The following is a 57671-nucleotide window of genomic DNA, read 5'->3' on the forward strand; positions in this document are numbered from 1 at the left end:
CATTCCAGAGAACCCCCACCCGATTCCGGGTGGGGGTTCTCTGCGTTTACGGCCGTGTATTGCTGTGTATTTACGGCATCACGCGCGGGGCACGGCGGCAGCGGGGGTGGTGCTAAGTCCACCTCGGAACTGGGGTAGGACGGCCAGTGCCTCGGGCCGGCGGTGCAGGGAACACTGAGTCAGGACGATCGGTACCGGCATCAGGAGCACCCGTGACAACAGCGAGCCGAATGAGCGGCACGACGATGCGCGCCCAGACCGAGGCGGCCTTCCTGTCAGGTCGCCGGGCGCTGGCCCGGCTGGCACTGCTGGCGGTGGCGCCGGTGCCGGCCATCGCGGTGCCGCTGGCGACGGCGCTGCTGGTGGGCGGGGCGGTCGCGTCGATCCTGCAGTACTACCTTCCGGCGGCGGTCCTGGTCGGTGTGCTGGTGGGGACGACCGCGGGGCTTGCGGCCGGCGGCCTGTTCGTCCGGCGCACGGCGAACCGGACGCGTGCTCAGCTGGAGCGCTGGTACGGCATTCGGCTGCCCGTCGAGTACGGCCCCCGGCCGGCGCTGGAGCTGGACGAGCGCGGTTACTGGTGGACCGGGTACTCGTATCACCGGTCCCACGCCGTGGCGAAGGTCGGGCAGCTGTTGCACTGGGCGGCCCGGGACCGGGCGACGCGCGCCGAGATCGGCTGGCTGGTGGTCAACCCGCTCGCGGCGGCCGCCCTGGCGGGCCCGGTGGCCGCTCTGCTCCTGATCGGTGCCGGCTACACCGTCGCGCAGCCGGTCTTCATGAACGGATTCGGGCCGTTGCCCCCGACGCTCGTCGGTCTCCTGGTGAACTCCGTGCTGGGGATCGCGCTGATCGTGCTCGGTGTGCTGGTGGCGCCGTACGCGGTGCGGGCCTACGCGGAGCTGGCGCGCAGGGTCCTGGACCAGGACGGGTGGTCCTCGCACGCCCAGCTCGCCAAGCGGGTGGCGGAGCTGACCGAGACCCGGGCGGACGCGGTCGGCAGCCAGGCGGCCGAGCTGCGGCGGATCGAGCGGGACCTGCACGACGGTGCGCAGGCCCGGCTGGTCGCGATCGGAATGACCCTGGGCACGATCGAGCACCTGATGGACACCGACCCGGCCGCCGCCCGGGAGCTTCTCTCGGAGGCCCGGCAGTCCTCCGCGCGAGCGCTCCAGGAACTGCGCGACCTGGTCCGCGGCATCCACCCGCCGGTGCTCGCGGAGCGCGGACTGGGTGATGCCGTCCGGGCGCTGGCGCTGGACAGCGCGCTGCCGACCGAGGTCTGCGTGAGCCTGCCGGACCGCCCGCCGGCGCCGGTCGAGGCGGCTCTGTACTTCAGCATCAGCGAGCTGCTGGCCAACGCCGCCAAGCACTCGGCCGCGGAGCAGGTCTGGGTGGACATCCTGTACCGGGCCGGCACACTGCGGATCACGGTGACGGACGACGGCATCGGCGTGGCGGACCCCACCCGGGGTACCGGCCTTCGCGGGATCGAACGGCGATTGGGTACCTTCGACGGTGTCCTCGCCATCGACAGCACGTCGGGCGGTCCGACCACAATCACCCTGGAGCTGCCGTGCGAGTTGTCCTCGCCGAGGACCTCTACCTCCTTCGCGAAGGCCTGATCCGGCTGCTGGAAGCGCACGGCTTCACCATCGCGGCCGCCGTCGAGACCGGCCCTGAGCTGCTGGACGCGCTGCTGACGCACCGTCCCGACGTGGCGGTGGTCGATGTGCGGCTGCCGCCGACGCTCACCGACGAGGGACTGCAGGCCGCGCTCAGCGCGCGCCGGGAGATCCCGGGCCTGCCGGTGCTGGTGCTGTCGCAGCACGTCCAGCAGCTGTACGCACGGGAGTTGCTGGCGGACGGCACCGGTGGGATCGGGTACCTGCTGAAGGACCGGGTGTTCAATGCCGGCCAGTTCATCGACGCGGTCCGCCGGGTGGCGGACGGCGGTACGGCGATGGACCCGGACGTGATCGCGAAGCTGATGCAGAGCACCGCCCGCCGCCCCGGTCCGCTCCAGCGCCTGTCGCCGCGCGAGCGGGAGGTGCTGGAGCTGATGGCGGAGGGCTGTTCCAACTCGGCCATCGCGGGCCGACTGGTGGTCAGCGACGGCGCGGTGGCCAAGCACATCGCCAATATCTTCACCAAGCTCGAACTCGCCCCGGCCGACGACGCGAACCGCCGGGTGCTCGCCGTGCTGGCCTATCTCAACGGAACGGTGGAGCGGAGCGGCTGACACCCCACCGGGTCCGCGTCCCCCGCGTGCGGCGGGCAGTGACACCCCGGGCTGCGAGAACGCTGAAACAGGTGTGCGAGTAAACTCCGGGGGGCCGAGCCCGGAGGTTGCTCAGCCGTCCGGCGCCCCGACACGTGGGAATCGGCAGCCGAGGCAGCGTACGGCAGCAGCCGACATCCAGGGGTTGATAGACGTAATGGCACGCCCATCGCTCACCAAGGCCCATCGGGTCCTGCTCGGCCTGGTCGCGGCAGGGGCCTGCCTGATCTCGGGCATCGGTTTCGCGGGCTCGTACAACGCGGTGCGGGACCTGGCGGAGGAGAAAGGTTTCGGCACCTTCTCCTACGCGTTCCCCATCGGCGTGGACGCCGGTATCGTCGTCCTGCTCGCGCTGGACCTGGTCCTGACCTGGCTGCGGATCCCCTTCCCACTGCTGCGGCAGACCGCCTGGCTGCTGACGGTCGCCACCATCGCCTTCAACGCGGCCGCCTCCTGGGGCGATCCGCTGGGGATGGGCATGCACGCGGTCATCCCGGTGCTCTTCGTGGTCGTCGTCGAGGCCTCCCGGCACGCCGTCGGCCGGATCGCCGCGATCACCGCGGACCGCCACATGGAGTCCGTCCGGCTGATGCGCTGGGTGCTGTCGCCGGTGCCGACCTTCCGGCTCTGGCGACGGATGAAGCTCTGGGAGCTGCGCTCCTACGACGAGGTCGTCCGGCTGGAGCAGAACCGGCTGGTCTACCGGGCCCAGCTGCGCTTCCGCTACGGGCGCGGCTGGCGCCGTTCGGCGCCGATCCAGGCGCTGCTGCCGCTCAAGCTGGCCAAGTACGGGGTGCCGCTCGACCCGGCGGTACTCGACCGGCTGGACGACGAGACGCGCGAGGCCCGTGAGGCCAGGGAGCTGGCCGAGAGCCGTCCGGTGGCCGCGGCCATCCCACCGGGCGCCGCCGCCGACACCCAGCCGCAGCCCGGGCCCTCTTCCCCGGAGCAGCGGTCCCAGCCCCAGCCCCGACCTCAGACCCAGTCCCAGCACCCCGAGCCCGAACCGGCTCCGGCCGCCGTCGCGGCGGTGCCCGCCGAGGTGGCCGCGCCGGTGCTCGCCAAGCTCGCCGCGGTACGGCTGCGCGCCGCCCAGGAGCCGGCCGGGGACGCGGAGCAGGCACCGCCGCCGAGGGAAGAGCTGAACGTCTGGACCGAGCGTCCGGTGCGGACCACCGGTCACCAGGACGACGGCACGACGGGCGGCAGGGTGCCGGGCCAGGCCTCCCCGTGGTTCAAGCCGCCGCGCCCGTCGACCCCGCTGCCCGTCCAGCAGGGGGTGGCGCAGGCCGACACCGCCACCCACGGCCACCCGGACGACGCCGAGTACGCCGACTTCCCGCAGGAACCCGTGCTCCCGCAGGGTCCCGGCTCTCCCGAGGACACCGACCACCCGCGGCAGCCGGGCCACCCGGAGGACTCCGCGCCGCGCACCGTGCCGTCCCGGCTCGACCCCGAGCTGTGCTTCGAGGCACTGGTGACGTACATCGACACCTTCGAGCACCATCCCGACCCGCAGCGCCTCGCGGACTGGCTGACCAGGGAGTACGGCGTGACCGGCACCCGTCCGGACGGTTCGGTGAACCCGAAGGACGTCGCCGAGCTCTTCCCCGAGCTGCGCGACCGTTACGCCGCCGCCGGGAGGGAGTGACGCGTCGCGGCCGCCCGTCCACCGCGCCGCGGGCGATTGACGCCCGATTCCGGCGGGGCTACCTTCGCCGCAACAAATTGTTGAACTGATGGTTCGGCATGGAGGAGCGCGGATGTCGCAGGTCGCGGCGGACGGTCAGGGGCCGGTGGGCGGAGCCTCGTTCTCCCGCGCCGCCCGGGCCGCCGTGGAGGCGCTGCTCGCCCCGGTCGACGCCGACCTGACGCGTCGCTACCCGGGCGACCCCGGTACCCGGCAGCCGGTCCACACCGTCTACGTCCCGGCCGACGCCTTCACCGCCGGCACCGTCCGCGACTGGGGCCGCCAGGCCCTGGAGGCCTTCGACACCCACGCCGGCACCCCGGCCGAGCTGGCCCGGGCGCTCGGTGTACCGGACGACGCCCTGCTCGCGGACGTGCACGCCCGGGTCCGGGCCAAGCTGGTGCGGGAACCGGTCGAGGACCTGCGGATCGACTTCGAGGACGGCTACGGGCCGCGGCCCGACGCCGAGGAGGACGCGGCCGCCGTCCGCGCCGCCGGGCTGGTCACCGCCGCCGTGGCGGACGGCGGCGCGCCGCCGTACCTCGGCATCCGGATCAAGTGCCTTGAGGCGGCCGTCCGTGACCGCGGCATCCGCACCCTGGAGCTGTTCCTCGCCACCCTGCTGGCCGGCGGCGGTCTGCCCGACGGCCTGGTCCTCACCCTCCCCAAGGTGACGTACGCCGAGCAGGTCACCGCGCTGGTCCGGCTGCTGGAGGACTTCGAGCGCGGCGCCGGCCTGCCGGCCGGGCGGCTCGGCTTCGAGATCCAGATCGAGACCACCCAGGCCGTCCTGGGCCCCGACGGCCGGGCCACGGTCGCCCGGATGATCGAGGCCGCCGAGGGCCGGGCCACCGGTCTGCACTACGGGACCTTCGACTACAGCGCCTCCTGCGGGGTCGGCGCCGCCCACCAGAGCCTGGACCACCCGGTCGCCGACCACGCGAAGGCGGTGATGCAGGTGGCCGCGGCCGGTACCGGCGTCCGGCTCTCCGACGGTTCGACCAACGTCGTGCCGACCGGCTCCACCGCCCGCGTGCACGCCGCCTGGAAGCTCCACCACGACCTGGTCCGCCGCTCGCTGGCCCGCGCGTACTACCAGGGCTGGGACATGCACCCGGCGCACCTGCCGACCCGCTACGCGGCCGTGTACTCCTTCTACCGCGAGGGGCTGGCGGCCGCCGCCGCCCGGCTGGCCGCCTACGTCGCCCGGACGGGCGGCGAGGTGCTGGACGAGCCCGCGACCGCCCGGGCGCTCAGCGGCCATCTGCTGCGCGGTCTGGACTGCGGCGCGGTCGACCCGGCCGAGGTCACCTCGCTGACCGGCCTGGACCGCATCCGGCTGGAGACCCTGGCCGGCCGCTGACCGGCCGACCCGCCGTCGACACGGCTTAGGCTGGCGGTACCGCCCGGACGTACCCGGCCGGTACCGCCAGCCTTCGTCGTCTCCGGGAGAACCACCGCGCCATGTCCGCCACGCCGGAGCCGACCCCCAGGACGTACCTCACCATCCGGCGCGACGGCAGCCACGAGACCGAGATCAAGAAGTCCCGGTTCATCTGCCATCTCGCCCGGGTCGCCGACGAGGAGGAGGCACAGGCGTTCATCGCCGGCATCCGCAAGCGGTACTGGGACGCCCGGCACAACTGCACCGCCTTCGTGGTCGGCGACGAACAGCGGCGCGAGCGCTCCAGCGACGACGGCGAGCCGGGCGGCACGGCCGGCGTGCCCATGCTGGAGGTGCTGCGCCGGCGCGGGCTGACCGACACGGTGGCCGTGGTGACCAGGTACTTCGGCGGGATCAAGCTCGGTGCGGGCGGCCTGGTGCGGGCCTACGGCAACGCGGTGTCGGCGGCGGTGGACGAGGTGGGCCTGCTGGAGCGGCGGCCGGTGGCGCTGCTGGCGGTGACGGCCGGGCACACCCGGGCCGGCCGGGTGGAGAACGACCTGCGGGCGGCCGGGTACACGGTGCGCGACCTGGCGTACGAGGCGGCCGGGGTGCGGATCGAGGTCGGCGTGCCGGAGCCCGAGGTGGCGGACTTCCACACCTGGCTGGCCGAGGCGACCGGCGGTACGGCGGTTGCGGTGGCGGCGGGCCGGACGTATGTCGAGGTGCCGGTCTGAACGTCGGACCCGTCGAACCGTCGGGTCCGTCGAATCCGACGGATCCGACCGGCGCGATGGTTTCGGACAGACTTTCGGACAGATCGGGGCCGGCTGGTTTCGACTGGTCGTCGCGGTTGCCTAGCCTGGTCCGACCGCCGATCAGGAAGCCGACCGAGATGACCCTCGTTCAGACCATCACCCTGCCCCCGGGGGCCAGCACCGGCTGGCACTACCATCCGGGCCGGGTCGAGGTGGTGGTGCTGTCCGGGACGTTGACCCGGACGCTGTACGACGGGCGGGTCGAGGTCACCCGTGCCGGGGGCTCGCTGGTCGAGGAGGCCGGCTCGGTCCACATCCACGTGGGCCGCAACCACGGGAGCGTTCCCGTGGTGCTGATCGCCAGCTACGACACCCCGGCGGGCTGCCCGCTGGCCGTGCCGGTGGCGGAGCCGGCGTGGAGCCGCAGCGGTACCGGGCCCGTCGGCACCTGAGCCGACCGCTCCCTGGGTTGCCCCCTGAACCGGCCCGCTGAGCCGGACGGCGACCGAAGCAGATGACGGCCCGTTCCGGCGGGCCGCTTGAGCAGATTCACTCGAACGTATTGACGTGGCCCGGAGTTGGAACTTCCGCTCCGGGCTGTGGCGTTTCCTGGGCAAGGATCCGGCCGAACCGGACGAAATGACCTCATCGATGGAGGACGAGAGACCCCACCCCGCACCACGGAGGTATGCGCATGACCTCGGACCGCTTCCCGTCGCCCGCCCGAGCCGAGCTGTTCGCCCCCCGGGGGCCCGCGACGCCCTACCGGATGACCGTCACCACCGCGCTCCCGCACGCCGATGCCGTCGCCCTGGCCGACCAGGGCCTGGGCGCCTGGCTGAAACAGGAAGGCTGCGAGGAGCCCCCGCCGGCCGTCCGGGAGCCCGTCGGCCCCGACACCCCTGACGCCCCGGACACCCCCGCCGAGCGCCTGCGGCTGGGTGACCGTGTCCTGTTCGACCGCGACCACGGCCCGCTGCGCGGCGGCCCGGGCACCGGCCGGTACCACCGCCGCCGGCTGCGCACCCCGGCGCCGCACGGCACCCACCAGCTCACCCTCACCATAGCGACCGGGGCCGAGGGCCCCACCTGGGTCCGGCTGGAGGCCGAGACGCACACCACCGGAAGCGGTGTGCGGACACCCTGCCGAGTGCCCGTGCCCGAGCTCGCCCGTACCCTGCTGCCCCTGCTCGACGCCACCGACGGCCCGGCCGCCGTCCACCTCTCCCCGCAGGTGCTGACCGCGGGCCAGGTCGGCGGCCTGATCGACGAACTCTGCGACCCGGAGCGCCGGCTGCCCACCGTGGTCGCCAGCGTCCCGGTCAACCTCGGGCTCGACCAGTGGCTCGCCGATGTCGTCCGCCCGCTCTGTCACCAGCTGCCCGGCCTCGCGACCGCCTACGTCCTGGACCCGGGCGCCCGCACCGAGTTCAACGTCGCCCTGGAGTACCACACCGTGTACGGCGGGGCGGTGCGCACCTACCTGCCCGAGGTCGACCCGGCCTCCCGGCAGGACGGCGCCCGGCACCCGGTACTGGCCCGTCAGCGGATAGAGGAGGACATCCGCCGCGCGGCCGGGCTGCTGGCCCGCGAGCCGCGCCGGCTCGCCGCCGAACAGCCGCTGCCGCCACCGCTGGCCGCCGTCCCGGTGCTCCGCGTGGCCCCGCCCTCCGGGGCGCGGGCGGACGCCGACCGGGCCGCTGCCGACGCCCGGGCCGAGCTGGCGGCGCTCGTCCGTGAGGAACGGCAGGACCGCGCCGAGCAGCAGGCCAGAGCCGACGAGCTGGAGCTGGTACGGCACAGCCTGCGCCGTGAGCGCCGCCGCGACCGCCGGCGGCCGGCGCCGGGTGACGAACAGGCCGGGGCACGCCACGGCGGTGCCCCGGTGCGGGGGATGACCGGCCGGCTCTGCGCCGGCCCCGGCGGTGCGGTCCTGCCCACCATGCCCGGCGGGCACTCCGGTCCGGTCGGCCCGGCCGGTTCCCCCAGCCACTGGATCGACGCCCCCGGGACGTTCACCGAGCTGATGACCAGACTGGGCGAGTTCCCGCTGCTCTCCTTCACGGGGGACCAGAAGACCACGCTCGCCCTCGACGGACTGCAGTGCGCCGGGGCCTCCTGGGCCCGGCTCACCTGGGACGGCCTGACGGCCCTCCAGGAGTACGCCGAAGCGGCGGTGCGCGGCGAGGCGGGCGGCGACTTCAAGCAGTGGTGCGAACGCACCCCGGCCGGCTGCCACCGCTTCCCGCCCCGCAAGGCGGTGCGCGGGGAGTCCCGGACGGTGTTCAGCCACACCAAGTGGAAACGGGAGCGGATGCTGCCGGTACCGGAGTGCGTGGACGTCTCCCGGCGTGCCTTCATGGGCGCACACCTGAGGATCGGCGGCGGTCGCACCGCACCCCGGCTGCACTACCTCGACGACTGCTCGGGCAGTGGCCGGATCTATGTCGGCTACATCGGTCTGCACCTGACCAACACCCGGACCAACTGAGAGGCTTGGCTGCCCGGTGCGCCCGTTCGGTGGACAATGTCCCGCAGGGGCAGGGCCGCGGGGTCGCCGGCCGCCCCGGGCAGGCGCCGGACGAGCATGGGGGAACGACGACCGATGCAGTACTCAGCAGACGGCCAGTCCGACGGCACCGCCACCGTTCCCGTGCCCCAACCGGGCTTTCTGGCCTCGGTCTTCCGTGATCTCGGCGCCGACGGGCCGGGCGGTGGCGAGGGGGACGCCGACGCCGGCGGTCGCAGCGGTGGCCGGGCCGACAGCCATGACGGTGGCGGTGGTGGCGGTGGTGGCGGTGGTGACGGACCGTCCGGGGAGGGCGTGGACGAGTCCGTCGCCGCCCACGCCCGGGCCGCCGCCCTGACCCACCACCGCACGCTCGCCGTCCGGACCGAGCGTGAGCGGCTGGCCGACCTGCTGCGGCGGGCCGCGCTGCCGGTCTCGGCCATGGACTTCGAGAGCCAGCTGCGCCGCTACGAGCCACGTCCCTACCGGGCGGCCGGCCCGGAGGCGGAGGCCGACGGCGCCGAGCCGCGCTGGGCCGACTTCGCTCCCGCCGAGCCGCCCGCGACCGACCCCGACGCGGCGCCGACCCGCCGCCTGCTCGACTCCGGTTACCAGCGCGAACTGGCCCAGGCCCGGCTGGCCCACCAGCGCGCCCTGCGGGAGTGGCGCACCCGGCAGGCCGAGGCCGGCAGCCCGGCCGCGGACGAGTCCCGGCGGGTCCACGAGGAGGCCGAGCAGGCCAGAGCGCGCGCGGTGCGTGAGTACAACCAGACCCTGGAGGAGTGCCGGCGGGCGTACCGGCTGGCCGAGCCGGCCGCCGTGGAGTCTCTGCTGGAGCGAGCGCTGGCCGCCGCCGAGACGGCCACCCAGGACCTCCCCGCGCCCTGCCGGGCCGTCTTCCGCCCGCTCACCCGCACCGCCGTGCTCGACCTCGACCTGCCGCCGCTCGACCTGGTGCCGTCGCTGACCGGCTACCGGCTCGGCGCGGACGGCGACATCCTGCCGGTGCCGCGCCCGCCGGCCGACCGGGCCACCGACTACCTCCGGCTGGTGGCCCGGCTGGCACTACGCGCGCTGCAGGCCGCCGACGCCGTCGACACCGACGAGATACTGGCCGGGGTGGTGCTCAACGGCTGGCTGCGCGACCCCGGCGGGGCGGAGCCGCTCTGCCTGGTGAGCGTGGACGCCGACCGGGACGCGCTGGCCAGGACCAGACTGCTGCCGCCCGCCGCCCCCTACGAGGAGCACGACGGCGAGGGCGTGTACGCGGACGCCGAACAGGACGAGGCGCTGGTCCGGCTGCGCCAGCTCGGCGCCGCCGTCACCCCTGATCCCTACGCCCGGGCGGGCGTCGAACCGGCCGCCGTGGCGGGGGCCACGGTGCCGTCCGCGCCGGACCTCTCGGCGAACGAGTTCGCCCAGCTGGTCCGCGAACTGCTCACCCGCGGCGGGCTGGCGCAGTGGAGCGTACGGCTGCGCGGCCCGGCCGGGCTGGTGGCCACCGGCGAGGGGGCACCGGACAGCGCGCTGCCCGGGCGCTGGGTGGTCTGGGCCTCCCGGGGGCCCGGGCCGGTGGGGGAGGAGGAGATCAGGACGCTGGCGGAGGCGGTCCGCGAGGAGTCCGCCGAACGCGGCCTGCGCCTGACGACCGGCCGCTTCACCGACGAGGCCCTCGACCTCTCCGGGGAGGACGGACACCAGCACATCCACCTGGTCGACGGCGAGGGCGTACGCGAACTCGCCTGTACCCACCTCGGCCTGCCGCTCGCCGTCGGCCGGTAGACCGGCGGCGCCCGCCGGGCCGGACACCGTGGTGCCTCACCCCGTCGGCCCGTCCGACGGGCGCCGGGCCGGGAGCGGCGTGACGCTGGGGGCGCGGGTGCCGGGCTGACCGGGCCCGGCCGGGCGGCGGCGCCCCGGGCAGCGGCCCGCATGGCCCGGCCGAGGGGTTGCCCGGCACCGGTCGGTGGTCGGCCCGGACCCGGGCGGGACGCGGGGGAGGCGGGATGGGCGCGGTACCCGGTACAGCGGTACCCGGTACGGGGGAGCGGCGGTGACCGCCGTCCTGGTCGCCGCCGGGGCGTTCCTGATGACGCTGATCGGCGGTTACGTCGCCCAGCGCACCGGTGACCGGCGCCATCTGGTGCTCGGCTTCGCCGCCGGGCTGATGCTCGGCGTGGTGGCCTTCGACCTTCTGCCGGAGTCACTGCACGAGGCGCCGGCCGAGATCGACGGAGTGCCCCAGGCCCTGCTGATGTTCGCGGCCGGGTTCCTGACCATCCATGTCATCGAGCGCGCGGTCGCCATCCACCGCGGCCACGAGGGCGAGTACGCCGCCCACACCCACGGCCACCACCACGTCCAGGACCAGGTGACCACCGCCTCCGGCAACGGCTACCAGGGCGTCGGAGTGACCGCCGCGCTGGCCCTGGTCGGGCACAGCGTGATGGACGGCTTCGCGATCGGCGCGGCGTTCCAGGCCGGGACCACGGTCGGGACGGTGGTCGCCATCGCCGTGGTCGCGCACGACTTCGCCGACGGCTTCAACACGTACACGATCACCCGGCTGTACGGGAACGACCGGCGGCGGGCGCTGACGCTGCTCGCGGCGGACGCGCTCGCCCCGGTGACGGGCGCCGCGATCACCCTGCTCTTCACCATCCCCCACCACCTGCTCGGCCTCTACCTGGGCTTCTTCGCGGGCTTCCTGCTCTATCTGGCGACCTCCGACATCCTCCCCGAGGCGCACAGCCCGCACCCCTCCCGCAGCACCCTGCTCTGCACCCTCGTCGGGGTGGGCTTCATGTGGCTGGTGATCGGCCTCGCCGGATAGGGCCGGTCCGGCGGATCTCCGCCGGGCCCGCCCCGACCGGCCGGTCAGCAGGCCGGGGCGGACCACCGCTCCCGCATCGCGGTCAGCGCCTCGGTGATCGCCGGGCGCCGGGAGGCCTGGGTGCGCCAGAGGGCGAACACCCGGCGGGCGGGCTCCGGTACCACCGGCCGGGAGACCACCCCGGGCGGGAGGGCGCCCCGGCCGAGCCGCGGTACCAGGCCCATGCCCAGGCCCGCCGCGATCAGCGCGATCTGGGTCTCGAACTCGCCGACCTGGTACCGCACATCGGGCTCCTCGCCGGCCTCGCGCAGGGTGCGAACCAGCCAGTCGTGGCAGATGTTGCCCGGTGGCACGCTGATCCAGCGCTGCCCGCAGAGCCGCCGCACCGGCACCACGGCCGACCCGGCCAGCGGATCCCCGGCGGGCAGCAGCAGATCCACCGGGTCCGCGCCGAGGTCCATCCGGGAGAGCCCTTCCTGCACCGGCAGCGGCACGGTCGGCCAGTCCTGGACCAGCGCCAGGTCCACCTCGCCCCGCGCCACCAGCTCGGCCGCCGGGTACGGATCGCTCTCCAGCAGCCGGACGTCCAGCTCGGGGCAGCGCGCGCGCAGGTCGGCGAGCACGCCCGGCATCAGCCCCCGCGCGCCGGTGGCGAAGGCGGCGACCAGCAGCCGTCCGACCGCCTGGCCGCGCTGCTCCTCCAGCCGTACCTCGGCCCGCTCCACCAGCCCCAGCACCGCCTGCGCGGTGGCGGCCAGCTCGCGGGCGGCGTCGGTCAGCACCACGCCGCGGCCCTGACGCTCCAGCAGCACCGTCCTGGTCTCGCGCTCCAGCTTGGCGATCTGCTGGGAGACCGCCGACGGGGTGAAACCGAGCGAGGCCGCCGCCCCGCCGACCGAACCGTGCACGGCCACCGCGTGCAGCGCCCGCAGGCGCCCCAGATCCATCATGCAGCAATGCTAAACGGTTACCTTCAGAACTCATCGCTGGTGCTACACGATTTCGGCGGCCATGCTCGACCCATGACCACCGCACCCGCCGCCCCGGGCGGCAGCATGAGCCCGCGTCACATCGCCCTGGCCGTGCTGGTGGCCGCCGTCTGGGGCCTCAACTTCGTCCTCATCCACGTCGGCCTGGAGAACTTCCCGCCGCTGCTCTTCTGCGCCCTGCGGTTCGCCGTCGTGGCCGTCCCCGCGGTCTTCTTCGTCGGCCCGCCCAAGGTGGCCCGGCGGTGGGTCCTCGCGGTCGGCCTCACGCTCGGGGTGGTCAAGTTCGGCCTGCTCTTCCTGGGCATGCACGCCGGGATGCCCGCCGGGCTCTCCTCCCTGGTCCTCCAGGGCCAGGCCGTCTTCACCGCGCTGTTCGCCGCCGTCCTGCTGCGGGAACGGCCCGGCGGGCAGCGGCTGGCCGGACTGGCGGTCGCCTTCGCCGGCATCGGCCTCAGCGCGGTCGACCGCGGCCTCGGCGGCCCGCTCGGCGCCTTCGTCCTGGTCGTCCTCGCCGCGCTGGCCTGGGGGCTCTCCAATGTGCTGACCCGCCGGGCCGCGCCGCCGGACGCCCTGCGCTGGATGGTCTGGGTCAGCGCCGTTCCGCCGCTGCCGCTGCTGGGGCTCTCCCTGCTGGTCGAGGGCCCGGCCGCCGACCTGCGGGCGCTGCGCGACATCACCCCCGCCGGCCTGGGCGCGATCGGGTACGTCGGGCTGGTCTCCACTCTGTTCGGCTTCGTCGCCTGGAGCTTCCTGCTGCGCAGCTACGACGCCACCGCCGTCGCGCCCTACTCGCTCCTGGTCCCGGTGTTCGGGATGTCCTCGGCCTGGCTGCTGCTCGGCGAGCGGGTCGGCCCGCTCGCCGCCGGCGCCGCGCTGCTGGTGATCGCCGGGATCGGGATCACCGCGCTGCGCCCGGGGGCGCTGTCCGCCGTGGTGGCGTGGCGGCCGCGTAGCGGCTCTCGGCGGAGCGCAGCACTCGCAGCAGCACGTCCTGGTCGGCGGGGCTGACCTGGCCGAAGTACTCCTGCGCCACCTCGTGCCGGACCTGCCCGATCCGCTCCACCGCCGACCGGCCGACCTCGGTCAGCAGGATCCGGACGGCGCGTCGGTCGGCCGGGTCCGGGCTGCGTTCGACCAGGCCCGCCTCCTCCAGCGCGTCGACCACGGTGGTGGCCGAGCGGGGGGCGATGTGCAGCCGGTCCGCGAGGTCGCTCAGCCGCATCGCCCGGTCCGGCAGCTCGCAGCCGGGTGCGTGGGCGAGGGTGCGCAGGGCGCGGCCCTGACCGGGGGTGATGCCGTAGGGCTCCAGTCGCTCGCTGGTGCGGCGCCGGATCCGTTTGATCGCCCGGGTCATCGCGTCGGCGAGCTCGGCGGCGGTGTCCTGCGGGGCCGGCACCGGGGCGTCCGGCGGGTCCGGGGTGGGGGAGGAGCTCGCCGCGTCGTCGGTCGGCGTGGTGGTCATGGGCGGTCTCCTCGGCAGGTGTCCGCCCCAGGGTATCGGCCGGTTCCGGCCGTGGGGCGGGGGCGTGGACCGGCCCCGGGCGCGCGGATCCGGAAAGATGTTGAGCAAGGCTCAGTATCTGGGTTAGCGTAGCCCCGAGTGAGGGCACCCTAAGTTCCCTCCCAGGATCCTGGAGGACCAGTGCCCCGCTCCGAAGCCCGCGTCACCACCGACCGTTCCGCCCGCTACGCCAAGCAGCTCGCCAGCCACATGGGCCGCAAGATCGAGGCCCACTGGTCCGAGGAGACCGGCCGCGGCACCCTCACCTTCGGCGCCGGCACCGCCACCCTGGAGGCCACCCCCGACGCGCTGCTGCTCGCCGTCGAGGGCGAGACCGAGAAGCTGCCCGGCCTGGAGGACGTGGTCGGCCGCCACCTCGTGCGCTTCGGCAGCCGCGACGAACTGGTCGTCGAATGGCACCGTGACAACGGCGAGCCCGGTCTCGTCCACCGCAACGACGAGCCCGCCGAGGGCTGACGACTACGCCCGCCGCCCGGCTCCCCGGGGCAGCCGGCGGGCGAGAGCCCACAGCACCAGGCCGCCCAGGCACCAGCTGGCCACCACGTCCAGCAGCCAGTGGTAGTCGCTCCACAGCAGTCCGAGACCGACGCCGACCGAGAGCAGCACGGCGCCCGCGGTCAGCCGCCGCCCCGCGCGGGCGCCGACGGTACGGGCCACCAGCAGCGCGGCGACGCCGTACGCCAGGGTCGCGGTGGCCGTGTGCCCGGACGGGTACCAGCCCCACTGGTCCGCCGCCAGCGGCACCCCGAACGGGCCGGGCCGGGCGAACCAGGCCTTCGCCGGGACGACCAGCAGCGGGATCAGCCCGGTCGTCAGCACCGCCACCACCGCCGGCAGCCACCAGCGCGGCGCCCCGGCCCGGCGGGACCGCCCGGCGGCCAGCGCGCCACCGGTGAGCAGCACCGGGACCGCCGGGACGGAACTCCCGAGGTCCGACAGCGCCTTGCCGAGGTGGTTGAGCAGGGTGCTGTGCAGGTCGTGCCTGGCCGCCCGGACGGTGTGCCGGGCCCAGTGGTCCAGACCGAGCAGCGGGCCGTCGACGGCCACCTGCCAGGACACCAGCACCAGCACGACCGCGAGCACCAGCGGCAGCGCGACCGATCCGGCCAGGCGGCCCACGACGCGAGATGGCCGCCCCGGAGCAGGGGGGGTAGCTCCGGGGCGGCTCTGACGATCGCCGTTCCGTGCGCCCCGGGGGGTGTGGGCCGGACGGTCGGTCGATCGGTCTTCGGTGTGCGCCGCCTTCTCCGAGGCGGCCCGGTCGTCCTCGCGGACGACTCGCGGATCCGCCGGCGAGGGCGGTGCCGCGGACCGGTCCGCCAATGGCTGAGGCTCGCTGTCCATCTGTCATGACCCTACGTCAACGGATTTGCCCCGCCGAGGAGCTTCGGCGATTCCGCACAGCATCTTCACCGCCCGCCGGGCCAGGCCGCGGCGTCCCCCGTACAGCTGCCCGAACCGGCTCGAACCCGCTCGAACGGCCGAACGTAACGAACCGGCGGTGCAGACCGAACGGCCCGCGGGGACCAGAGGTCCCCACGGGCCGTTCAGCGCTGTCCGGACATCCCTCCGGCGGGTGTGTCACCTGTCGGGCTCCACCGGCTCAGAGGGCGGCGAAGGCGCCCTCCAGGATGTCCAGGCCCTCGTTGAGGAGGTGCTCCGGGATGACCAGCGGCGGCAGGAAGCGCAGCACGTTGCCGTAGGTGCCGGCGGTCAGCACGACCAGGCCCTCGGCGTGGCAGGCCTTGGCGATGGCCGCGGTGGCCGCCGCGTTCGGCTCCTTGCCACCCGGCTGCACCAGCTCGACGGCGATCATCGCGCCGCGGCCGCGGACCTCGCCGATGATGCCGAACTTCTCCTGCATCTCCCGCAGACGGCCCAGCATGATCTCGCCGATCCGCTGCGCCTTGCCGTTGAGGTCCTGCTCCTTCATGGTCTCGATGGCGCCCAGCGCGGCGGCGCAGGCCACCGGGTTGCCACCGTAGGTGCCGCCCAGGCCGCCGGCGTGCGCGGCGTCCATGATCTCGGCGCGACCGGTCACCGCGGACAGCGGCAGACCGCCGGCGATGCCCTTGGCGGTGGTGATCAGGTCCGGGACGATGCCCTCGTCGTCACAGGCGAACCACTGGCCGGTACGGCAGAAACCGGTCTGGATCTCGTCCGCGACGAAGACGATGCCGTTGGCCTTCGCGAACTCCACGATCGCCGGCAGGAAGCCCTTGGCCGGCTCGATGAAGCCGCCCTCGCCCTGGATCGGCTCGATGATGATCGCGGCGACGTTGTCGGCGCCGATCTGCTTGTTGATGGTCTCGATGACCTGCGCGGCGGCCTCGGCGGCGGCGTTCTCCGCACCGGTCAGCCAGCGGTACGGGTAGGCCACCGGCACCCGGTAGATCTCCGGGGCGAACGGGCCGAAGCCCTGCTTGTACGGCATGTTCTTCGCCGTCAGCCCCATGGTGAGGTTGGTCCGGCCGTGGTAGCCGTGGTCGAACACCACGATGGCGGTGCGCTTGGTGTAGGCGCGGGCGATCTTCACCGCGTTCTCGACCGCCTCGGAGCCCGAGTTGAACAGCGCGGTGCGCTTCTCGTGGTCGCCCGGGGTCAGCTCGTTGAGCTGCTCGGCCACGGCCACGTAGCCCTCGTACGGGGTCACCATGAAGCAGGTGTGGGTGAAGGCGGCCAACTGCTCGGTCGTCCTGGCCACCACGGCCTCGGCGCTGTTGCCGACGTTGGTCACGGCGATGCCGGAACCGAAGTCGATCAGCGAGTTGCCGTCCACGTCCTCCAGGACGCCCCCGTTGGCACGGGACACGTACACCGGCAGGGTGGTGCCGACGCCGGCCGCCACCGCACCCAGCTTGCGGGCCTGCAGCTCCTGCGACTTCGGACCGGGGATCGCGGTGACCAGGCGGCGCTCCTGCGGGAGCGGCGTTGCGGCGCTCATGGGTTTCTCCAGACTTCTCGGCTCGGTGCTTCGCAGGCTACGGCCGCCCTCCCCGGCCGGGCATGCGCCACTCGGTAGCACTCAGCCGTCCGACTTGTCCGAGGCGGCCAGCGCGGGTAGTGCGACGGCCCGGCGGCTTCGCTCCACTACATTGAGCGCGGGCGTGTCGCCGGTGCGGCGGCATGGGTATGGCGGCACCGACGACGTCGGGCCGGGCGGGCGAGGGAGCGGGGCCGTACATGGGACTGGACGGGGCGCGGAGCCACGGCGAGCGGGCGACAGCCCCACCCCCTGCACCCATGCCCCACCAACGCCCCCACCGCCCGACGGGTGCGGCCGGGCCCGCCTTCGACCTCTCCGCCTGGGTCGCGGCCCCGCGGCCGGAGGCCGCCCCCGGCATCTACCGGCAGGGTTACCGGCAGATCGACCCCGACCGGGCGGAGGCCGGCAGGGTTCCGACGTGGCCGTTGCTCCTTCGTGCGGTGCTGAACGCAGTGGTGGGGTGGCTGGCCTATGTGTACGGCGTCGAGCTGGCCAAGGAGGGGACGACGCTGATCGGAGTGCTCCCTTCCCGATCGGCGTTCGTCGCCCTATCGGTCGTGCTGACGTTGAACGCGGTCGTCCTCGCCGTCGTGATCAAGGTCTTCGGCCGGATGGGCCGCTGGCCGGAGGTGTGGCGGCGCTACGTGGCGCCGCTGCTGTCGCGCACCGTGACCCAGGAGGCGCCCGCGGCGGACGCCGAGGTGGTGGAGGCGGCGGCCCGGTCGGCCGACCCCTGGGCCGTGCTGCGGGCCGGCGGGGCAGGCGTGGCCGCCGGGCGGCTGGACGGGGAGGCGGTCGGCGACATCGACTACGTGCGGATTCGGCAGGCGTGGGAGTCGGCGCAGGCGGATCCGGTGTTCGTGCCGGCCTTCGTCGCCCAGGTGGCGGCCCGCGGCGCGGCGGCGTTCGCGCACCCCTCCGAGGTGCGGGAGCTGCCGGGGCGGGACGAGCAGCACGATCTGCTGCTGCGTCAGGTCCGGCTCGGCACCACCCAGGACGTGCCGAAGAACCCGCTGACGCACCGGGCCGCCGGCTTCGCGCTGGACCCGGCCGTGCTCGGCACCTCGCTGCTGGCGGTCGGCCCGGCCGGGACGGGGAAGACGGCGCGGCTGGCCCGGCCGGTGGCCGAGGCGCTCTGCCTGCAGGCACTGGCCGGCACGGCGTGCGCGGTGGTGATCGGATCGGCGGAGACGGACCTCGGGCCGGACGCCTGGTACGACGTGGTGATCGCCCCGGGCGACCCGGGCTCGGCGTACGGCCTGGACCTCTACGGCGCGGCGCGGGATCCGGACGAGGCGGCCGCCCGGCTGGCCGAGGCGCTGCTGCCGGACGAGTTGACGGCCCGCGCGGAGAGCGCCCGGACGGCGCTTCAGCAGGTGGTCGGCCCGTTCCACGCCGCGTACGGCCGCTACCCGGGTGTGCGCGAACTGCGGGCGCTGCTCGGGGGTGAGACGGAGGCGCTGGGCGCCCTGGCGAAGGCGCTCGGGACGGCCGGCCGGCTGGCCCTGTACGAGCGGGACCTGGCCCACCGTGAGCGCCAGCGGGGCCGGGCGGACGATCCGGGGGCGCTGTTGGCGGACCGGTTGGCGCTGCTGGACCGCCCGGCCTTCGAGGGGGCGTTCGCGACCGACGGGACCGGTCGGCCGCCGTTCGCGATGCGGGTGCTGGACCATCCGCTGCGGGTGCGGGTGAAGCTGCCCGAGCGCGGTCACCCGGAGGCGGCGCGGATGCTCTCGCGGCTGGTGGTGGGCCAGTTCGTCCAGGCCGCCGGCGTTCGCGAGGACCGGTCGCTCTTCGCCGGCCTGGTGGTGGACGACGTCTCGGCGGCGCTGGACGCCCACACCGTCCGGGGTCTGCAGCGGATGCGCGGGGCCAACGCGGGCGCCGTGCTGCTGCTGCGGACCCTGGTGGACCTGCCGGAGGCGCTGCGGGCGCCGCTGTTCGGCGCGGTCGGCTGCCGGATGGCGTTCCCGGGGATCGCGCCGTGGGACGGGCGGCTGTTCTCCGAGGCCTGGGGTACGCATCTGGTCCGCGAGACGGCGGTGACGCACACTCCGGACACCTCGGGCGGCCTGCTGCGCCGGGCCGGGCGGCTGGGGCGCAAGGCGTTGTCGGGGACCACGGCGCAGACCGAGTCCGTCACCACCCGGGAGGTGGAGCGGCTGCGCTGGTCGCCGTCGGACCTCGCGCACGCGCTGCCGGCGGGGCACGCGGTGGTGTCGCTGACAGCGGTGTCGGGGGAGCAGGTGCCGCCGTTGCTGGTGGACCTGCGGGACTGAACCGGCGGGCCGCGTTCCGCCGGGACGGCGCCCCCAGGTATCGCCTCGGAGGTGGATTCGGCAGTGCCGGTTGTCCGGAGCGTCCATAATGAAGGGGAGAGACCCTCGTCAGACCCTCCGCCCCTCTCCTCGCCCGGCCGCAACGGCGCGGTCGGGTCGTTCCCCCGAAGGTGCCATGCCTCCCACACTCGCCTCCGTCGTCCGCAACACCTCGCTCCATCTGACGGTCCTCGCCGGTGGGGACCATCTGGAACGGCCGGTTCGCTGGGTGCACACCAGCGAGCTGGACGATCCGACGCCGTTCCTCGAGGGTGGTGAGCTGCTGCTCACCACCGGGATCAAGCTGGGCCGCACCGCCGCCCGGCTCCAGGCGTATGTGCACCGGCTGGCCGACGCGGGCGTGGTGGGGCTGGGCCTCGGCGTGGGCCTGTCGCACACGGAGGTGCCGCAGCCGCTGGTGGACGCGGCCGCCCAGCGCGGGCTGCCGCTGCTGCGGGTGCCGGAGCCGACGCCGTTCATCGCGATCAGCAAGGTGGTCTCGGCGGCGCTCGCCGCCGAGCAGTACGAGGCGGTGACGACCAGCTTCGAGGCGCAGGAGGAGCTGACCCGGGCGGCGCTCGGCAAGGACGGCACCACGGCGGTGGTCCGCCGGCTGGCGGCCCGGCTGGGCGGCTGGGCGGCGCTGTACGACGGTTCGGGCGCGCTCTCGGTGGTGGCTCCGGACTGGGCGGCCCGTCGGGCCGGCCGGCTGGCGGCCGAGGTGGACCGGCTGCGCCGCCGTCCGGCGCCGTCGAGCGCCGCGTTGCAGGGCCGTTCGCCGGGGATAGACACGGCGGACGAGGACTACGTGGTGGTCCAGTCGCTGGGCGCGGACCGTCGGGCGAGGGGTTTTCTCGCGGTCGGTACCGAGGACCGGATCACCCCGACCGAGCGGTATGTGCTGAACGCGGCGGTGGCGCTGCTGACCCTGACCCTGGAGCGTTCCCGGGAGCTGCGGCAGGCCGAGGAGCGGATGGGCGCCGCGCTGCTGCGGATGGTGCTGGCGGGCGAGGTGGGGACGGCCCGGCAGGTGGCGGTCGGGCTGTTCGGCGGTCTGCCGGAGGGGACGATACGGGTGATGGTGGCCGGTGCCGCGCAGGGCGTGGACGCCGCGGAGGCGCTCGGGGAGCTGGGCGACCGGGCCGAGCAGGCCGGCGCCCGGGTGGGGGAGAAGCTGCTGGTGGCGCGGGAGGACGGCGCGCACGGGCCGCGGCTGATGGTGCTGGCGCTGGACAACGGCGCGGTGCACCGGGCCTGTCTCGGCGCGGTGGAGGAGCACGAGGGCCTGTCGTTGGGCGTCTCGGCGCCGGCCGGGCTGGAGGAGTCGGGTACCGCTCACGCGCAGGCCGAGCGGGCGCTGGCGGTGGCGCTGCGCGGTGGCCGCCGTTCGGTGGACCACGAGGAGGTCGGCGCGGGTTCGCTGCTGCCCCTGCTCGGCGAGGACGCCGTGACGGCCTTCGCGGAGGGGCTCCTGCGCCCGCTGCGCGAGCACGATCGCACCGCGCGCGGCGACCTGGTGGCCTCGCTGCGGGCCTGGCTGTCCAGACACGGGCAGTGGGACGCGGCCGCCGCCGATCTGGGCGTGCACCGGCACACCCTGCGCTACCGGATGCGGCGGGTCGAGGAACTGCTCGGCCGTTCGCTGGACGACACCGATGTGCGGATGGAGCTCTGGCTGGCGCTGCGTTCCGGCGAGGAGTGACGGGAGCGACCGGAACGGCGGAAGCGGCGGAAGTCGCGGGAGCGGCGGGCCCGCTGGACGTGGTGGAGTGGCGGCGCCCGCGAACGCTACTCGGTGGCCAATCCGGTCGGCGCGCCGCCGCCCCTACCCTCGGTTCAGGTCCCACGTTCGTGGGGCCCTGAGGACGACGAGGAGAGGGCCGGTACCACGGTGACCACCACGTACGATTTCTGGCTGGCCGGCCGCCGGGCGAGCGGCGACGCGGACTTCGAGGTGTACAACAGCTGGGACGGCCGCCTGGTCGGCAAGGTCGGCATCCCGAGCGAGGCCCAGGTCGAGGAGGCGCTGGACGCCGCCGTCGCCGCGCTGCCGGTGTTCGCCGCGACCCCCGCGCATGTCCGCGCCGCCGCGCTGGACCACGTGGCCAAGCGTCTGGCCGAGCGCACCGAGGAGATCGCCCAGCTGATCACCGCCGAGAACGGCAAGCCGATCAAGTGGGCCCGCGGCGAGCTGGGCCGGGCCGTCTCCGTCTTCCGCTGGGCCGCCGAGGAGGCCCGCCGTACCAACGGCGAGACCATGCGGCTGGACACCGACCCGGGCGGCACCGGCCGCTTCGCGGTGGTGCGCCGCTTCCCGCGTGGTGTGGTGCTGGGCATCGCCCCGTTCAACTTCCCGCTGAACCTGGTCGCCCACAAGGTGGCCCCGGCGATCGCGGTCGGCGCCCCGATCATCCTCAAGCCGGCTCCGGCCACCCCGCTCTCCGCGATGGTGCTGGGCGAGATCCTGGCCGAGACCGATCTGCCGGCCGGCTCCTGGAGCATCCTGCCGGTGCCGAACGACCGGATGCCCGCCCTGGTTCAGGACCCGCGCCTGCCGGTGATCTCCTTCACCGGTTCGGACAAGGTCGGCTACCAGATCATGGACTCGGTGCCGCGCAAGCACACCACCCTGGAGCTCGGCGGCAACGCCGCGGCCGTGGTGCTCGCCGACTGGTCCTCGGAGGAGGACCTGGACTGGGCCGCCGCCCGGATCGCGATGTTCGCCAACTACCAGGGCGGCCAGTCCTGCATCTCGGTGCAGCGGGTGATCGCCGACGCGTCCGTCTACGACGCGCTGGTGGAGAAGGTCGTGGCCAAGGTCAAGGCCCAGGTCACCGGTGACCCGAACGACGAGGCCACCGAGGTCGGCCCGCTGGTGGACGAGAACGCCGCCAAGCGGGTGGAGTCCTGGGTGGACGACGCGGTCGCCAAGGGCGCCAAGGTCCTCACCGGCGGCACCCGCGAGGGCGCGACCTACGCCCCGACCGTGCTGGCCGAGCTGCCGGCCGACGCGATCCTGGCGAAGTCCGAGGTGTTCGGCCCGGTCCTGTCGCTGCACCGGGTGGAGGGCACCGACGAGGCCTTCGCCGCCGTCAACGACTCCGCCTTCGGCCTGCAGGCCGGCGTGTTCACCCACGACCTGCAGACCGCCTTCCGCGCCCACCGGGAGCTGGAGGTCGGCGGCGTGATCATCGGTGACGCCCCCTCCTACCGCGCCGACCAGATGCCGTACGGCGGCGTCAAGGACTCCGGCGTCGGCCGCGAGGGCGTCAAGTACGCGATGGACGACTACACGGTGGAGAAGGTCCTGGTCCTCACCGGCCTCGACCTCTGATCCGGCCGTAGCAGGGGCCCGGCACCGCGCGCGGTGCCGGGCCCCCGGCGTGTCGTGGCGGCCTCAGCCGCGCCCGGTCACGGCCGCGACGGCCTCGGCCACGGTGGTGTCGCCCGAGACCAGTTCCAGCGTCCGCCCGGCCGTGCCCGGTTCGTGCAGCAGCGCCGCCAGCACGGCGGCCACGTCGGCCCGGTCCACCGCGCCGCGCCCGGCCGAGGGGGCGAGCCGGACCAGGCCGGTGCCCGGGCCGTCGGTGAGCCGGCCGGGGCGCAGCACCGTCCAGTCCAGCGTGGTGCGGGCCCGGACGGCGTCGTCGGCCGCGCCCTTGGCCCGCAGGTAGGTCTCGAAGACCGGGTCGGCGGGGTAGCGGGCCGCGGCGTCGGCGCCCGTCGAGGAGATGATCAGGTAGCGCCGGACGCCGGCGAGTTCGGCGGCGTCGGCGAGCAGGACGGCCGCGTCGCGGTCGACGGTGTTCTTCCGGGCGGCGCCGCTGCCCGGACCGGCTCCGGCGGCGAAGACCACCGCGTCGGCGCCGGTGAGCAGCCGGGCGAGCTCGGGGGCGGTGGCGGCCTCCAGGTCGAGCGTCAGCGGCTCGGCGCCGGCGTCCACCAGGTCCCCGGCCTGTTCGGGCCGGCGGATGATCCCGGCGGGCCGGTCGCCGCGCTCGGCAAGCAGCCGCTCCAGCTTGAGCGCGATCTATCCGTGGCCCCCCGCGATGACGGTACGCATGGCTCCGACGGTAGCCGGGGGGTGTCCCGGCGTCCTGTGGAGGCCGCCGGGCAGGACACAATGGGCGCATGACTTCGCTTGCCCACCCGCAGCTGCGTTTCACGCCGACCGTGCAGGACCCGTCCGCTCCCCGGGAGCTGGTGATCCTCGGTTCCACCGGGTCGATCGGCACCCAGGCCATCGACGTGGTGCTCCGCAACCCGGACCGTTTCTCCGTGGTCGCCCTGTCGGCGGCCGGCGGCCGGGTGGAGCTGCTCGCCGAGCAGGCCCTGCGGCTGGGCGTGCACACGGTGGCGGTCGCCGACCCGGCCGCCGAGCCGGCGCTGCGCGAGGCGCTGGCCGCCAGGGCCGGCGGCCGTGCGCTGCCCGCCGTGCTGGCCGGTCCGGACGCGGCGACCGAGCTGGCCGGGATGGAGTGCCACTCGGTGCTGAACGGCATCACCGGCTCGATCGGGCTGCGTCCCACGCTGGCCGCCCTGGCGGCGGGCCGGGTGCTGGTGCTGGCCAACAAGGAGTCGCTGATCGTCGGCGGCCCGCTGGTGAAGGCGGTGGCGAAGCCGGGGCAGATCGTGCCGGTGGACTCGGAGCACGCCGCGCTGTTCCAGGTGCTGGCCGGCGGTACCCGGGCCGAGGTCCGCAAGCTGGTGGTCACCGCGAGCGGCGGCCCGTTCCGCCGGCGGACCCGCGAGCAGCTGGCGGGCGTCACCCCGGCGGACGCGCTGGCGCACCCGACCTGGGCGATGGGCCCGGTGGTCACGGTCAACTCGGCCACCCTGGTGAACAAGGGGCTGGAGGTGATCGAGGCGCACCTGCTGTACGACGTGCCGTTCGACCGGATCGAGGTCGTGGTCCATCCGCAGTCGGTGGTGCACTCGATGGTGGAGTTCACCGACGGTTCCACCCTGGCGCAGGCCAGTCCGCCGGACATGCGGATGCCGATCGCGCTGGGGCTGGGCTGGCCGGACCGGGTGCCGGACGCGGCGCCGGGCTGCGACTGGACCAAGGCCGCCACCTGGGAGTTCTTCCCGCTGGACAACGAGGCCTTCCCGGCGGTGGAGCTGGCCCGCGAGGTGGGCTCGCTGGGCGGTACCGTGCCGGCCGTTTTCAACGCCGCCAACGAGGAGTGCGTGGACGCGTTCCTGAACGGCCGCCTCGCTTTCACGGGAATCGTGGACACTGTTGCCAAGGTCGTGGCCGAACACGGCACCCCGGCGTCGGGAACTTCTCCGACCGTCGAGGACGTCCTGCACGCGGAGGACTGGGCCCGCGCCCGGGCCCGCGAGCTGGCGGCCGGCTGACGACGGCGCACGACCCCTGACGACGACGAGCGGAGCGGCATGACGGAGGACCAGCGGTGGCAACGGTTTTGACGGTGGTCGGCATCCTGGTCTTCGCGGTCGGGCTGCTCTTCTCGATCGCCTGGCACGAGCTCGGCCACCTCTCGACGGCGAAGCTGTTCGGCATCAGGGTGCCGCAGTACATGGTCGGCTTCGGCCCGACCATCTGGTCCCGGCGCAGGGGTGACACCGAGTACGGCATCAAGGCGATCCCGCTGGGCGGGTACATCCGCATGATCGGGATGTTCCCGCCCGGCGAGGACGGGCGGATCACCCAGCGCAGCAGCTCGCCCTGGCGGACGATGATCGAGGACGCCCGGGAGGCCTCCTACGAGGAGCTCCAGGAGGGTGACGAGCAGCGGCTCTTCTACACCCGCAAGCCGTGGAAGCGCGTCATCGTGATGTTCGCGGGCCCGTTCATGAACCTGATCCTGGCTTTCGGGCTGTTCCTGACGGTGATGATGGGCTTCGGCGTCACGATGGCGGTGCCCACCATCCGCACCGTCTCGGAGTGCGTCGTCAAGGCCGGCCAGCCCACCGACGAGTGTCCCGCGGACGCCCTGCCGGCCCCGGCGTTCAAGGCCGGGCTGAAGCCGGGGGACAAGGTCCTCTCCTTCGACGGGGACCGGATCGGCAGCTACGACCAGCTCCAGGCGGACATCCGCAGGTCGGCCGGGAAGACCGTGCCGATCGTGGTGGAGCGCGGCGGGCAGCAGCTCACCCTCACCCCGACCATCGCCGTCAACGACGTCCAGAAGTACGACGCCAACAACATCCCGCTCAAGGGCCAGACCGTGCAGGCCGGCTTCCTCGGCTTCACGCCGAGCAGCGGGGTCGTCCGGCTGGGCTTCGGCCAGTCTCTCGACCGTATGTACGACATGGCCGAGGGCGGGGTGAAGTCGCTGGTCGCCCTGCCCGGCAAGATCCCGGGCCTCTGGCATTCGGTGGTGGACGGCACCCCGCGGGACGCCGACTCGCCGATCGGCATGGTCGGCGCGGCCCGGGTCAGCGGCGAGGTCTTCTCGCTCGAGATCCCCGGCAGCCAGCGGATCGCCACCTTCGTGAACCTGCTGGCCGGCATCAACCTGTCGCTCTTCCTGTTCAACATGCTGCCGCTGCTGCCGCTGGACGGCGGTCACATCGCCGGCGCGGTCTGGGAGTCGATCCGCCGGCGCACCGCGCGTCTGTTCAAGCGGCCGGACCCGGGCCCCTTCGACGTCGCCCGGCTGATGCCGCTGGCGTACGTGGTGGCCAGCGTCTTCATCGGCTTCACCCTGCTGGTGCTGGTCGCCGACCTGGTCAACCCGGTCAAGATCAGCTAGCCGGCGGGTGTGCCCGGCCCCGGCCGGGTGCCGTACCGTTGGAGGCCGGGTACGCGGACATCGGCGTGCCCGGCCCGGCTGTCCCTACCCGCCGGACCGACGACCTCAACCCCGGGGAACCCTGCGCACATGACCGCGATCTCGCTCGGTATTCCGTCCCTGCCGCTCAAGCCGCTCGCCCGGCGCCGTGTCTCCCGGCAGATCATGGTCGGCAACGTACCGGTCGGCGGCGACGCCCCCGTGTCGGTGCAGTCCATGACCACCACGGTGACCTCGGACATCAACGCCACGCTGCAGCAGATCGCGCAGCTGACCGCCTCCGGCTGTCAGATCGTGCGGGTCGCCGTCCCCTCCCAGGACGACGCGGACGCGCTGCCGATCATCGCGAAGAAGTCCCAGATCCCGGTCATCGCCGACATCCACTTCCAGCCGAAGTACGTCTTCGCCGCGATCGACGCCGGCTGCGCCGCGGTCCGCGTGAACCCGGGCAACATCAAGGCCTTCGACGACAAGGTCGGCGAGATCGCCAAGGCCGCCAGGGCCGCCGGGACGCCGATCCGGATCGGCGTCAACGCGGGCTCGCTCGACAAGCGCCTGCTGGAGAAGTACGGCCGGGCCACCCCCGAGGCGCTGGTGGAGTCCGCGCTCTGGGAGTGCTCGCTGTTCGAGGAGCACGACTTCCGCGACATCAAGATCTCGGTCAAGCACAACGACCCGGTCGTGATGATCAACGCCTACCGTCAGCTCGCCGCCGCCTGCGACTACCCGCTGCACCTCGGCGTGACCGAGGCCGGTCCGTCCTTCCAGGGCACCATCAAGTCCGCGGTCGCCTTCGGCGCGCTGCTCGCCGAGGGCATCGGCGACACCATCCGGGTCTCGCTCTCGGCCCCGCCGGCCGAGGAGATCAAGGTCGGCAACCAGATCCTGGAGTCCCTCGGCCTGCGTCAGCGCGGCCTGGAGATCGTCTCCTGCCCGTCCTGCGGCCGCGCCCAGGTCGACGTCTACAAGCTCGCCGAGGAGGTCACCGCCGGCCTGGAGGGCATGGAGGTGCCGCTGCGCGTCGCGGTCATGGGCTGCGTCGTCAACGGTCCCGGCGAGGCCCGTGAGGCCGACCTCGGGGTCGCCTCGGGCAACGGCAAGGGCCAGATCTTCGTCAAGGGCGAGGTCATCAAGACCGTCCCCGAGTCGAAGATCGTCGAGACGCTGATCGAGGAGGCTCTCAAGCTCGCCGAGCAGATGCAGGCCGACGGCGTCGAGGCGGGTGCTCCGACCGTCGTCGCGGGCGAGTGACCACGCGGGTGGTTTGATCGCGGTGTTTTCCGAAGGCGGGGCCGTCCGTGCGCGGACGGCCCCGCGGCCGTAGCCGGGTGGGGCCACGGGATAGGGTGCGGCCAGAGTCGTCTAGTGAGGTGCTGTCTCGATGCTCGATCGAGGTGCGATGCTCCCCAGCTCGTTCCAGGCCGCCCGGGCCCTGGCGACCACCCGCGTCCTGGAGGCACCCGACCTCGCGGACACCCTGGAGGTGCTCCGCCGGGACCCGGTCGCCAACGCCTTCGTCGCCACCCGGGTCGAGGCGGTCGGTCTCGATCCCTGGCGGCTCGGCGGCGAGATGTGGGGCTGGTACGACGAGCGCGGTGAGCTGGACGCGCTCTGCTACGCCGGGGCCAACCTGGTCCTGGTGAACGCCGGGCCGCAGGCCGTCCAGGCCTTCGCCGAACGCGCCCGCCGGCAGGGCCGCCGCTGCTCCTCGATCGTGGGCCCGGCCGGGCCCACCGCCGCCCTCTGGGCACTGCTGGAACGCAGTTGGGGCCCGCCCCGCGAGATCCGGGCCCACCAGCCACTGCTCGCCACCGCGGTGCCGTCGGCCGAGATCGACCCCGACCCGCTGGTGCGGCGGGTGCGGCGGAACGAGATCGAGACGCTGATGCCGGCCTGTGTGGCGATGTTCACCGAGGAGGTCGGGGTCTCCCCGCTGGCCGGCGACGGCGGGCTGCTCTACCAGGCCCGGATCGCCGAACTCGTCTCCGCCGGGCGCTCGTTCGCCCGGATCACCGAGGACGGCCGGGTGGTGTTCAAGGCCGAGGTCGGGGCCGTCACGGAGGGCGCCTGCCAGATCCAGGGCGTCTGGGTGGCCCCCGAGTACCGCGGTCAGGGCCTGTCCGAGACGGGCATGGCGGCCGTGCTGGACATCGCCCTGCGCGAGGTCGCCCCGGTGGTCTCGCTGTACGTCAACGACTACAACCTGCGGGCCCGGGCGGCCTATCGGCGGGTGGGCTTCCGCGAGGTCGGCGCCTTCATGAGCGTCCTGTTCTGACCTCCGCCCGCGGGCGGGCCGGACGGGTAGTAACGTCCGGGGCATGGATCAGCTGACCGGGGTGACGATCGAGGCCATCGACCTTGCGACGTGGGCGCCGCAGGCCCTCGATGTCCAGGCGGTGGCGTTCGGGCTGACGCCCGAGGAGGTCGCGGTACGGCTGCACATCGTCGGGCGGCACGCCCAGCAGCCCGGGGTGATCGCGCTCGGCGCGCTGAGCGGCGGCCGGCTGGTCGGCTTCGGGTACGGGATGCCCAACCACCGCGAGCACTGGTGGAGCAGCGTGATCGAGCCCTACCTGGAGGCGCGCGGGTACGGCGACTGGCTGGACGACGTCTTCGCGGTCACCGAACTGCACGTGCTGCCCGAGTTCCAGGGGCAGGGGATCGGCTCCGGTCTGATCCGGACGCTCTGCGAGCGGTCCGGGCGGCCGCGCAGCATCCTCTCCGCGATCGACGCCGAGACGCCCGCCCGCCGCCTCTACCGCTCGCTCGGCTACCGGGACCTCGCCCGCGCGGTGCACTTCCCGAACACCGACCGCCTGTACGCGGTGATGGGCGCCCCGCTGCCGTTGCGCGGGCCGGGTCAGAGCACTCCGGCGAACTCCAGGTAGAGCTCGGCGTCCTCCCGGCGGCCCGCCGCCAGGGCGCGCAGGCCGAGGTCGGCCGCGCGGAACAGCGTCCAGCCGCGCAGCCGGTCCTGTTCCACCTCCAGGGCGTCGGAGAGCTGACGCAGCCGGCGGCGGGCCGCGGCGGCCGCGCCCGGGGAGCCGATCAGGGTGTCCGCCCGGTCCAGGGCCAGCCGGGCCAGGTCGTAGGCGCGTTCGCCGACCAGTGGGCGGGGATCGATCGCCAGCCAGGGCGCGCGGTCGGCGGCGAGCACATTGCCGTGGTGGAAGTCGCCGTGCAGCAGGAACATCTCGTCGGTGGAGGCGAGCAGTCCCTCGGCGGTCTCCAGGGCCTCGGCCACCAGGGCGGCGGCCTCGGCCGCGCCGGGCAGTTCGCGGTGGCGGCGCAGGCCGTCGGAGCCGACGGCCACCCGGCCGGCCAGGCTCTGGTAGGGGTGGCTCTTGGGCGCCGGCGTCCAGAGCCGGCGCAGCAGGCTGGTGGCCTCCAGCATCGCCTTCGGCTCGGCCAGCGAGCGCAGCGGGATCTCGCCGTGCAGCCGCTCCAGCAGCAGCATCCCCTCGGCGGGGTCGGCGTCCAGCAGCAGGACGGCGCCGCGGCCGGCCCAGTGGGTGAGGGCGGCGTGCTCCTGGGCGGTCTCCGGGGTGAGCAGGCCGGCCTTGAGGACGGCGGGGGTGAGGTCGTCGCGTCGGACGTACCCGATCAGGCTCAGCGCGCCCCCGGGGTCGAGCACCCGCTCCAGGGTGAGGTTCCAGCGGGCCAGATGGGTGGCCACGTGCGCGGGCAGCCCGGCCAGCCAGCGCCGCCCCGCTTCACCCTCGCCCTCGCCGACGCTGTGCGTCAGCCAGGCGGGGACGGTGATCTGCCCTGGTGCTGCCGACATGCTGGCCTTCCGGTTGGCGCTTCCCCCGTGGTACTACCCGTCCATTGTCGGCCATATCTGCGAAACCGCAGGTCAGCGACGCGAAGGGGATGAGCGGGGGAAGCCCGGCGGGCGGCGGGACCGCAGGTCAGGCGGTCGGTGTCGGGGTCGTGCCGGGGCCGGTGGTGCCGGGGGTGGGGACGGCCGGGTCGGGGAGGCCGGGGAAGGGGGTGGCGGCGGCGCCCCAGCGCCGGGCACGCAGGGCGCTGTCGCGCAGGGAGTCGGCGGCGGTGGCGCGCTGGGGGCCGGTGGTGGCGGCGACCAGGTCGGCGTAGACGGCCGCGAGGCGGGTCTCGATATGGGCGGCGAGCCGGCCCGCGCCCGCCGCGTCGGTGACGGCGAACGGCAGCTGGTACCCGGCGGCCGCGGCGCTCGGGGTGACGCCGACCCCGCCGAGCACCCGCTGCCAGGCGTCCCGCCGGGCCTGGTGGGCGGCCAGGGCGGTCCGGGCGTCGGCGCGCTGCTGGTCGTCGGGGAGCCGGGCGCCGACCACGCCGTAGCCGTAGACGGCGGCGTGTTCGGAGCTCAGCGCGCGCTGGAGGGCGGTGACGGCCTCCGGGCTCAGCCCCGCCCCACTGGCGGCCGCCGGGGGCGAGGCCGGCCCCGACGGGGAGGGCGAGGAGGAGGACGGGGCGGTGGTGGGAGCGGCGGACGGTACGGGCGGTGGCGGGGCCGGGGTGGTCGGCGGGGCGTCGTCGCCGAGGGCGACGGCGTGCAGGACCCCGGCGGCGGAGACGGAGGCGAGCAGCCGGGCCAGCTGGGGCGAGGCGGCGCCGAGGTCGGCGAGCCGGGCCTGCGCGGTCTGCCGTTCGAGCGAGGCGAGCGCGGCCTCGGTACCGACGGCCGAGGTCGGTGCCGTGGACGGGGACAGCGACAGGGACGCGGACGCGGAGGAGGCGGCGGTACCGGGGGAGACCGAAGCCGTCGGCAGCCCGGCGGCCAGCGCGGCCCGGTGCTGGACCACCTCGGCCCGCAGCGGCTGGAGCTGCGCGGCCTGCCCGGCACCCGGACCGGCCAGCAGGGCGTCGTACCCGGCGAGCAGGGTGTCGGTGTCGGTGACGGCGCGCAGCCGGACCGGCTCGTCCGGGTCGGGGCGGCGGCGGTCGCCTGGCCCGCCGCCGTCGCCGTCGTGGGAGCCGGTGCAGGCGGTGAGCGCGCCGCCCGCGGTGAGGAGCAGCCCAAGGGCCAGGAAGGTCCGTCGGCTGGGCGGCTGCATCGTCGTCACTCCGGGGCGTGTACGGGAGGACGGCCTGCCCGCCTGCCCTCGTTGGCGTGAATGATTACAGAATCCTCACGTAGCCGGGCACGGATTCGATCACACCGCGTCCCGGCCCGCCGGTGTGACCTTGCTCGCAGTGGGTGTCGCGCGGGCGGCCGTGCGCTGCCCGGAATCGGTGGTTGGCGGCTTCACCGGATAGGCTTTGGGCCGAGCTGCCGCGACCCGGTCTGCGCCCGACCGGCGCCAGGGGACGCGGAGCGACCTTCTGACAACAGCAGACGCGGCCGAGGAGTCCACCCGGATGAGCACCACCCACACCGACCGGCTGCGCGCGTTGCTGGAGCCGCTGGCCGCTCAGTCGGGCCTGGACCTGGAGGACGTCAAGGTCACCCAGACGGGCAGCCGCCGCCAGGTGCAGATCGACGTGGACGCCGACGGCGGCGTGGACCTGGACGCCATCGCCGAGTTCAGCCGCGTGGTCGGCGAGGCCCTGGACGAGTCCGACGTGATGGGCTCCGGCGCGTATGTGCTGGAGGTCGGTTCGCCGGGCGCGGAGCGTCCGCTCACCGAGCCCCGCCACTGGCGCCGGGCCGAGGGCCGGCTGGCCAGGATCCACCTGTCCGACGGCGGCGAGATCGTCGCCCGGGTGCTGGAGGCGGACGAGGACGGCGCGCTGGTCGAGGTCCAGCCGGTGAAGGGCCGGGGCCGGGCCAAGGAGCGCCGTCTGGAGTACGCCGAGGTGGCGCGGGCCCGCGTCCAGGTGGAGTTCAACCGCAAGGACGAGCAGCTCCTCGACGAGGCCGAGGACTTCGCGGACGCCTCGGCGGACGACGACGCCCCCGAGGAGGGGGACGACGGTGCGGAGTGACGACCTGCGCACCGACCGCACCATGTACGTGACGAAAGACGAGGAGGCGTAGCCGTGGACATCGACATGAGCGCCCTGCGCACGCTGGTTAACGAGAAGAACATCCCCTTCGACCTGCTGGTCGAGTCCATCGAGTCCGCCCTCCTCACCGCGTACCACCGCACCGAGGGCTCGCGCCGCCGCGCCCGGGTCGAGCTGGACCGCAAGTCGGGCCATGTCACCGTGTGGGCGACCGAGGACCCGGCCGAGCTGGAGGAGGGCGTCGAGCCGAAGGAGTTCGACGACACCCCGAGCGGCTTCGGCCGGATCGCGTCCAGCATCGGCATCCAGGTGATGATGCAGCGTCTGCGCGACGCCGCCGACGACCAGACGTTCGGCGAGTACGCGGGCAAGGAGGGCGACATCGTCACCGGTGTCGTCCAGCAGGGCAACGACCCGAAGAACGTGCTGGTGGACATCGGCAAGCTGGAGGCCATCCTGCCGCCGCAGGAGCAGGTCCCGGGCGAGGACTACCGGCACGGCACCCGTCTGAAGTGCTACGTGGTGGCGGTGCGGCGCGGTGTCCGCGGCGCCTCGGTGACGCTCTCGCGCACCCACCCCAGCCTGGTGAAGAAGCTGTTCGCGCTGGAGGTCCCGGAGATCGCGGACGGCAGCGTGGAGATCGCGGCGATCGCCCGTGAGGCCGGTCACCGCACCAAGATCGCGGTCTGGTCGCGCCGGGCCGGGCTGAACGCCAAGGGCGCCTGCATCGGCCCGATGGGCAGCCGGGTGCGCGCGGTGATGGGCGAGCTGCACGGCGAGAAGATCGACATCGTGGACTGGTCGGAGGACCCGCGGGAGATGGTCGCCGCCGCGCTGTCCCCCGCACGGGTGACCAGTGTGGAGATCGTCGACTTCGCCCAGCGCTCCGCACGGGTGATCGTGCCGGACTACCAGCTGTCGCTGGCGATCGGCAAGGAGGGGCAGAACGCCCGCCTGGCCGCCCGCCTCACCGGCTGGCGGATCGACATCCGCCCGGACACCGAGGGGCAGCCGGAGAACGGCGGCCGGGAATCCTCGGACCAGTAGTCAGCGTCGTCACAGGCCCCCCGCCGGTCCTTCCCGGATCGGCGGGGCGGCGCCATGTCCCTTCGGAGGGGTAGACTTGCCTTCGTCTGGCCGGACGCATGTCCGAGCACGCCCGGAACGCACCTGCGTGGGCTGCCGCAAGCGAGCGGCCAAGCACCAGCTGTTGCGTGTCACGGCGGTTGAGGGCGTCTGCGTCCCCGACCCCCGTGGCGCACTGCCGGGCCGGGGCGCGTACCTGCACCCCGAACCGGCCTGCCTCGACCTCGCGGTCCGCCGTCGGGCGTTCCCCCGGGCCTTCCGGCTCCAGGGCACGCTCGACACGGAGCGGCTCCGCGAGTACATCGAGGAGCGGGCAGGCGACACCCCGGGGCCCTGAGTCCACTCAGGCCCGCCCGGTGGGCACCTTCCGCTACGGCCGCCGCTCTGCGGCGGAGAACCACCGCAACAAGCACAGCGCTCGGGCAGCCGCGCGCCGTGCCACCAGTCAGGTACCTCGCGATGTGGAAGTAGGTCGAGATTGCGATGAGCACTCGATGAGTACGCGATGAGTACGCGATGGGTACGCCCATGAAGTAGCGACGGTCCGGCGGACGAGACACCCCGGACTCATAGACAGGAGTGAAGTGGCTAAGGTCCGGGTTTACGAACTCGCCAAGGAGCTTGGCTTGGAGAGCAAGGCCGTCATGGCCAAGCTCACCGAGCTCGGCGAGTTTGTCCGTTCGGCGTCCTCGACGATCGAGGCGCCGGTCGTACGCAAGTTGACTGACGCGCTGGGAGTGGCCCCCACCGGTGGCGGTTCCGCTGCCAAGCCGGGCCCGCGCAAGCCCGCGGCGCCCCAGCCCGCCGGTGGCTCCGCCGCCGGCGCGGCCGCACCCAAGCCGGGTGCCCCGACCCCGGGTCCGCGCCCTGCCGCGACCCCGGGCCCCCGTCCCACCCCGGCCGCCGCGGCTCCCGCCGCCCCGGCCGCGCCCGCCGCGACCCCGCGTCCCGCCGCGGCGCCGACCCCGGGCCCGCGCCCGGCGGCTCGCCCCGCCGCTGCCGCGCCCGCGGCCCCGGCTGCTCCGGCGGCCGAGTTCTCCTCGCCGGCTCCGGCCGGCGACGCCCCCGCCGCGCGTCCGGCCGCCCAGGCCCCGCGTCCGGCGGCCGGTCCTGCCGCCGGTGGCGCCCGTCCGGGCCCGCGTCCGGCCGGTCCGCGTCCGGGCAACAACCCGTTCACCTCGGGCAGTGCCACCGGTATGGCCCGCCCCGGCGAGCGTCGTCAGGGTGCGCCCGGTGCCCGTCCGGGTGCCCCGGGTGCGCAGGGCGGCGACCGTCCGGCGCGTCCGGGTGGCGACCGTCCGCGTCCGGCCGGTGCCCCCGGCGCGCAGGGTGGCGACCGTCCGCGTCCGGGCGGTGACCGTCCGCGTCCGGCCGGTGCCCCCGGTGCCGGTGCCCCCCGTCCGGGTGGCGACCGTCCGCGTCCGGCCGGTGCCCCCGGTGCCGGTGCCCCCCGTCCCGGTGGTGCCCCGCGTCCCGACGGCATGCCCCGTCCGGCCGGTCCGCGCCCCGGTGGCCCGACCCCGTCCGGCATGCCGCGCCCGAACCCGGGCATGATGCCGCAGCGTCCGGCTCCGGGCCCGCGTCCCGGCCCCGGCGGCCGTGGTCCGGGTGGCCCCGGCGGCCGTCCGGGTGCTCCGGGCGGTGCCCGTCCCGGCTTCGCCGGCCGTCCGGCCGGTCCGGGCTCGCGTCCGGCCGGTGGCGGCTTCGGCGGCCCGCGTCCCGGTGGCGGTGCCCCGGGTGGCGGCGGTGGCTTCGGCCCGCGTCCGGGTGGCTTCAGTGGCCGTCCCGGCGGCCCGGGTGCCCGTGGTGGCACGCAGGGCGCCTTCGGTCGTGGCCCGGGCGGTCGCCCGGCTCGCGGTCGCAAGTCGAAGCGGGCGAAGCGCCAGGAGTACGAGGCCATGCAGGCCCCGTCCGTCGGCGGTGTGATGCTGCCCCGCGGCAACGGCCAGACCGTTCGCCTGTCGAGCGGCGCCTCGCTGATGGACTTCGCGGAGAAGATCAACGCCAACCCGGCCGCGCTCGTCTCGGTGATGTTCAACCTCGGTGAGATGGTCACCGCGACCCAGTCGGTCTCCGACGCGACCCTCGAGCTGCTGGCCGGCGAGATGGGCTTCATCCTGGAGATCGTCAGCCGGGACGACGAGGACCGCGAGCTGCTGGAGTCGTTCGACATCGACTTCGGTGCCGACGAGGGCGACGAGGACCAGCTGGCCCCGCGCCCGCCGGTCGTCACCGTCATGGGTCACGTCGACCACGGTAAGACCCGCCTGCTGGACGCCATCCGCAAGTCCAACGTGGTGGCCGGCGAGGCCGGTGGCATCACCCAGCACATCGGTGCCTACCAGGTCGCGACCGTCGTCAACGGCGAAGAGCGTCCGATCACCTTCCTCGACACCCCGGGTCACGAGGCGTTCTCCGCCATGCGTGCCCGTGGTGCCAAGTCCACCGACATCGCGATCCTGGTGGTCGCGGCCAACGACGGTGTCATGCCGCAGACGGTCGAGGCGCTGAACCACGCCAAGGCCGCGGGTGTGCCGATCGTGGTCGCCGTCAACAAGATCGACGTCGAGGGCGCGGACCCGACCAAGGTCCGCGGTCAGCTGACCGAGTTCGGTCTGGTGGCCGAGGAGTACGGCGGCGACACCATGTTCGTCGACATCTCCGCGCGCCAGGGTCTGAACATCGACCAGCTGCTGGAGGCGGTCGTGCTGACCGCCGACGCCTCGCTCGACCTGCGGGCCAACCCCGACCAGGACGCGCAGGGTATTGCGATCGAAGCCCACCTCGACAAGGGCCGCGGCGCCATGGCGACCGTGCTCGTGCAGCGCGGTACCCTCCGCGTCGGTGACTCGATCGTGGTCGGCGACGCCTACGGCCGCGTCCGCGCGATGCTCGACGAGAACGGCAACAACCTCGCCGAGGCGGGCCCGTCCCGTCCGGTGCTGCTGCTCGGTCTGACCTCGGTGCCCCGCGCCGGCGACAGCTTCATCGTCGTCGACGAGGACCGCACCGCCCGTCAGATCGCCGAGAAGCGCTCGGCCCGCGACCGCAACGCCGCCTTCGCGCAGCGTCGGGTCCGGGTGTCCCTGGAGGACCTGGACAAGGCCATCGCCGCCGGCTCCATCGAGCAGCTCAACCTCATCATCAAGGGTGACGTCTCCGGTTCGGTCGAGGCCCTCGAGGACGCCCTCGTCAAGCTGGACGTGGGCGAGGAGGTCGAACTCCGGGTCCTGCACCGCGGTGTGGGTGCCATCACCGAGTCCGACGTGGACCTGGCGATGGGCTCGGACGCCATCATCATCGGCTTCAACGTGCGCGCCGAAGGCCGTGCGCGTACCGCGGCCGACAAGGAAGGCGTGGACGTCCGGTACTACTCGGTCATCTACCAGGCGATCGAGGAGATCGAGTCGGCCCTCAAGGGCAAGCTCAAGCCCGAGTACGAGGAGGTGCGCCTCGGCTCCGCGGAGATCCGCGAGGTGTTCCGCTCCTCCAAGTTCGGCAACATCGCCGGTGTCCTGGTCCGCGAGGGCCTGCTGCGCCGCAACGCCAAGGCCCGCCTCATCCGCGACGGCAAGGTCGTGGCGGAGAGCCTCACCATCGAGGGTCTGCGCCGCTTCAAGGACGACGCGACCGAGGTCCGCGAGGGCTTCGAGGCCGGTGTGACCCTGGGGTCGTTCAACGACATCAAGGTCGACGACGTCATCGAGACGTACGAGATGCGCGAGAAGCCGCGCGCGTAGGCGAGTGGCTGCCGGGGCCGGTCGACGGGTGGTATTTCCGTCGACCGGCCCCGGTCTCGCTGTGTAGGGTCCGGGGTAGTCAGATGTAGCAGTATCAGCCCGGTTCAGGGCTGCCCCCGAGGCCTCCAGGTCGGCGAGACCTGTCATACATGTTCGTGGGAACACTCACCTTCGACCTGCTGCTGGGCGACGTCCACTCGCTCAAGGAGAAGCGTTCGATCGTGCGGCCCATCGTGGCCGAACTGCAGCGCAAGTACAGCGTGTGCGCTGCCGAGACCGGGAACCAGGATCTGCACCGCCGGGCCGAGATCGGTCTGGCGGTGGTGTCCGGCGACGCCGGATACGTCACCGAGATCCTGGACAGCTGTGAGCGGTTGGTCGCCGGCCGCCCCGAAGTCCAGTTGCTCTCCGCCAGGAGGCGCTACCACGGCGACGACGATGACTGAGATCTGTGCGCGGCGGCGGAAGTCGCCGTTCTCACACAGATCAGGACCGAGAGCGCCCACAAGGCTGGGCGCGGGCCGGTACTTTGGGGCGTGGGCCCCGACGGGTGCGCAGCTCACCCGGGTACCGGGCCCACTGCACGAGGAGGCAACGTGACCGACACCGCAAGGGCGCGCAAGCTCGCCGACCGCATCCAGGTGGTCGTCGCCCAGACCCTGGAACGGCGGATCAAGGACCCCCGGCTGGGGTTCGTGACCATCACTGACACCCGGGTGACCGGCGATCTGCGCGAGGCCACCGTCTTCTACACGGTCTACGGCGACGACACCGAGCGCGAGGCCACGGCCGCCGCGCTGGAGAGCGCCAAGGGCGTGCTCCGCTCCGAGGTCGGCAAGCAGACCGGGGTGCGTTTCACCCCGTCGCTGACCTTCGTCGCGGACGCCCTGCCGGAGAACGCCCGGAACATCGACGACCTGCTCGACCGGGCCCGGGCCATCGACGCCGCGGTGCGCACCACCGCGGCGGGCGCGACCTACGCCGGCGGCGCGGACCCGTACAAGGTCCCGGCGTCCGAGCGTGACGACGAGGACGAGTAGTCATGGCGGGTGAGCCGGCGCAGGCCGGTTCGGCGGCAGGAGCGGCAACCACGGGGGCGTCATCCACCAGCACGGTGGAGGGTGCCCTCGCGGTGCTTCCGGGGCCGCGCTCCGAGACGCCCGGGTTCGAGCTGGTCTGGCAGCAGGTGGTCGCCGAGATCCGGCGGGCCCGCTCGATCGACCTGATCTGCCACATCTGCCCGGACGGTGACGCGCTCGGCTCGGCCCTGGCGGCCGCCCTGGCGCTGCGCGGGCTCGGTCACGAGGTGCGGGTGTCGTTCGGCGACGACCCGCAGATCGTGCCGGAGTCGCTGGCCTTCCTGCCCGGCCAGGAGCTGATCGTGCCGGCCTCCGAGGTGCCCGACACCCCGGAGCTGGTGCTCTGCTTCGACGTCGCCGCGGAGAGCCGGCTCGGGCTGCTGCACGGCAAGGCCTTCGCCGCGCCCGTGCTGGTGGTGATCGACCACCACGCCTCGAACCCCGGCTTCGGTACCCATCAGCTGATCGACCCGTCCGCGCCGGCCACCGCCGTCCTGGTGGACGAACTGCTGGGCAGGCTCGGCGTCGAGCTCGACCACGACCTCGCCACCTGCCTCTACACCGGCGTCGCCACCGACACCGGCTCCTTCAAGTACCGGGCCACCACGCCCGCCACCCATGAATTCGCCGCCCGGCTGCTGGCCACCGGGATCCGGCACGACCTGATCTCCCGGCAGCTGTGGGACACCTCCTCCTTCGGCTACCTCAAGGTGCTCGCCGGCGCGCTCGACCGGGCCGTCTACGAGCCCGACGCGGCCGACGGCCTGGGCCTGGTGTGGACCTGGGTGCCGTACCAGGACCTGGTGCTCTTCAGCGTCACCGTCGAGGAGATCGAGGGCCTGATCGACATCCTGCGACGCCCGGCCGAGGCCGAGGTGGCGCTGGTGCTCAAGCAGGACCCGGACGGCACGCTGCGCGGCTCCTCGCGTTCCAAGGGCGCGGTGGACGTCGCCGCCGCCTGCGCGGCGCTCGGCGGCGGCGGGCACACCTACGCGGCCGGGTTCACCGCCCGGGAGGACGTGGCCGCCGTGGTCGAGCGGTTCCGGGGCGCGCTGCGGCCCGTCCGCTGACCACTTCCAGCAGAGCTTTCCTCCAGTAGAGCCTTCACAGAAAAGAACAGATGAAGCGCAAGGGAACCGGCCCCGACGGCCTGGTCATCGTGGACAAGCCGGAGGGCATCACCTCGCACGGGGTGGTCGCCAAACTGCGGTGGCTGGCCGGCACCCGCAAGGTCGGCCACGCCGGCACGCTGGACCCGATGGCCACCGGCGTGCTGGTCATCGGGGTCGAGCGGGCCACCCGGCTGCTCGGCCATCTGATGCTCACCGCCAAGACGTACGAGGCGACCATCAGGCTCGGCCAGACCACCGTCACCGACGACCGGGAGGGCGAGGTCACCGCGTCCGTCCCGGCCGACGGTGTGACCGGGGAGGCCGTCGACGCCGGGATCGCCGCGCTCACCGGCGAGATCATGCAGGTGCCGTCCAAGGTCAGCGCGATCAAGATCGACGGCAGGCGTTCGTACGCGCGGGTGCGCGAGGGCGAGGAGTTCGAGCTGGCGGCCCGGCCGACCACGATCCACTCCTTCACCGTGCACGAGCGGCGGGCGGCCGTCGCCGAGGACGGTACGCCGGTGGTCGACCTGGACGTCACCGTCGAGTGCTCCTCCGGCACCTACATCCGGGCGCTGGCCCGCGATCTCGGCGCCGGGCTCGGCGTCGGCGGCCACCTCACCGCGCTGCGGCGCACCAGGGTCGGCCCGTACGGGGTGGAGTCGGCGCGGACCCTGGAGCAGCTGGAGGAAGGGGTGACCGGCGGTACGGGGCTGGAGGTGCTGCCGATCGGCGCGGCCGCGGCGGCCGCCTTCCCGCGCTGGGACCTCGACGCCGAGCAGGCCGAGCTGCTCTCCCACGGTGCCCGGCTGAAGGCCCCCGGGCTGGGGGTGGACGGACCGGTCGCGGTGTTCGGGCCGGACGACCGCTTCCTGGCCCTGGTGGAGGAGAAGGGCGGGCAGGCGAAGCCGCTCGCCGTCTTCGTGGGCTGACCCGGCGGGGCCGCGCAGCAGGCGGATTCGCGTCCAAGTTCACTCGCACGGGGGAGCGCGCGAGGTGAACGCCGGTGGTGAACGGCGCAGGCGCGGTCGGGCCGCGCCTGCGGCGGGCAGGCTCCCCGGCGGCGAGCAGGTCGCCGTGACGCGTCCGCCCCCGGGCCGCCCGGCCCTGCGGGGAGGGCTGCGCGCATGCCGGGATTCCTGGATGGCGACGAGGTGGCGGACGATCCGGGGCGGTACCTGCTGCGGATCCGCGACCTCGGCGGACGGCTGCACGGGCTGGGGTTCGTCGTCGACCCGCAGGGCACCGTCCTGACCGCGCACGAGAGTGTCGCGGGCCTCGACCGGGTCGTCCTGCACACCCCCGGCGGCCAGACCCGCGTCCTCGGCCCGGAGAGCGTCCTGCCGCTGCCCGGGCACGGGCTCGCCCTGCTGCGCACCGACGCCGTCGGCGGGCTGCCGGTACCGCCACTGCCGGTCGCGGCGGCGGGCGGTGGGCCCGAACCGGTGGTGCCCGGGCTGACCGGGGACGACACGGCGGTGGCCCTGCGCTGCGACGCCCTGGGGGTCACCGCCGCCGGCTACGCCCGGCCGGGCGGCTTCCACCTGCTCGGCGGGGTACTGCTGCTCGATGTGCCGGCCGCCGACGGCGTGCTGGTGCCGGCCGGGGCGCCGGTGCTGGACGCCCGCAGCGGCGCGGTGGTCGGCCTCGCCGCGCCCGCCCTGCGCGGCCCCGGGCGGGCCGGCGCGCTGCCGGCCGTACCCGCGACCGGCGGGCCGGGGGAGCCCGCGCCGGAACTGCTGGCGGCGCTGGCCCGGAACGCGGTCGGCGTCCCGGCGTACGGCACCGCGCTCAACCTCGCCGGGGTGCTGCGGCTGACCGCCGCCCGGCTGGCGGCCGCCGGCGCCGGCCCGGGCCGGGTGGCCGCCCTCGCCGCCGACCGGGTGGACCGTCCGGACGGCCTGGCCGGGGAGGAGCCGTCGGCGACGGTCACCGCCCTGGTCGGCCCGGCCGGCAGCGGCCGCACCACCGAACTCGCCGCGCTCGCCGTCCGCCGCGCCGACGGCGCCCACCCGCTGCCCACGCTCTGGCTGCGCGGCGCCGACCTGCGGGCCGAGGACGCCTCACTCGCCGACGCGGTGGAGCGCGCACTGGCTCTGGCGGCGGCGGAGCTGGGCACCCCGCCGCCGGGACCGGCCGCCGTGGCGGAGCTCTGCACGGCGGCGGGGCGGCCGCTGCTGGTGGTTCTGGACGGTCCCGAGGAGGCCCCGGCCCCGCTCGGCGCCCCCTGGCTGCGGGCAGCGGGGGAGTGGCTGACGGCCTGCGGCGCGCGGTTGCTGACGGCCTGCGGGGAGGAGGCCTGGGAACGGCTTGCGGCGGTCCCGGCAGGCGTCCAAGTGCCGGATGCCTCGGGCGGGTTGGCGGCCGCCTCGGTCGTCCACCCGCTGGGCCCGCTGCCCGCCGAGGCGGCCGACCGGGTGCGGCGGCGGTACGGGGTGCCGCCCGGCCTGCTCTCCCCGGGGGACGCCCGGCACCCGCTGGCCGTCCGGCTGGCCGGGGAGCTGTGGGCGGAGGGCCTGCGCGGCCAGCCGGTGCGCCGGGGCGAGCTGTTCGCGGCCCACCTCGACCTGCGCTGCCTGCGGGTGGCCCAGCGGCTCGCCGAGGACGGTGGCCTCCGCCGCCCGGGCGCCCACCGGCGGGGCAGCGCCCGGCCGCCCGGCCCCGGGCACGGCCGGGTGCGGCGGCTGGCGGCGGCGGTGGCCGGCCGGGTGCACGAGGCGTCCCGGCGGATGCTCGGCGCGGAGCAGGGCGGCCTCGGCCGGGCGGCGTTCGAGGAACTGTTCCCGGCCGCCGGCGGCTGGGCGACGGCGGTGCTGGCGGAGGGCCTGTTCGTGCCCGCCGGTCCCGGCTACCGGCTCGCGCACGGCGAACTGTCCGACTGGCTGCAGGGCCTGCACCTGGACCTGGACGCGGCGCTGCGGCTGCTGCTGGGCGAGGCCGGGGACACCCGGCCGCCGGGCGGCGGCCCGGGCGTCCCCCGGCACCGGATCGGCCCGGTGGTGGCCGCGCTCCGGCGACCGGCCGAGACCTGGGGCGCGCCCGCCCTCGACCCCTGGCTGCACCGGCTCTGGCGGGCCCTGGACCTCCGGCCGCCCGGCAGCGAACCCGGCTGGTGGGCGGGCCGGTTGCTGGCCGCCGGGCTGGCGGCCAGCCCGGACATCACCGAACACCGCGCCCTGCTCGCCCAGTTGGCCGGACGGATCGCCGAACACGCCGCCGCCGCAGGCGGGTTCGAACGGCTGCCGGAGGACGGCCTGGGCCGGTTCGGCCCGGCGTTCTGGACCGGCCTCGGGCTGCCCGCCGGCCTCGAACTGGAGCTGCTGCGCCGGCTGGTCACCGCGGACGGACCCGGGCAGCCGTTCCTGGCCGTGGTGACCGCCCGGCTGCGCACCGACCCGGCCGCCGTGATCCCGCACCTGTGCGGCTGGTTCGACGACCCGCACGGCCTGCCCGCCCGCCCCGGTACCACCCTCGCCGACCTCGCCCACGACCTGCTGTACGCCCACCGCAGCCTCGCGCTGGACGATCTGACGGAGGCCCTCGCCGACGCCGCGCACCCGAGGGCGGACGCGCTGCTCACCGTCCTCGCCGCCGAGGAGCCCTCCGCGCTCTGCCGGGCGGTGGACCGCTGGAGCCACGACCGGCGCCCGGCCCGCCACGTCGCCGCCGCCGTGCACGCCCTGCGCGCCGCCCCGCACGCGCACGGCGCCGCGGAGCGGCTGCTGCGGTTCACCGCGCTGACGCTGCTCGCCCGCGAGGAGGAGCCCGGCCTGCACGGCGCCGCGCTCGCCCTGCTGGTCCGGGACGGCGGAACCAGGGCCGCCCACCTCCCGGCGGCCCTGGCCCGCTACCGGAGCGGCGGTGACCCCTTTCTCACCGCACGGGCGCTGGCACCGGCGCTGGAGAGCGACCCGGACGCCGTCCTCGCCGCCCTCGCGGACCGGCTGCCCGAGCCCGGCGCGGCGGTCGCCGAAACCCTGCGGGTGCTGGCCGACGCCCGCTCGCCGCTGGCCGTCCGGCGGGGCGCCGAGCTGGCCGCCCGGCTGCTGAGGGAGCGTCCGGCCCTGGCCGGGCCGATCGCGGTGGACTACCTGGGCCGCCGGCTGGAGCGCGGCGCCGCCGGGCCGGTCGCCCGGCTGGAGCTGCGGGTGCTGCTCGGCAGCGCGCTGGCGGCTCCGGCGGCGGCCGTCCGCCGGCCGTTCGCGGAGGTGCTGTCGGCCCCCGTCGCCGAGGCCGGCGCGGACGCCCTGCGGTGCGAACTGCTGGACACCCTGCTGGTCACCGAGGGCGACCCGGTGGTGCTGACCGCCGTCGTGGAGCGGCTGGCCGAGCACTGCGCGGCCGAGCGCCCGGAGCGGGCCCGGGCGGTGCTGGTCCGGGCGGCGGCCGCACTGCCGGCGGCGGACGACCTGCTGGTGCGCTGCGCCGGCCGCTCGGCGGCCTTCGCACTGCTGCTGGCGCGGTGGCCGGACGGCGCCCCGGCCGCGCCCGGCGGGCCCCGGACGGCCAGGATGCGGGGCCTGGTGGCGGCCGGCCGTGACCCGCGGTACGCCGCCGCCGAGGCCGAACGCACAACCGCCCAGCGGTCCGGACAGCCGCCGGTACGCCCAACCCGCATTCCGGTGCCGAACCAGGGGCAGGCGCATGGCACGCTATAGGGGTTCGGGTTTTGAGCGTTTGAGCGTACAGAAGGTACGCGCCGTACGGATCAAGGAGCGGTCAGGGTGCAGCGCTGGCGTGGCCTGGAGGAGATCCCCGCCGACTGGGGGCGCAGCGTCGTCACCATCGGCTCGTTCGACGGTGTGCACCGCGGGCACCAGCTGATCATCAACCGGGCGGTCGGGCGCGCCCGTGAGCTCGGGGTCCGCTCGGTCGTGGTCACCTTCGACCCGCACCCGAGCGAGGTCGTCCGCCCGGGCAGCCACCCGGCGCTGCTCGCCCCGCAGCCGCGCCGGGCCGAGCTGATCGAGGAGCTCGGGGTGGACGCCGTCCTGGTGCTGCCGTTCACCGCCGAGTTCTCGCAGGAGGCCCCGGAGACCTTCGTCCAGCAGGTGCTGGTGGACGCGCTGCACGCGCGCGGTGTCATCGAGGGACCGAACTTCCGTTTCGGGCACCGGGCGGCCGGCGACGTGGCGCTTCTCGCCGAGCTGGGCCGGGCGGCCGGCTTCGACGTCGAGGTCGTCGACCTCCAGGTGCGCGGCACGGCCGGGGACGGCGAGCCGTTCTCGTCCACGCTGACCCGGCGGCTGGTCGCGGCCGGCGACATGGCCGGCGCGGGTGAGGTGCTGGGCCGCCCGCACCGGGTCGAGGGCGTGGTGGTGCGCGGCGCGCAGCGCGGCCGCGAGCTGGGCTACCCGACGGCCAATGTGGAGACGGTGCCGCACAGCGCCGTCCCGGCCGACGGCGTCTACGCGGGCTGGCTGACGGCCGACGGGGAGCGGATGCCCGCCGCGATCTCGGTGGGTACCAACCCGACCTTCGACGGCACCGCCCGCACCGTCGAGGCCTACGCCATCGACCGGGTCGGCCTGGACCTGTACGGGCTGCACGTGGCCGTCGACTTCCTCGCCTATCTGCGCGGGATGGAGAAGTTCGACTCCATCGAGGCGCTGCTGGACCGGATGGCCGACGACGTCAAGCAGGCCCGCGAGCTGACCGACGGGCTCTGACCGACGCGCTTCGGGCGCGGCCCGTCGTACGGGCGCGCAAGAGGGCCCGCCGACCGTTCCGTACGGTCGGCGGGCCCTCGTGCGTCACTGCTGCGGCTGCTGGGGCGGCGGCGGGTAGCCGTATCCGGCGGGCGGTGCGGGCGGCGGGGGCTGCCGGTCGTCGGGCCTGGGCCCCTCCGGTCCGGCGGCGGGCCAGGAGGGCGGGTAGCCGTAGCCGACGGGCGGCGGCGGGGGCTGCTGCTGCCAGCCCGGCTGGGGTGGCTGTGCGCCCGGTGCGCCCGGCTGCGGGTAGCCGTAACCGGGCGGGGGCGGCGGGGCCTGGCCCGGCAGCGGGGCCCACGGCGCGCCGGGCGCGGGCGCGCCGCCCTGGTGGCCGCCGGGAGCCTGCTGGTACGGCGGCGGGGCCTGCTGAGGGTAGGGCTGCTGCTGCGGGTCCGGGTAGGGCTGGGCCTGGCCCGGGTAGGGCGCGGTGCCCTGCTGGGCCTGCTGCTGCCAGCCGGCCTGCTGCTGGGCGGCGGCCTGGTGGGCGCGGATGATGTCCTCGCCGACGAGGGTGGCCAGGTCGAAGTAGGCCTCGCGGACCTTGGGCCGCATCATGTCGAGGTTGACCTCGGCGCCGGCCGCCAGACTCTCGTCGAACGGGACCACGACCACGCCCCGGCACCGGGTCTGGAAGTGCGCGACGATGTCCTCGACCTTGATCATCTTGCTGGTCTCGCGCACCCCGGACACCACCGTGATGCTGCGCTGCACCAGGTCGGCGTAGCCGTGGGCGGAGAGCCAGTCCAGGGTGGTCGAGGCGCTGGAGGCGCCGTCCACGCTCGGCGTCGAGACGATGATCAGCTGGTCGGCCAGGTCCAGCACCCCGCGCATCGCGCTGTAGAGCAGGCCGGTGCCGGAGTCGGTCAGGATGATCGGGTACTGGCGGCCCAGGACGTCGATGACCTGCCGGTAGTCCGAGTCGTTGAAGGTCGTCGAGACGGCCGGGTCGACGTCGTTCGCCAGGATCTCCAGGCCCGAGTTCAGGTCCTGCGAGGTGAACTGACGGATGTCCATGTAACTGCGCAGGTGCGGGATGGCCGTCACCAGGTCGCGGATGGTCGCGCCGGTCTGGCGCTTGACCCGGCGGCCGAGGGTGCCGGCGTCCGGGTTGGCGTCGATCGCGATCACCTTGTCCTGGCGCTCGCTGGCCAGGGTCGCGCCCAGCGCGGTGGTGGTCGTGGTCTTGCCGACGCCGCCCTTGAGGCTGATCACGGCGATCCGGTAGCAGCTCAGCACCGGGGTGCGGATGATCTCCAGCTTGCGGTTGCGCTCGGCCGCGGCGGCCTTGCCGCCGAACTGGAAGCGCGGCTGCTGGCGTTGCTGCTTCGGCTGGCTGCGCAGCAGGCGGTCCGAGGACAGCTCGACGGCGGCGGTGTAGCCGAGCGGCGCGCCGTGCGCGACCTGCTGCGGGGCGGCGGACTGCTGGAACGCGGCGGGCGCCTGCGGGACGCCGGACTGCTGCTGCCACGGCTGGCCCGGGCCCGGCGGCTGGGCCTGCTGGTGCGGGAGCGGCTGCTGGTACGCGGCCGGCTGCGGCCAGCCGCCCTGGCGCGGGTCGACCGGGGCGGCCTGCGGGCCGGGAGCCTGGGGCGCCCGCGGGGCCGCGGCCTGCGGGGTGGCCCAGGCCGGGGCCTGCTGGTCCTGGGGGTGCGGCTGCGGCGGCTGGGCCTGCTGCGGGTAGGCCTGCTGCGGGTACGGCTGCGGGGCGTACGGGTCGGCGTACGGCTGCGCCTGCTGCGGGGCCGGGGGCTGCGCGACGGGCGGTTGGGCGACGGGCGGCTGGGCCGGGCCCGGCTGCTGGTACGCCGCGGGGTCCGTCGGCGGCCAGGGCTGGGCCGGGGCCTGCGGGTGCTCCGGAGCGGGCGCCGGGGCCGGCGCGGGAGCCGTCGGCGTGGCGAACGGGACCTGCTGCGCCTCGACCTGAGGCGCGGGCGCGGGGGCAGGGGCCGGGACCGCCTCCGGCACGGGCACCGGTGCGGGAGCCGGAGCCGGAACAGCGGCGGCCGGCGGCGCGGCGGGACCGTCCGCCGGGAGGGCGAACTGCGCGGCCGGCCCGGCCGGTACCGGGGCGGCGGCAGGCGCCGGAGCCGGTGCGGGCACGGGATCCGGGACGGGCGCCGGCGCGGGCACCGCCACCGGCGCGGACGCGGCCTGACCGCCCCCCGCCGCCGGAGCGCCGGCCCCGCCCGGCGGCCCGGGCGCCGGCCCCGGCGCCGTCGGGGCACCGCTCGCGGGCTCGGCCGCCGGAGCCGCCGCGGACTCCGTCTGCACGTACCAGGACGGGGGAGTGTAGTCAGGCGTGTCGGACCAGTCGTCGTCGTCCTCCGCCGCGTTGTCGCCGACGTAGACGCCGTCCCGATCGCTGCTCACCTAGGGCTCCCTCGTGTTCGCCGCCGCTCTTTCGCGGTGCCGTTGCCGCATCAAAGACTAGGCCGTGAGCCACCTTCCGATGAAGGCGGAGTCTCATCCGGTCCGGGCCCGCGACCCCGGCGCGCGGCCTCAGTCCATCCGCCGCGGAGCGCCCAGGACCTGCTGCTCGGCCGGCCCGGGGACGGTCCGCACATACTGACGGCGCATCCGGGTCGCCCAGAGCGTCAGGTCCTCGCCGAGGCCGGGCAGCGCGGTGACGTCCTGCGGGTCGAGCGAGAGCACCCGGCCGATCAGCTCGGCCTCCTGCGGGGAGACCCGCTGCACCCCGACCAGGTCGGCGGAGTTGAGCACCCGGCCCGCGTTGGGCCCCAGGTACGGCAGCAGGGTCAGGGTGGTCTGCCAGGGCGCGGCGGAGAGCCGGCTGCGCGGCGGCCGGGCGCCGAGGTCGCGCACCACCAGCACCGGGGAGGCCACCGAGGCGCCCTGCGGGCCGAGGCGGCCGACCTGGTGGACCGTCACACACGGCTGCCCGCCGCCGGCGGCCTGCGCCATCGGGCCCCACAGCTGCGCGCGGCCGGTCTCGACGGCGACCCGGGCGCCGGTGGCGGCCGCCCGCAACGCGATGACCTGCGCCGTCCAGACCCCGCCGACCAGGACCAGGTCGTACGCGGTGGGCCGGAACAGGCCGAGGACGGCGGGCTGCCCCTGCGGGTCCTCGCCGATCACCACCCCGTCGTCACCGACCGGGAAGGAGAGCGCACCGAGGTCCCCGGCGGTCAGGACGTGCTTCTCCCGGCGCGGGCCGCGCAGCCCGAAGCCGGGCAGGACGCGGGGCCGGACCGGGTGCTGTTCGGCGCCGGGCTGCGGACCGGGGACGGGATAGGTCTGGTACGCCATCAGGAGGTCCCTCCCAGGGGCAGGGTGGCGAGCAGGCCGGGGGCCTGCTCCAGGTCGAGCCGGGACAGGCCGAGGCCGACGCCCTGCGCGCGCGCCTCCACCAGCCGCCCGACCTGGACCACCTCGCTCTCGCTGCGCCCGGTCAGCCGGACGTGCCCGCTGATCGTCACCGAGCCGCCGGTGCCGTGCCCGGCGGTCAGGCTGAAGGTGCTGGCCAGCGCGGGGGTGCCGGTGACCAGGTTGACCAGGTCGGGGGCGGCGATCCGCCCGGGGGCGCCGCCCGGCCGGCTGAGCTGCGGCCACCGGGAGATCCAGTAGGTGCTGTGCCAGCGGTCGTCGATCCGCCAGAACCGGTTGCCCTCCTGGGTCCGGCGGCCGCTGCCGCCGCCGCTCGCCGTGCCCTGTCGTCCGGCCACGGCGAGCGGGTTGGCGCAGGTGGAGATGGAGAGTGCGGCGATCAGCTCGCGTTCGTCCAGCACGGTCGCGTGGAAACCGGCGCTGTTGAGCCGGCCGGCCAGCTGGTCGGTGACCCGCTGGAGGGCCTTGCGGGCGCCCTCCTCGCCACCGCCCCGGGCCCGGACGGCGGTGGCGGCCCGCTCGGGGTCGAGCTTGAGCGCCACCCAGGTCAGCCGCAGTCCGGGGGTGGTGGTGCCGGCTGGGAGCTCCTGGTAGGCGCGGGTGGCCAGCGACTGTTCGGGCAGGTGCGGCGCGGGCGCCGGCTGGGTGTGCTGGACCAGTTGGACCGACTCCAGCGTGATGTCGTCCACCCGCAGGGCCGAGCAGATCACGTCCAGCGGCAGCGGCAGCGCGGTCCGCACCGGGCGCAGCGGCTGGTCCTTGGCCTGGACGAGCAGCACTGAGCTGAGGAAGGTGCCGTCGCCGACCATGCCGGTCTCGCGGCGCACCGGGCGGCCGCCGAGGTCGGTCTCGGTGGCGTGGGTGCAGGTGCGCAGCGCGGGTTCCAGCTCCAGCGCCGGGGCGAGGGCCGGGTCGGTGCCGGCCGGGAGCGTGCTGGTGCGGGCCTGCTTCCGACGGGCCTTCAGGGCAGCGCGCACCCGCAGCGCCTCGGGGATGGTGCGGCCGCGCAGCGGGACGACGGCGAGCACGACCAGCGCCAGCGCGACCGCGCCGAAGGCGCCGGCGACCGGCCTGCTGATCGTCCATCCGACCGCCACGAGCGCCACCGCGACCTCGACCAGCACGAGTTGCTGGAGCCTCAGCCGCCCGCCGAGCAGCCCGGGCCTGGGGTGGACCCGTACCGGGACGGGGGCGCCGGGGCCGTCGGCGGGCGCGGGCGCGGCGGCCGGGCCCGGCTCGCGCTGCGCCCGGCGGCCGGGGCGGCGCGCCCCCCTGCCCGGTGCCGTGCTGCGGCCTCCTGGAGCGGTCTGGCTTGGCATCCCCCGAGTGGCCCTCTCTGATCAGTTGTCGCGGCCCGGCTGGCCGGTTCGCGAACCGTACCCGTACCGTACTCACCGTCTGCTGCCGCATCGTAGAGGGTTCGAGGGTGCTCTCGCCCGGCGGGTGCGGACCACGGGGTATGTCGGTCAGACAGGGGAGACGACGAGCATGGCATCGCGCCGCGACGAGCTGAACGCCTACACCTTCGCGCGCAAGCGCACGGTCGGGGCCTTCCTGCTGCCCGGGGGCGGCGGAAGTGACGAGGATGCGCCGCGTCCGGTCAAGGCGATCCTGCCGAGCGTCGTCGTGGCGGCCCTGGTGGTCGGCGGGTTCGGGGTCTGGGGGGTCTTCAAGCCGAGTGCGCCGGTGAACTGGGACGACGGCAAGAACGTCGTCCAGGGCAAGAGTTCGACCACCCGGTACGTGGTGCTGACCGATCCGGACGGCCGGACCAAGCGGCTCCACCAGGTGCTCAACATGTCCTCGGCGCGGCTGGTGCTGCCGGTGGACGCGAAGGTGGTGGTGGTCGCCGACGAGGTCCTCGACAAGTACCCCAACCACGGTCCGACGATCGGCATCCCGTACGCGCCGGACAAGTTGCCCACCAAGGACAACGCGAGCAGGCCGATGAAGTGGTCGGTCTGCGACCGCCCCGGCTCGGACGACAAGCAGGAGACCGTCAACCAGGCGGTGTTCGTGGCGGCCGGTGCCGAGGCCGCGGCGCTGGAGGCCAAGGACCGGATCCTGGACACCGACCAGGCGCTGCTGGTGCAGCAGAAGGACGAGCAGCAGGTGGCCGCGCAGCCGGGCCCGGGTGAGCCGCCGCTCAAGCAGAGCACCCTGAACATCTACCTGGTGGACGCGCAGGGCCGTAAGCACGCCATCGGTGGCACCCAGACGGAGGACAAGGAGAAGAGGTCGCTGATAACGGCGATCTTCGGACCCAACGCGGAGCCGCAGCGGGTGAAGCGGGAGTGGCTGGACACCCTGGCGACCGGCAGCGCGATCCAGTTCCCGCAGGTAGAGGGGGTGGCCGCGGAGCCGCAGGCGCCCAACTCCTCGGTGGCGCTGGAGAACCAGGCGGACCGCAAGGTCGGTCGGCTGGTGCGTTACGGCGACCGCAACTACGTCGTCGGAAAGACCCAGTTGTTCCTGGTCACGCCGTTCGAGGCGCAGTTGATCCGTCAGAACCCGGCGTACCAGGGCCTCTACAAGTTCGACCAGGACAAGCAGCCGCGGATCGACGAGCTCACCCCGGCCGACCACGCGACGTACGGCAACGGCACCAGGCTGAAGAACCCGGGCGAGGACTGGCCGCTCAGGACGGGCGCGCCGGCCAACAACTGGCAGGCGCCCGCCGGGGCGCGCAAGGTCGTCTGCAGCACCTTCGACGGGGTCGCCGAGGACGGCAAGACGCCCCGGCGCAGCGTCTGGGCGGGGCAGGATTACCCGGCGCAGTACAGCAACGGCGCCGGGTCGGCCCATGTGACGCCCGGTCACGGCCTGTTCTACCGCGCGCTGGACAACGGGACCGGCGGCTCCGGCAGCGACTTCCTGATCACCGAGACCGGCCTGCGCTACTCGGTCCCCGCCAACGGCGACGGCGGCAAGGCCGGGACGGCCGCGCAGCCCGGCCAGAGCGGCACGCCCAAGGCGCCGTCGACGGCGCCCAGTACGCCGGCCGCGGCACCGCAGCAGCCGCAGCCGCAGGAGGAGGCCGGCGGCAACCAGGCCCGGCTCGGCTACCAGGGCGTGCAGCCCGTGCCGGTCCCCCGGGAGTGGTCGAACCTGGTGCCGGCCGGACCGGCGCTCAACGCCAGGAGCGCGGCGCAGCAGCAGAACGCCTGACCCGCCCTGCCCGGCAGGGGAATTGGCGGACCCGGTCCGGTGTCATGGTCCGGTAACCGCCGTCCGGCCGGGGTTGGGTGAGCTGCGTGTGCCGACTACAGTGCTGCTGGGCATCACACGGGTGATGCGACGGGCGGGCCGGGAAGGCCCCCCGGACACAATGTCTGTCTCATGGGGGACGGTAGAGCATGGGTCAGTTCAAGACGACCGCTCAGGAGATGCTGGCGTTCGCCAAGCACATGGATCAGGTCATCGGCCAGATCGAGGGCGAGATCCGCGCGTTGGACCAGCTGGTGACCAACATCACCGGTGGGTGGCAGGGCCAGGCGGCCACCGCCTACAAGGGCCTCCAGGCGCAGTTCAACGAGGACGCGGTCGAGCTCAACAAGTCACTGCGGGCGATCAAGAGCGCGATCGAGCTGACGACCAAGCAGTACTCGGCCACCGACGCGGACCAGCAGGCCCAGTTCAGTGCCGGCAAGGTCTGATTCCTCGCTCTGACCGGCCATCCGTCGGAGCGCCCCGGTCGATGACGGGGTGCTCCGGATCCTCGACAAGGAGACATCGTGTCCGACTCGCACATTCTCGTTAACTTCGAAACCGTCAAGCAGGCCGGCGCCGACGTGCGCGCCACCGCGAAGCGGATCGAGAGCCAGCTGGAGGAGCTGAAGAGCGGCGTCAACAAGATCGCCTCCAGCTGGGAGGGCGCGGCCCAGCAGGGCTACCAGGCCCACCAGGCGAAGTGGGACCAGCGCGCCACGCACCTGCAGCAGGTCCTGACCCAGATCGCCGGCTCGCTGGACAAGGCCGCGGACAGCTACAACGCCACCGAGCGGAGCAACGCCGGCCTCTGGGGCTGACGAGGGTCCTGCCCCGGCCGGGGCGGTGAGCGACTCCGCCGCGAGGGGCGGGTGCCCGGCATCCGGGCACCCGCCCCTGGCACGCGATCACGGGTGGACGACATGAGGGGTGGCAGGGTGTCCGGAGTCAGATACCGGAAGGCGGCCGCGACGCTGGCCGCGCTCACGGTGCTGGGCGGTCCGCTGGCCGCCCCGGCGTCCGCCGACGCACCCCAGCCCGGTCTGGCCGCCGCCGGCGACTGCCCCAACCCCGCGCCCAATGTGCAGGTCGTGCCGTGGGCGCTGCAGCGCGTGGTGCTCGACGAGGTCTGGCAGGGCGGGCAGACCACGGGCGCGGGCGTCACCGTCGCGGTGATCGACACCGGGGTGGACGACCAGAACCCGCAGCTGGCCGGCAAGGTCGTCGACGGGGGTTCGCTGCTGAAGGACAAGGAGAAGGGCACCGTCCTCGGCACCGGCAGGGAGGACCCGGTCGGCCACGGCACCAAGGTGGCCGGCATCGTCGCCGCCGCCCGCAGCGACCGGACCGGCTTCGTCGGGCTGGCCCCCGGCGCGACCATCCTGTCGATCCGTCAGAACGACAGCGAGGGCAGCGGCGACGTCTCCACCCTCGTCGAGGCGATCTACAAGGCGCTGCAGGCCGGTGCCAGGGTCATCAACATCTCGCAGGACGTGCGCGGCGCCGGCGGCACGGCCTTCGCCGGCTATCCGGAGCTGAAGGCCGCCATCGACGCCGCCGAGGCGAAGGAGGCCGTGGTCGTCGCCTCGACCGGCAACGACGGCAAGGAGGGCGACACCTATCCCGGGGCCTTCCCGACCGTGCTCGCCGTCGGCGCCTCCGACCGCAACAACGAGCGCGCGGGCTTCTCGCAGTACGGCGAGTTCGTGAAGGTCGCCGCGCCCGGTGTCGACATGCTCTCGACCGTCCCCAAGGGCGGCCAGTGCGTCGACAACGGCACCAGCTTCGCCGCCCCGTACGTGTCCGGGCTCGCCGCGCTGCTGATCGGCGCCCACCCGAAGTGGAAGGCCCGGCAGGTCCGCGCCTGGATCGAGCAGACCGCGCAGCGCACCGAGCACAGCCCGAACCGCTTCATCGGCTGGGGCGTGGTGGACCCGCTGAAGGCCGTCACCAAGGCGCCCGAGGTGGCACCGGAGAAGGCTTCCGAGGACACCCCCGTCGAGCTGGCCGCCGCCCCGATCGTGCCGCGGCCGGTCGGCCTCGGCGAGACCCAGGCCGACCGCGACGGCCGCACCGCGACCTATGTACTGGCCGTCGGAGGCCTGCTCGTCGCGCTGCTCATCGGCGGTGGCGTGGTGCTCAGGGACCGCCGTCGGAGCCCCGGGGACTGACCCGGGAGCCGTTCGAAAACCCATCCGGATCCGTCTGTAACATCCGGCCCCGCTCACCGCATCCAAAAGATGTCAGTGACAGTCGGCGGGGGGACAGGACGGATGCGGCGGATCGGCGCCACACGGCAGGCCAAGGACGCGGAGTTCCTGGAACTCGTGTCGGGCCGGACCGGTCATCTGTACCGCTCGGCCTGCCTGCTGACCAGCGGAGACACCCACCACGCGGAGGACCTCGTCCAGGAGGCCCTCGGCCGGATGTACGTCCTCTGGCGCCGCAGCGCGTGGACCGGCGGACGGGACCGGATCGTCAATCCCGGGGCGTACGCCCACACCGTGATGGTGCGCACCTTTCTCGCCCAGCAGCGCCGCCGCTCCAGCACCGAGCGCCCCACCGGTGACCTCCCCGAACCGGAGGTGCGCGAGGCGGACAGCACGCTGCGGCTGACGCTGCTCGGCGCGCTCGCCCGGCTGCCGGCCAAGGACCGGGCGGTGCTGGTGCTGCGCTACTGGGAGGACCGCAGCGTCGAGGAGACCGCCGAGGTGCTGCGGTGCTCCTCCGGCGCGGTGCGCACCCGTACCTCCCGCGCACTGTCCCGGCTGCGCGGCCTGCTCGGCGACTCGTTCGCGGAGCTGGCCGCCCGCTGAGCCGACCGGGCCCGTTGAGTCCGCAGATCCCGCTGAGCCCGCTGAGTGCCCGAGCTCCGCCACCGACCGACCCCGTGACCGAAAGAAGCGGTGATCACCCATGTCCGAGCAGGACAGATTCGAAGACGACGTCGTCTACGCCCTCACCCGTACCGGTGAAGGCTTCCGCACCGAGCAGGCCCCGCTGGTCTCCGGCGGCCTGGACCGTGGCCGCCGCCGCTGGCGCCGCCGCTCGGCCGCCGCGGTGGTGAGCGGTACGGCCGCCCTGGCCGTGGTGGCCACCGGCGCGGTGTACCTCTCCGGCTCCGCCGGGAACTCCCCGGCCGGCACGGTGCTCACCGCGGCCGCCGAGCCGGCGGCCGGCAGCGGCACCGGGACCGGAGGCGGTACGGGCTCCGCCTCCCCGACGCCGTCCGGCTCCGCGACCGCCGAACCGCCGGTGATCACCGGGGACGAGGTGCTGGCCACCTTCAAGGCGCTGCTGCCGAAGGGGACGGTGTCCAACGGTTCCGGGCGGGGTACCGACGACAGCAGCGGACCGGGCAACGGCACCTTCGCGGCCGCGGACCTGGTTTTCGACGACGGTCAGGGCAAGTCCTTGATCTCGGTCGCGATTCAGAAGCACCGCAAGGGCCAGTCGCAGCCGCGCACCTGCCCGGCCGACCTCAAGACCGCCCGGCTCGACTCCTGCGCCGTCACCGTCCTGCCGGACGGTTCCCGGCTGCTGCTCAGCCAGGGCTACGAGTACCCCGATCACCGGGCCGACACCAAGCAGTGGCTGGCGCAGCTGGCCGGGCCGGACGGCCGGGAGATCCTGGTGAGCGAGTGGAACTCGCCGCAGGAGAAGGGGGCGCCGGACAGCCGCCGCAATCCGCCGCTCGGCCTCGACCAGCTGAAGTCCGTGGCCACTGACAAGTCCTGGGACCGGATCGTCGCGGCGGTCCAGTACGACGGGGTCGACACCGAGCCGCTGGACACGGGCCTCTCGCTGGAGGACCGCGAGGCCGTCTTCGCCGGGCTGCTGCCCGCCGGGGCGCGCGTGACCGCCCGCGACGGCAGCCAGATCTACGCCACCTTCCAGGTGAGCAGCGGGACCACGACCGGCCCGGTGATCCTGAAGGTCGAGAACTGGTCGAAGCAGGCCGGCGACACGCAACTGGGGGAGCTGTTCAAGGACGCGACCACGCTGCCCGACGGGACGAAGGTGGTCGAGTACGGCCCTGGTTCCGCCAAGGCGGGCTCGGCCCAGCCGATGGTGGACACCCTCCACCCGGGCGGCCTGCGGGTCATGGTCACCCTCGGTTCCGGCCCCGCCAAGGGCGATCGGACCGCGGGCGTACTGACCCTCGACCAGCTCAGGGCGATCGCCACCAGTGCGCAGTGGAAGCTCAGGAAGTGACCACGCCGTAGGAGACGGCAGTGCCCCGGGCCAGGGGGAGCCCGGGGCACTGCCGTGTGGGGGAGGGGTGGGGTCTCAGGCCTGCTGCTCGTCCTCGGGGAGGCTGATCACCCAGTGGCTGTCCTGCCGGGGACGCAGGTAGAACAGCCAGTAGAGGGTGGCGGCGGCGGTGATGCCGCCGGTCCACAGCAGGGGTTCGGTGTCCAGCTGGGTGATGATGTAGACCAGCAGCGCGATCAGCACCACCGGGACGGCCGGCCACAGCGGCATCCGCCAGGCGGCGGCGTGCTTGTGGTGGGCGCGGCGGGAGAGCAGCGCGGCGATCGCGACCAGCAGGTACATCCCGGTGACGGCGACGCCGGTGATGTTGCTGAGCAGCTCGCCCGGGACGAAGCAGAGGGCGGCGCCGGGGAGGCCGACGGCGAGGGTGGCGACCCACGGGGAGCCGAACCGGCCCAGGGTGCCGAAGGCCTTGTTGACCGGCTCGGGCCAGGCCTTGTCACGGGCGGAGGCGAACAGCACCCGGGAGTTCTGGATCACCATGACGATGCCGGCGTTGATGATGGCCAGCGCCACGCAGAGGCTGATGAAGGTGCCGACGGCGGAGTTGCTCCAGGCCGTGACCATGCCGGAGATGTCACCGGAGCTGAGGGTGGCCAGGTCGGGGGCGCCCATGGTGATGGCGGCGACCGGGATCAGGAGGACGGCGGCGGAGATGCCGAGCGTCCACAGCACCGTGCGGGAGACGTTGCGGCGCGGGTTCTCCAGCTCCTCGGAGAGGTAGACCGCGGTGGAGAAGCCCTGGGTGATGAAGAGCGCGATGCCGAGTGCGCCGATGATGGCGCCGATGCTCACCGTGGTGGTGGCGCCGCCCTCGCCGGCGACCACGCCGTGCAGCAGGCTGGGCGCGTCGCCGTTGGCGTGGGCGAAGCCGAGCACCGAGACGACACCGGCGGCGATGACCTCCAGGACCAGGAAGATGCCGGTGATCCAGGCGTTGGCCCGCAGGTCCAGCAGACCGGCCAGGGTGGCGGCCAGCATCACCGCGGCGCCCGCGATCGCCTTGTCGACGTGCAGCACCGGGGCGAGGTAGTCGGCCGTGCCCAGGGCGATCACCGAGGGGACGATCATCACCACGATCAGCGAGAGCACGAAGACCAGCCAGCCGGCCAGCCGCCCGGCCAGGGTGCCGACCATCGCGTACTCGCCGCCGGCGCTGGGGATCAGGGTGCCGAGCTCGGAGTAGCAGAAGGCGACGGCGATACAGAGCACCGAGCCGATCGCGATGGCCAGGGCGGTGGCGCTGCCGATGCTGGAGAACAGCTCCGGGACGATCACGAAGAGCGTGGAGGCCGGGGTGACACAGGACAGCGTGAGCAGGGTGCCGCCCACGACGCCGATCGAGCGCTTGAGCTTCTGGGGGGAGGCGGTTGCGCCCTCGGTCGCCGCAGCGGGGGCTACGGCGAGTGGTGGGCGAAGCGTGTCGGTCATGTGGCTTCCGATCGGCTCTGTGCGGTCCTGGAGAGGGAGCGGTATCGCCTCCGCTGGCTGGCTGCTCTGGGTCCTGGTTCTGAACGCTCCCTGGCCGCCATGGAACCTTGGCCGTATTGATTGCGTCAATGGCGGAATTGCTTCGGAATCCGTTGCGGCAAGCGGCATAAACATGCGATCTGATGATCACTCACGGTCATTGTCATGCATGTCCGACTTGTTACTTTCGCCGCACCGTGCCTGAATCCAAGGTGAACGGAGTGTTGCAAGCGCCCATTCAAAGGCTGGGGTGGGGTGTGGCAGCGACTGCCCAGGCGCCCCTCCCGTGTCCGCCGTCCTCCCAGGCCACAACGGGAACCGCAGCGACACGCCGTAAAGATCTAGGTAACGTTTCAGTAGCCGGGACGCCGAAGGGGCCGGGCTCCTCCGAACCCGACCCCTTCAATCACCCTCCGTGACCGCCGCGCGAGGCGGCGCGGCGGACGGCGGCCCGTCCTACGCCGACGGCAGCCAGCCCGTCTGCACCATCTGCCCGCTGCTGATCCGGCGCGACACGTACACCCCCCGGCCCGGCGGCAGCGGCTGCGGCTTGACCGTGCCGAGCAGCGCGCCCTCGTCCTTGTTGCCGGACAGGATCACGCCCTGGCCGCCCAGCTCCCGCATCCGCTGCATCACCGGCTCGTACAGCGAGCGTCCGGCGCCGCCCGCGCTGCGCGCGATGAC

The 57671-nt window shown here is 74.3% G+C and carries 47 protein-coding genes (1 of these 47 running past the window's edge); 35 read left to right on the forward strand and 12 right to left on the reverse strand.

Annotated elements, in window-relative coordinates:
* Positions 1-212 precede the first annotated feature (212 nt).
* The 9 genes from ACIO5D_RS34090 (at position 213) to ACIO5D_RS34130 (ending at position 11455) form a co-directional block, all read left to right on the forward strand.
* Positions 213-1625, forward strand: a complete 1413-nt coding sequence (locus tag ACIO5D_RS34090; RefSeq protein WP_400799990.1) for a sensor histidine kinase — start codon at positions 213-215, stop codon at positions 1623-1625.
* Positions 1577-2242, forward strand: a complete 666-nt coding sequence (locus tag ACIO5D_RS34095) for a response regulator transcription factor (RefSeq protein WP_363611132.1) — start codon at positions 1577-1579, stop codon at positions 2240-2242. Before ACIO5D_RS34090 ends, ACIO5D_RS34095 begins: the two co-directional genes overlap by 49 nt.
* Positions 2243-2438: 196 nt before the next feature.
* The gene (locus ACIO5D_RS34100) at positions 2439-3932 is read left to right on the forward strand and encodes a DUF2637 domain-containing protein (protein ID WP_400799993.1); all 1494 of its coding nucleotides are present in this window, start codon (positions 2439-2441) and stop codon (positions 3930-3932) included.
* 112 nt (positions 3933-4044) lie between these two features.
* A complete protein-coding gene (locus ACIO5D_RS34105; protein ID WP_400762186.1) occupies positions 4045-5334 on the forward strand; it encodes a DUF6986 family protein in 1290 nt (429 codons plus the stop codon).
* 101 nt (positions 5335-5435) lie between these two features.
* On the forward strand, positions 5436-6092 hold the full coding sequence (locus tag ACIO5D_RS34110) for a YigZ family protein (protein WP_363611138.1): 657 nt from the start codon (positions 5436-5438) through the stop codon (positions 6090-6092).
* Positions 6093-6250: 158 nt separating this feature from the next.
* A complete protein-coding gene (locus tag ACIO5D_RS34115) occupies positions 6251-6565 on the forward strand; it encodes a cupin domain-containing protein (protein WP_363611140.1) in 315 nt (104 codons plus the stop codon).
* 242 nt (positions 6566-6807) lie between these two features.
* Complete coding sequence (locus ACIO5D_RS34120; protein WP_400799996.1) at positions 6808-8604, forward strand: hypothetical protein; 1797 nt, start codon at positions 6808-6810, stop codon at positions 8602-8604.
* A 114-nt stretch (positions 8605-8718) separates the two neighbouring features.
* Positions 8719-10404 (forward strand): restriction endonuclease, encoded by a 1686-nt coding sequence (locus ACIO5D_RS34125; protein WP_400799999.1) that lies wholly within the window; start codon positions 8719-8721, stop codon positions 10402-10404.
* Between the two features lie 307 nt (positions 10405-10711).
* Positions 10712-11455, forward strand: a complete 744-nt coding sequence (locus ACIO5D_RS34130) for a ZIP family metal transporter (RefSeq protein WP_400800025.1) — start codon at positions 10712-10714, stop codon at positions 11453-11455.
* A 44-nt stretch (positions 11456-11499) separates the two neighbouring features.
* On the opposite strand, the gene ACIO5D_RS34135 is transcribed toward ACIO5D_RS34130, so the two are convergent.
* The gene (locus ACIO5D_RS34135) at positions 11500-12405 is read right to left on the reverse strand and encodes a LysR family transcriptional regulator (protein ID WP_400659072.1); all 906 of its coding nucleotides are present in this window, start codon (positions 12403-12405) and stop codon (positions 11500-11502) included.
* A 105-nt stretch (positions 12406-12510) separates the two neighbouring features.
* On the opposite strand from ACIO5D_RS34135, the gene ACIO5D_RS34140 reads away from it, so the two are divergent.
* Positions 12511-13452: an EamA family transporter gene (locus ACIO5D_RS34140; protein ID WP_400659131.1), complete on the forward strand. Its 942-nt coding sequence runs from the start codon at positions 12511-12513 to the stop codon at positions 13450-13452.
* Here ACIO5D_RS34140 and ACIO5D_RS34145 read toward each other — a convergent pair.
* Positions 13343-13906 carry a MarR family winged helix-turn-helix transcriptional regulator gene (locus tag ACIO5D_RS34145; RefSeq protein WP_400800001.1) on the reverse strand — a complete coding sequence of 188 codons (564 nt, stop codon included), beginning with the start codon at positions 13904-13906 and terminating at the stop codon, positions 13343-13345. The genes ACIO5D_RS34140 and ACIO5D_RS34145 overlap by 110 nt on opposite strands.
* A 180-nt stretch (positions 13907-14086) precedes the next feature.
* On the opposite strand from ACIO5D_RS34145, the gene ACIO5D_RS34150 reads away from it, so the two are divergent.
* Positions 14087-14422: a DUF2218 domain-containing protein gene (locus tag ACIO5D_RS34150; protein ID WP_400659076.1), complete on the forward strand. Its 336-nt coding sequence runs from the start codon at positions 14087-14089 to the stop codon at positions 14420-14422.
* 3 nt (positions 14423-14425) lie between these two features.
* Here ACIO5D_RS34150 and ACIO5D_RS34155 read toward each other — a convergent pair whose 3' ends face one another.
* Together ACIO5D_RS34155 and gabT are read right to left on the reverse strand one after the other, a co-directional pair.
* Positions 14426-15085: a phosphatase PAP2 family protein gene (locus ACIO5D_RS34155; protein ID WP_400659078.1), complete on the reverse strand. Its 660-nt coding sequence runs from the start codon at positions 15083-15085 to the stop codon at positions 14426-14428.
* Between the two features lie 484 nt (positions 15086-15569).
* On the reverse strand, positions 15570-16910 hold the full coding sequence (gabT, locus tag ACIO5D_RS34160) for a 4-aminobutyrate--2-oxoglutarate transaminase (protein ID WP_363611156.1): 1341 nt from the start codon (positions 16908-16910) through the stop codon (positions 15570-15572).
* A gap of 299 nt (positions 16911-17209) precedes the next feature.
* Here gabT and ACIO5D_RS34165 point away from each other — a divergent pair, with 299 nt between their 5' ends.
* The 3 genes from ACIO5D_RS34165 to ACIO5D_RS34175 all read left to right on the forward strand — a co-directional run bounded on the left by ACIO5D_RS34165 (position 17210) and on the right by ACIO5D_RS34175 (position 22604).
* Complete coding sequence (locus ACIO5D_RS34165) at positions 17210-19231, forward strand: ATP-binding protein (protein ID WP_400800004.1); 2022 nt, start codon at positions 17210-17212, stop codon at positions 19229-19231.
* A gap of 175 nt (positions 19232-19406) precedes the next feature.
* Positions 19407-20972 (forward strand): PucR family transcriptional regulator, encoded by a 1566-nt coding sequence (locus tag ACIO5D_RS34170; protein WP_363611160.1) that lies wholly within the window; start codon positions 19407-19409, stop codon positions 20970-20972.
* Between the two features lie 189 nt (positions 20973-21161).
* Complete coding sequence (locus tag ACIO5D_RS34175; RefSeq protein WP_400659083.1) at positions 21162-22604, forward strand: aldehyde dehydrogenase family protein; 1443 nt, start codon at positions 21162-21164, stop codon at positions 22602-22604.
* A 63-nt stretch (positions 22605-22667) separates the two neighbouring features.
* On the opposite strand, the gene ACIO5D_RS34180 is transcribed toward ACIO5D_RS34175, so the two are convergent.
* Positions 22668-23300: an NAD(P)H-binding protein gene (locus ACIO5D_RS34180; protein ID WP_400800027.1), complete on the reverse strand. Its 633-nt coding sequence runs from the start codon at positions 23298-23300 to the stop codon at positions 22668-22670.
* 101 nt (positions 23301-23401) lie between these two features.
* Between ACIO5D_RS34180 and dxr the strand changes: the two genes are divergently transcribed.
* The 5 genes from dxr (at position 23402) to ACIO5D_RS34205 (ending at position 28919) form a co-directional block, all read left to right on the forward strand.
* Positions 23402-24631, forward strand: a complete 1230-nt coding sequence (dxr, locus tag ACIO5D_RS34185; protein ID WP_363611166.1) for a 1-deoxy-D-xylulose-5-phosphate reductoisomerase — start codon at positions 23402-23404, stop codon at positions 24629-24631.
* Between the two features lie 56 nt (positions 24632-24687).
* Entirely contained in the window at positions 24688-25992 is a 1305-nt protein-coding gene (locus ACIO5D_RS34190; protein ID WP_363611168.1) for a site-2 protease family protein, read from the forward strand.
* Positions 25993-26121: 129 nt separating this feature from the next.
* Positions 26122-27282 (forward strand): flavodoxin-dependent (E)-4-hydroxy-3-methylbut-2-enyl-diphosphate synthase, encoded by a 1161-nt coding sequence (gene ispG / locus ACIO5D_RS34195; protein WP_363611170.1) that lies wholly within the window; start codon positions 26122-26124, stop codon positions 27280-27282.
* 148 nt (positions 27283-27430) lie between these two features.
* The gene (locus tag ACIO5D_RS34200; RefSeq protein WP_363611238.1) at positions 27431-28306 is read left to right on the forward strand and encodes a GNAT family N-acetyltransferase; all 876 of its coding nucleotides are present in this window, start codon (positions 27431-27433) and stop codon (positions 28304-28306) included.
* A gap of 43 nt (positions 28307-28349) precedes the next feature.
* A complete protein-coding gene (locus ACIO5D_RS34205; protein ID WP_363611172.1) occupies positions 28350-28919 on the forward strand; it encodes a GNAT family N-acetyltransferase in 570 nt (189 codons plus the stop codon).
* On the opposite strand, the gene ACIO5D_RS34210 is transcribed toward ACIO5D_RS34205, so the two are convergent.
* Together ACIO5D_RS34210 and ACIO5D_RS34215 are read right to left on the reverse strand one after the other, a co-directional pair.
* Positions 28892-29815: an aminoglycoside phosphotransferase family protein gene (locus ACIO5D_RS34210; RefSeq protein WP_400659086.1), complete on the reverse strand. Its 924-nt coding sequence runs from the start codon at positions 29813-29815 to the stop codon at positions 28892-28894. The genes ACIO5D_RS34205 and ACIO5D_RS34210 overlap by 28 nt on opposite strands.
* A gap of 127 nt (positions 29816-29942) precedes the next feature.
* On the reverse strand, positions 29943-31070 hold the full coding sequence (locus ACIO5D_RS34215; RefSeq protein WP_400800030.1) for a ferritin-like domain-containing protein: 1128 nt from the start codon (positions 31068-31070) through the stop codon (positions 29943-29945).
* Positions 31071-31374: 304 nt separating this feature from the next.
* Between ACIO5D_RS34215 and rimP the strand changes: the two genes are divergently transcribed.
* From rimP to ACIO5D_RS34265, 10 genes are all read left to right on the forward strand, one after another.
* Positions 31375-31941, forward strand: a complete 567-nt coding sequence (gene rimP, locus ACIO5D_RS34220; protein ID WP_400659088.1) for a ribosome maturation factor RimP — start codon at positions 31375-31377, stop codon at positions 31939-31941.
* 54 nt (positions 31942-31995) lie between these two features.
* Complete coding sequence (gene nusA / locus ACIO5D_RS34225; protein WP_363611178.1) at positions 31996-33009, forward strand: transcription termination factor NusA; 1014 nt, start codon at positions 31996-31998, stop codon at positions 33007-33009.
* A 127-nt stretch (positions 33010-33136) separates the two neighbouring features.
* On the forward strand, positions 33137-33385 hold the full coding sequence (locus ACIO5D_RS34230; RefSeq protein ID WP_400659091.1) for a YlxR family protein: 249 nt from the start codon (positions 33137-33139) through the stop codon (positions 33383-33385).
* A 247-nt stretch (positions 33386-33632) separates the two neighbouring features.
* Positions 33633-36788, forward strand: a complete 3156-nt coding sequence (gene infB, locus ACIO5D_RS34235; RefSeq protein ID WP_400659093.1) for a translation initiation factor IF-2 — start codon at positions 33633-33635, stop codon at positions 36786-36788.
* A 149-nt stretch (positions 36789-36937) separates the two neighbouring features.
* Complete coding sequence (locus ACIO5D_RS34240) at positions 36938-37234, forward strand: DUF503 domain-containing protein (protein WP_363611184.1); 297 nt, start codon at positions 36938-36940, stop codon at positions 37232-37234.
* Positions 37235-37384: 150 nt separating this feature from the next.
* Positions 37385-37828, forward strand: a complete 444-nt coding sequence (gene rbfA / locus ACIO5D_RS34245; RefSeq protein ID WP_363611186.1) for a 30S ribosome-binding factor RbfA — start codon at positions 37385-37387, stop codon at positions 37826-37828.
* A gap of 2 nt (positions 37829-37830) precedes the next feature.
* On the forward strand, positions 37831-38937 hold the full coding sequence (locus tag ACIO5D_RS34250; RefSeq protein WP_400659096.1) for a bifunctional oligoribonuclease/PAP phosphatase NrnA: 1107 nt from the start codon (positions 37831-37833) through the stop codon (positions 38935-38937).
* A 50-nt stretch (positions 38938-38987) separates the two neighbouring features.
* Positions 38988-39911: a tRNA pseudouridine(55) synthase TruB gene (gene truB, locus ACIO5D_RS34255; RefSeq protein WP_363611190.1), complete on the forward strand. Its 924-nt coding sequence runs from the start codon at positions 38988-38990 to the stop codon at positions 39909-39911.
* 195 nt (positions 39912-40106) lie between these two features.
* Positions 40107-43637, forward strand: coding sequence for a serine protease (locus ACIO5D_RS34260; RefSeq protein ID WP_400800007.1), 3531 nt, complete (start codon positions 40107-40109; stop codon positions 43635-43637).
* A gap of 66 nt (positions 43638-43703) precedes the next feature.
* Positions 43704-44648, forward strand: a complete 945-nt coding sequence (locus tag ACIO5D_RS34265) for a bifunctional riboflavin kinase/FAD synthetase (RefSeq protein WP_363611194.1) — start codon at positions 43704-43706, stop codon at positions 44646-44648.
* A gap of 84 nt (positions 44649-44732) precedes the next feature.
* Here the strand turns inward: ACIO5D_RS34265 and ACIO5D_RS34270 are convergent, their stop codons facing one another.
* From ACIO5D_RS34270 to eccE, 3 genes are all read right to left on the reverse strand, one after another.
* Positions 44733-47060: an AAA family ATPase gene (locus tag ACIO5D_RS34270; RefSeq protein ID WP_400800010.1), complete on the reverse strand. Its 2328-nt coding sequence runs from the start codon at positions 47058-47060 to the stop codon at positions 44733-44735.
* Between the two features lie 129 nt (positions 47061-47189).
* The gene (locus ACIO5D_RS34275) at positions 47190-47957 is read right to left on the reverse strand and encodes a hypothetical protein (RefSeq protein WP_363611198.1); all 768 of its coding nucleotides are present in this window, start codon (positions 47955-47957) and stop codon (positions 47190-47192) included.
* The gene (eccE, locus tag ACIO5D_RS34280) at positions 47957-49354 is read right to left on the reverse strand and encodes a type VII secretion protein EccE (protein WP_400800013.1); all 1398 of its coding nucleotides are present in this window, start codon (positions 49352-49354) and stop codon (positions 47957-47959) included. Before eccE ends, ACIO5D_RS34275 begins: the two co-directional genes overlap by 1 nt.
* Before the next feature lie 169 nt (positions 49355-49523).
* Between eccE and ACIO5D_RS34285 the strand changes: the two genes are divergently transcribed.
* From ACIO5D_RS34285 to ACIO5D_RS34310, 6 genes are all read left to right on the forward strand, one after another.
* A complete protein-coding gene (locus ACIO5D_RS34285) occupies positions 49524-51203 on the forward strand; it encodes a type VII secretion protein EccB (RefSeq protein ID WP_363611202.1) in 1680 nt (559 codons plus the stop codon).
* A 188-nt stretch (positions 51204-51391) separates the two neighbouring features.
* Positions 51392-51691 (forward strand): WXG100 family type VII secretion target, encoded by a 300-nt coding sequence (locus tag ACIO5D_RS34290; RefSeq protein ID WP_363611204.1) that lies wholly within the window; start codon positions 51392-51394, stop codon positions 51689-51691.
* 78 nt (positions 51692-51769) lie between these two features.
* The gene (locus ACIO5D_RS34295) at positions 51770-52063 is read left to right on the forward strand and encodes a WXG100 family type VII secretion target (protein ID WP_363611207.1); all 294 of its coding nucleotides are present in this window, start codon (positions 51770-51772) and stop codon (positions 52061-52063) included.
* 117 nt (positions 52064-52180) lie between these two features.
* The gene (gene mycP / locus ACIO5D_RS34300) at positions 52181-53413 is read left to right on the forward strand and encodes a type VII secretion-associated serine protease mycosin (protein WP_400800016.1); all 1233 of its coding nucleotides are present in this window, start codon (positions 52181-52183) and stop codon (positions 53411-53413) included.
* Positions 53414-53482: 69 nt separating this feature from the next.
* Positions 53483-54058 carry a SigE family RNA polymerase sigma factor gene (locus tag ACIO5D_RS34305; protein WP_363611211.1) on the forward strand — a complete coding sequence of 192 codons (576 nt, stop codon included), beginning with the start codon at positions 53483-53485 and terminating at the stop codon, positions 54056-54058.
* Positions 54059-54158: 100 nt separating this feature from the next.
* On the forward strand, positions 54159-55457 hold the full coding sequence (locus ACIO5D_RS34310; RefSeq protein WP_400800019.1) for a hypothetical protein: 1299 nt from the start codon (positions 54159-54161) through the stop codon (positions 55455-55457).
* A 75-nt stretch (positions 55458-55532) separates the two neighbouring features.
* Here ACIO5D_RS34310 and ACIO5D_RS34315 read toward each other — a convergent pair whose 3' ends face one another.
* On the reverse strand, positions 55533-56948 hold the full coding sequence (locus ACIO5D_RS34315; RefSeq protein ID WP_363611215.1) for an APC family permease: 1416 nt from the start codon (positions 56946-56948) through the stop codon (positions 55533-55535).
* A 495-nt stretch (positions 56949-57443) separates the two neighbouring features.
* Positions 57444-57671, reverse strand: the end of a protein-coding gene (eccCa, locus tag ACIO5D_RS34320) for a type VII secretion protein EccCa (RefSeq protein WP_400762164.1). 3720 nt of this gene lie beyond the right edge of the window; the window shows 228 of its 3948 coding nt (coding positions 3721-3948); its start codon lies beyond the right edge, outside the window — the gene reads right to left on this strand; it ends in the stop codon at positions 57444-57446.

Origin of the sequence: Kitasatospora sp. NPDC087315, from assembly GCF_044744345.1 — a bacterium.
Lineage (GTDB): Bacteria > Actinomycetota > Actinomycetes > Streptomycetales > Streptomycetaceae > Kitasatospora.

What these genes read in the sequence shown, in the direction of transcription:
- ACIO5D_RS34105 (WP_400762186.1), top strand. Translation starts at nt 4,045, where the DNA reads ATGTCGCAGGTCGCGGCGGACGGTCAGGGGCCGGTGGGCGGAGCCTCG.
- ACIO5D_RS34250 (WP_400659096.1), top strand. Translation starts at nt 37,831, where the DNA reads ATGGCGGGTGAGCCGGCGCAGGCCGGTTCGGCGGCAGGAGCGGCAACC.
- ACIO5D_RS34120 (WP_400799996.1), top strand. Translation starts at nt 6,808, where the DNA reads ATGACCTCGGACCGCTTCCCGTCGCCCGCCCGAGCCGAGCTGTTCGCC.
- ACIO5D_RS34285 (WP_363611202.1), top strand. Translation starts at nt 49,524, where the DNA reads ATGGCATCGCGCCGCGACGAGCTGAACGCCTACACCTTCGCGCGCAAG.
- ACIO5D_RS34165 (WP_400800004.1), top strand. Translation starts at nt 17,210, where the DNA reads ATGCCCCACCAACGCCCCCACCGCCCGACGGGTGCGGCCGGGCCCGCC.
- ACIO5D_RS34125 (WP_400799999.1), top strand. Translation starts at nt 8,719, where the DNA reads ATGCAGTACTCAGCAGACGGCCAGTCCGACGGCACCGCCACCGTTCCC.
- ACIO5D_RS34130 (WP_400800025.1), top strand. Translation starts at nt 10,712, where the DNA reads ATGACGCTGATCGGCGGTTACGTCGCCCAGCGCACCGGTGACCGGCGC.
- ispG (WP_363611170.1), top strand. Translation starts at nt 26,122, where the DNA reads ATGACCGCGATCTCGCTCGGTATTCCGTCCCTGCCGCTCAAGCCGCTC.
- ACIO5D_RS34240 (WP_363611184.1), top strand. Translation starts at nt 36,938, where the DNA reads ATGTTCGTGGGAACACTCACCTTCGACCTGCTGCTGGGCGACGTCCAC.
- ACIO5D_RS34290 (WP_363611204.1), top strand. Translation starts at nt 51,392, where the DNA reads ATGGGTCAGTTCAAGACGACCGCTCAGGAGATGCTGGCGTTCGCCAAG.
- ACIO5D_RS34215 (WP_400800030.1), bottom strand. Translation starts at nt 31,070, where the DNA reads ATGCAGCCGCCCAGCCGACGGACCTTCCTGGCCCTTGGGCTGCTCCTC.
- ACIO5D_RS34305 (WP_363611211.1), top strand. Translation starts at nt 53,483, where the DNA reads ATGTCAGTGACAGTCGGCGGGGGGACAGGACGGATGCGGCGGATCGGC.
- rimP (WP_400659088.1), top strand. Translation starts at nt 31,375, where the DNA reads ATGAGCACCACCCACACCGACCGGCTGCGCGCGTTGCTGGAGCCGCTG.
- ACIO5D_RS34145 (WP_400800001.1), bottom strand. Translation starts at nt 13,906, where the DNA reads ATGACCACCACGCCGACCGACGACGCGGCGAGCTCCTCCCCCACCCCG.
- ACIO5D_RS34210 (WP_400659086.1), bottom strand. Translation starts at nt 29,815, where the DNA reads ATGTCGGCAGCACCAGGGCAGATCACCGTCCCCGCCTGGCTGACGCAC.
- ACIO5D_RS34200 (WP_363611238.1), top strand. Translation starts at nt 27,431, where the DNA reads ATGCTCCCCAGCTCGTTCCAGGCCGCCCGGGCCCTGGCGACCACCCGC.
- ACIO5D_RS34260 (WP_400800007.1), top strand. Translation starts at nt 40,107, where the DNA reads ATGCCGGGATTCCTGGATGGCGACGAGGTGGCGGACGATCCGGGGCGG.
- ACIO5D_RS34315 (WP_363611215.1), bottom strand. Translation starts at nt 56,948, where the DNA reads ATGACCGACACGCTTCGCCCACCACTCGCCGTAGCCCCCGCTGCGGCG.
- ACIO5D_RS34135 (WP_400659072.1), bottom strand. Translation starts at nt 12,405, where the DNA reads ATGATGGATCTGGGGCGCCTGCGGGCGCTGCACGCGGTGGCCGTGCAC.
- ACIO5D_RS34310 (WP_400800019.1), top strand. Translation starts at nt 54,159, where the DNA reads ATGTCCGAGCAGGACAGATTCGAAGACGACGTCGTCTACGCCCTCACC.
- ACIO5D_RS34115 (WP_363611140.1), top strand. Translation starts at nt 6,251, where the DNA reads ATGACCCTCGTTCAGACCATCACCCTGCCCCCGGGGGCCAGCACCGGC.
- ACIO5D_RS34100 (WP_400799993.1), top strand. Translation starts at nt 2,439, where the DNA reads ATGGCACGCCCATCGCTCACCAAGGCCCATCGGGTCCTGCTCGGCCTG.
- ACIO5D_RS34140 (WP_400659131.1), top strand. Translation starts at nt 12,511, where the DNA reads ATGAGCCCGCGTCACATCGCCCTGGCCGTGCTGGTGGCCGCCGTCTGG.
- ACIO5D_RS34205 (WP_363611172.1), top strand. Translation starts at nt 28,350, where the DNA reads ATGGATCAGCTGACCGGGGTGACGATCGAGGCCATCGACCTTGCGACG.
- gabT (WP_363611156.1), bottom strand. Translation starts at nt 16,910, where the DNA reads ATGAGCGCCGCAACGCCGCTCCCGCAGGAGCGCCGCCTGGTCACCGCG.
- ACIO5D_RS34170 (WP_363611160.1), top strand. Translation starts at nt 19,407, where the DNA reads ATGCCTCCCACACTCGCCTCCGTCGTCCGCAACACCTCGCTCCATCTG.
- dxr (WP_363611166.1), top strand. Translation starts at nt 23,402, where the DNA reads ATGACTTCGCTTGCCCACCCGCAGCTGCGTTTCACGCCGACCGTGCAG.
- ACIO5D_RS34110 (WP_363611138.1), top strand. Translation starts at nt 5,436, where the DNA reads ATGTCCGCCACGCCGGAGCCGACCCCCAGGACGTACCTCACCATCCGG.
- truB (WP_363611190.1), top strand. Translation starts at nt 38,988, where the DNA reads ATGAAGCGCAAGGGAACCGGCCCCGACGGCCTGGTCATCGTGGACAAG.
- ACIO5D_RS34275 (WP_363611198.1), bottom strand. Translation starts at nt 47,957, where the DNA reads ATGGCGTACCAGACCTATCCCGTCCCCGGTCCGCAGCCCGGCGCCGAA.
- eccE (WP_400800013.1), bottom strand. Translation starts at nt 49,354, where the DNA reads ATGCCAAGCCAGACCGCTCCAGGAGGCCGCAGCACGGCACCGGGCAGG.